The organism is Pseudomonas sp. KD5 (genome assembly GCF_012932895.1).
Taxonomy (GTDB): domain Bacteria; phylum Pseudomonadota; class Gammaproteobacteria; order Pseudomonadales; family Pseudomonadaceae; genus Aquipseudomonas.
On record NZ_JDWJ01000018.1, the window covers coordinates 1 to 55,969 of the forward strand.

The 55,969-nt window shown below is 59.9% G+C and carries 56 protein-coding genes and 2 pseudogenes (1 of these 58 cut by a window edge); 29 read left to right on the forward strand and 29 right to left on the reverse strand.

The features are described 5' to 3' along the window. Positions 1–338, reverse strand: a pseudogene (locus AF70_RS29680) (RHS repeat protein); the annotation flags it as partial. A gap of 169 nt (positions 339–507) precedes the next feature. Here AF70_RS29680 and AF70_RS27745 point away from each other — a divergent pair. From AF70_RS27745 to AF70_RS27755, 3 genes are read left to right on the forward strand one after another with little or no spacing between them, the layout of a single operon-like run. Further along, a complete protein-coding gene (locus AF70_RS27745) occupies positions 508–972 on the forward strand; it encodes a hypothetical protein (RefSeq protein ID WP_019581118.1) in 465 nt (154 codons plus the stop codon). Between the two features lie 32 nt (positions 973–1,004). Beyond that, positions 1,005–1,829: an SDR family oxidoreductase gene (locus AF70_RS27750; RefSeq protein WP_028940323.1), complete on the forward strand. Its 825-nt coding sequence runs from the start codon at positions 1,005–1,007 to the stop codon at positions 1,827–1,829. Positions 1,830–1,876: 47 nt separating this feature from the next. After that, positions 1,877–2,275 (forward strand): DUF4440 domain-containing protein, encoded by a 399-nt coding sequence (locus AF70_RS27755; RefSeq protein WP_028940322.1) that lies wholly within the window; start codon positions 1,877–1,879, stop codon positions 2,273–2,275. 149 nt (positions 2,276–2,424) lie between these two features. Here AF70_RS27755 and AF70_RS27760 read toward each other — a convergent pair whose 3' ends face one another. From AF70_RS27760 to AF70_RS27775, 4 genes are read right to left on the reverse strand one after another with little or no spacing between them, the layout of a single operon-like run. Beyond that, positions 2,425–3,288 (reverse strand): HlyD family secretion protein, encoded by an 864-nt coding sequence (locus tag AF70_RS27760; protein ID WP_028940321.1) that lies wholly within the window; start codon positions 3,286–3,288, stop codon positions 2,425–2,427. A 25-nt stretch (positions 3,289–3,313) separates the two neighbouring features. Next, entirely contained in the window at positions 3,314–3,514 is a 201-nt protein-coding gene (locus AF70_RS27765) for a DUF1656 domain-containing protein (protein WP_007896379.1), read from the reverse strand. Next, positions 3,504–5,696, reverse strand: coding sequence for an FUSC family protein (locus AF70_RS27770; protein ID WP_028940320.1), 2,193 nt, complete (start codon positions 5,694–5,696; stop codon positions 3,504–3,506). Before AF70_RS27770 ends, AF70_RS27765 begins: the two co-directional genes overlap by 11 nt. Positions 5,697–5,755: 59 nt before the next feature. Further along, a complete protein-coding gene (locus AF70_RS27775; RefSeq protein WP_028940319.1) occupies positions 5,756–7,255 on the reverse strand; it encodes an efflux transporter outer membrane subunit in 1,500 nt (499 codons plus the stop codon). Between the two features lie 272 nt (positions 7,256–7,527). Here AF70_RS27775 and AF70_RS27780 point away from each other — a divergent pair, with 272 nt between their 5' ends. The 4 genes from AF70_RS27780 (at position 7,528) to AF70_RS27795 (ending at position 11,061) form a co-directional block, all read left to right on the forward strand. After that, positions 7,528–8,496 (forward strand): LysR family transcriptional regulator, encoded by a 969-nt coding sequence (locus AF70_RS27780; protein ID WP_019581124.1) that lies wholly within the window; start codon positions 7,528–7,530, stop codon positions 8,494–8,496. A 336-nt stretch (positions 8,497–8,832) separates the two neighbouring features. Continuing rightward, complete coding sequence (locus AF70_RS27785) at positions 8,833–9,207, forward strand: DUF6124 family protein (protein WP_019581125.1); 375 nt, start codon at positions 8,833–8,835, stop codon at positions 9,205–9,207. Positions 9,208–9,437: 230 nt separating this feature from the next. Further along, positions 9,438–10,412 carry a D-glycerate dehydrogenase gene (locus AF70_RS27790; RefSeq protein ID WP_018927144.1) on the forward strand — a complete coding sequence of 325 codons (975 nt, stop codon included), beginning with the start codon at positions 9,438–9,440 and terminating at the stop codon, positions 10,410–10,412. A gap of 139 nt (positions 10,413–10,551) precedes the next feature. Beyond that, a complete protein-coding gene (locus AF70_RS27795; protein WP_028940318.1) occupies positions 10,552–11,061 on the forward strand; it encodes a DUF2165 family protein in 510 nt (169 codons plus the stop codon). Positions 11,062–11,089: 28 nt separating this feature from the next. On the opposite strand, the gene AF70_RS27800 is transcribed toward AF70_RS27795, so the two are convergent. After that, positions 11,090–11,992 (reverse strand): DMT family transporter, encoded by a 903-nt coding sequence (locus AF70_RS27800; protein ID WP_019581128.1) that lies wholly within the window; start codon positions 11,990–11,992, stop codon positions 11,090–11,092. A gap of 138 nt (positions 11,993–12,130) precedes the next feature. Between AF70_RS27800 and AF70_RS27805 the strand changes: the two genes are divergently transcribed. Further along, positions 12,131–13,003, forward strand: coding sequence for an AraC family transcriptional regulator (locus tag AF70_RS27805; protein ID WP_028940317.1), 873 nt, complete (start codon positions 12,131–12,133; stop codon positions 13,001–13,003). Between the two features lie 133 nt (positions 13,004–13,136). Continuing rightward, positions 13,137–13,616 carry a hypothetical protein gene (locus tag AF70_RS27810; protein WP_028940316.1) on the forward strand — a complete coding sequence of 160 codons (480 nt, stop codon included), beginning with the start codon at positions 13,137–13,139 and terminating at the stop codon, positions 13,614–13,616. 191 nt (positions 13,617–13,807) lie between these two features. Here AF70_RS27810 and AF70_RS27815 read toward each other — a convergent pair whose 3' ends face one another. After that, positions 13,808–14,218, reverse strand: a complete 411-nt coding sequence (locus AF70_RS27815) for an HPF/RaiA family ribosome-associated protein (RefSeq protein WP_007936360.1) — start codon at positions 14,216–14,218, stop codon at positions 13,808–13,810. Positions 14,219–14,417: 199 nt separating this feature from the next. Then, positions 14,418–15,380 (reverse strand): LysR substrate-binding domain-containing protein, encoded by a 963-nt coding sequence (locus tag AF70_RS27820; RefSeq protein WP_019581130.1) that lies wholly within the window; start codon positions 15,378–15,380, stop codon positions 14,418–14,420. 135 nt (positions 15,381–15,515) lie between these two features. Here AF70_RS27820 and AF70_RS27825 point away from each other — a divergent pair, with 135 nt between their 5' ends. From AF70_RS27825 to AF70_RS27835, 3 genes are all read left to right on the forward strand, one after another. After that, entirely contained in the window at positions 15,516–16,892 is a 1,377-nt protein-coding gene (locus AF70_RS27825; RefSeq protein WP_028940315.1) for an L-serine ammonia-lyase, read from the forward strand. A 203-nt stretch (positions 16,893–17,095) separates the two neighbouring features. Continuing rightward, a complete protein-coding gene (locus tag AF70_RS27830; RefSeq protein ID WP_019581132.1) occupies positions 17,096–18,397 on the forward strand; it encodes a serine/threonine transporter in 1,302 nt (433 codons plus the stop codon). A 210-nt stretch (positions 18,398–18,607) separates the two neighbouring features. Further along, positions 18,608–18,925: a DUF3509 domain-containing protein gene (locus tag AF70_RS27835; RefSeq protein ID WP_019581133.1), complete on the forward strand. Its 318-nt coding sequence runs from the start codon at positions 18,608–18,610 to the stop codon at positions 18,923–18,925. On the opposite strand, the gene AF70_RS27840 is transcribed toward AF70_RS27835, so the two are convergent. Then, positions 18,922–19,422 (reverse strand): phosphate-starvation-inducible protein PsiE, encoded by a 501-nt coding sequence (locus AF70_RS27840; RefSeq protein WP_018927152.1) that lies wholly within the window; start codon positions 19,420–19,422, stop codon positions 18,922–18,924. The genes AF70_RS27835 and AF70_RS27840 overlap by 4 nt on opposite strands. A gap of 316 nt (positions 19,423–19,738) precedes the next feature. Between AF70_RS27840 and AF70_RS27845 the strand changes: the two are divergent. Further along, positions 19,739–19,978: pseudogene (locus AF70_RS27845) on the forward strand (YebG family protein); the annotation flags it as partial. Between the two features lie 173 nt (positions 19,979–20,151). Here the strand turns inward: AF70_RS27845 and AF70_RS27850 are convergent. From AF70_RS27850 to AF70_RS27865, 4 genes are all read right to left on the reverse strand, one after another. Next, a complete protein-coding gene (locus tag AF70_RS27850; protein ID WP_028940314.1) occupies positions 20,152–21,261 on the reverse strand; it encodes a dihydrolipoamide acetyltransferase family protein in 1,110 nt (369 codons plus the stop codon). Positions 21,262–21,301: 40 nt separating this feature from the next. Further along, positions 21,302–22,288: an alpha-ketoacid dehydrogenase subunit beta gene (locus AF70_RS27855; RefSeq protein ID WP_028940313.1), complete on the reverse strand. Its 987-nt coding sequence runs from the start codon at positions 22,286–22,288 to the stop codon at positions 21,302–21,304. Continuing rightward, the gene (pdhA, locus tag AF70_RS27860; RefSeq protein ID WP_028940312.1) at positions 22,281–23,375 is read right to left on the reverse strand and encodes a pyruvate dehydrogenase (acetyl-transferring) E1 component subunit alpha; all 1,095 of its coding nucleotides are present in this window, start codon (positions 23,373–23,375) and stop codon (positions 22,281–22,283) included. Before pdhA ends, AF70_RS27855 begins: the two co-directional genes overlap by 8 nt. Positions 23,376–23,491: 116 nt before the next feature. After that, positions 23,492–24,511, reverse strand: coding sequence for a Glu/Leu/Phe/Val dehydrogenase dimerization domain-containing protein (locus AF70_RS27865; protein WP_018927157.1), 1,020 nt, complete (start codon positions 24,509–24,511; stop codon positions 23,492–23,494). A gap of 183 nt (positions 24,512–24,694) precedes the next feature. On the opposite strand from AF70_RS27865, the gene AF70_RS27870 reads away from it, so the two are divergent. Further along, complete coding sequence (locus AF70_RS27870) at positions 24,695–25,498, forward strand: SirB1 family protein (protein WP_019581137.1); 804 nt, start codon at positions 24,695–24,697, stop codon at positions 25,496–25,498. A gap of 25 nt (positions 25,499–25,523) precedes the next feature. On the opposite strand, the gene maiA is transcribed toward AF70_RS27870, so the two are convergent. From maiA to hmgA, 3 genes are read right to left on the reverse strand one after another with little or no spacing between them, the layout of a single operon-like run. Further along, positions 25,524–26,159 carry a maleylacetoacetate isomerase gene (gene maiA / locus AF70_RS27875; RefSeq protein ID WP_019581138.1) on the reverse strand — a complete coding sequence of 212 codons (636 nt, stop codon included), beginning with the start codon at positions 26,157–26,159 and terminating at the stop codon, positions 25,524–25,526. Between the two features lie 12 nt (positions 26,160–26,171). Then, complete coding sequence (gene fahA / locus AF70_RS27880) at positions 26,172–27,479, reverse strand: fumarylacetoacetase (RefSeq protein ID WP_028940311.1); 1,308 nt, start codon at positions 27,477–27,479, stop codon at positions 26,172–26,174. Positions 27,480–27,482: 3 nt separating this feature from the next. After that, on the reverse strand, positions 27,483–28,787 hold the full coding sequence (gene hmgA / locus AF70_RS27885; protein WP_028940310.1) for a homogentisate 1,2-dioxygenase: 1,305 nt from the start codon (positions 28,785–28,787) through the stop codon (positions 27,483–27,485). A 163-nt stretch (positions 28,788–28,950) separates the two neighbouring features. Here hmgA and AF70_RS27890 point away from each other — a divergent pair, with 163 nt between their 5' ends. Then, on the forward strand, positions 28,951–29,739 hold the full coding sequence (locus AF70_RS27890) for an IclR family transcriptional regulator (RefSeq protein ID WP_019581141.1): 789 nt from the start codon (positions 28,951–28,953) through the stop codon (positions 29,737–29,739). A 40-nt stretch (positions 29,740–29,779) separates the two neighbouring features. Here the strand turns inward: AF70_RS27890 and AF70_RS27895 are convergent, their stop codons facing one another. The 7 genes from AF70_RS27895 to AF70_RS27925 form a co-directional block, all read right to left on the reverse strand. Next, a complete protein-coding gene (locus AF70_RS27895; protein ID WP_028940309.1) occupies positions 29,780–32,332 on the reverse strand; it encodes a LuxR C-terminal-related transcriptional regulator in 2,553 nt (850 codons plus the stop codon). A gap of 140 nt (positions 32,333–32,472) precedes the next feature. Continuing rightward, positions 32,473–33,840: a DUF1329 domain-containing protein gene (locus tag AF70_RS27900; RefSeq protein ID WP_019581143.1), complete on the reverse strand. Its 1,368-nt coding sequence runs from the start codon at positions 33,838–33,840 to the stop codon at positions 32,473–32,475. 23 nt (positions 33,841–33,863) lie between these two features. Further along, positions 33,864–35,657 carry a DUF1302 domain-containing protein gene (locus tag AF70_RS27905; RefSeq protein WP_028940308.1) on the reverse strand — a complete coding sequence of 598 codons (1,794 nt, stop codon included), beginning with the start codon at positions 35,655–35,657 and terminating at the stop codon, positions 33,864–33,866. Between the two features lie 587 nt (positions 35,658–36,244). Beyond that, positions 36,245–37,156, reverse strand: a complete 912-nt coding sequence (locus AF70_RS27910; RefSeq protein ID WP_028940307.1) for an SDR family oxidoreductase — start codon at positions 37,154–37,156, stop codon at positions 36,245–36,247. 110 nt (positions 37,157–37,266) lie between these two features. Continuing rightward, positions 37,267–38,169 (reverse strand): alpha/beta fold hydrolase, encoded by a 903-nt coding sequence (locus AF70_RS27915; RefSeq protein WP_019581147.1) that lies wholly within the window; start codon positions 38,167–38,169, stop codon positions 37,267–37,269. Beyond that, positions 38,170–38,952 (reverse strand): class II aldolase/adducin family protein, encoded by a 783-nt coding sequence (locus AF70_RS27920; RefSeq protein ID WP_028940306.1) that lies wholly within the window; start codon positions 38,950–38,952, stop codon positions 38,170–38,172. A 172-nt stretch (positions 38,953–39,124) separates the two neighbouring features. Then, a complete protein-coding gene (locus AF70_RS27925; RefSeq protein WP_019581148.1) occupies positions 39,125–39,580 on the reverse strand; it encodes a flavodoxin in 456 nt (151 codons plus the stop codon). A 103-nt stretch (positions 39,581–39,683) separates the two neighbouring features. On the opposite strand from AF70_RS27925, the gene AF70_RS27930 reads away from it, so the two are divergent. Together AF70_RS27930 and AF70_RS27935 are read left to right on the forward strand one after the other, a co-directional pair. Then, the gene (locus AF70_RS27930) at positions 39,684–40,160 is read left to right on the forward strand and encodes a PAS domain-containing protein (RefSeq protein ID WP_019581149.1); all 477 of its coding nucleotides are present in this window, start codon (positions 39,684–39,686) and stop codon (positions 40,158–40,160) included. Positions 40,161–40,214: 54 nt separating this feature from the next. Further along, positions 40,215–40,820, forward strand: a complete 606-nt coding sequence (locus tag AF70_RS27935) for a hypothetical protein (RefSeq protein ID WP_018927173.1) — start codon at positions 40,215–40,217, stop codon at positions 40,818–40,820. 3 nt (positions 40,821–40,823) lie between these two features. Here AF70_RS27935 and AF70_RS27940 read toward each other — a convergent pair whose 3' ends face one another. Beyond that, a complete protein-coding gene (locus tag AF70_RS27940; protein ID WP_028940305.1) occupies positions 40,824–41,783 on the reverse strand; it encodes a MerR family transcriptional regulator in 960 nt (319 codons plus the stop codon). 210 nt (positions 41,784–41,993) lie between these two features. Here AF70_RS27940 and AF70_RS27945 point away from each other — a divergent pair, with 210 nt between their 5' ends. The 7 genes from AF70_RS27945 to AF70_RS27975 all read left to right on the forward strand — a co-directional run bounded on the left by AF70_RS27945 (position 41,994) and on the right by AF70_RS27975 (position 46,437). Then, positions 41,994–42,563, forward strand: a complete 570-nt coding sequence (locus AF70_RS27945) for an antibiotic biosynthesis monooxygenase (protein ID WP_019581151.1) — start codon at positions 41,994–41,996, stop codon at positions 42,561–42,563. 72 nt (positions 42,564–42,635) lie between these two features. Continuing rightward, on the forward strand, positions 42,636–43,346 hold the full coding sequence (gene folM / locus AF70_RS27950) for a dihydromonapterin reductase (protein WP_028940304.1): 711 nt from the start codon (positions 42,636–42,638) through the stop codon (positions 43,344–43,346). 23 nt (positions 43,347–43,369) lie between these two features. Continuing rightward, positions 43,370–43,945 carry a GTP cyclohydrolase I FolE gene (gene folE / locus AF70_RS27955; protein ID WP_019581153.1) on the forward strand — a complete coding sequence of 192 codons (576 nt, stop codon included), beginning with the start codon at positions 43,370–43,372 and terminating at the stop codon, positions 43,943–43,945. 2 nt (positions 43,946–43,947) lie between these two features. Then, positions 43,948–44,319, forward strand: coding sequence for a dihydroneopterin triphosphate 2'-epimerase (folX, locus tag AF70_RS27960; RefSeq protein ID WP_007942179.1), 372 nt, complete (start codon positions 43,948–43,950; stop codon positions 44,317–44,319). 68 nt (positions 44,320–44,387) lie between these two features. After that, positions 44,388–44,684 carry a DUF1244 domain-containing protein gene (locus tag AF70_RS27965; protein WP_018927179.1) on the forward strand — a complete coding sequence of 99 codons (297 nt, stop codon included), beginning with the start codon at positions 44,388–44,390 and terminating at the stop codon, positions 44,682–44,684. Continuing rightward, complete coding sequence (locus AF70_RS27970) at positions 44,677–45,015, forward strand: HopJ type III effector protein (RefSeq protein ID WP_018927180.1); 339 nt, start codon at positions 44,677–44,679, stop codon at positions 45,013–45,015. Before AF70_RS27965 ends, AF70_RS27970 begins: the two co-directional genes overlap by 8 nt. A gap of 171 nt (positions 45,016–45,186) precedes the next feature. Next, a complete protein-coding gene (locus tag AF70_RS27975) occupies positions 45,187–46,437 on the forward strand; it encodes an aspartate aminotransferase family protein (protein WP_028940303.1) in 1,251 nt (416 codons plus the stop codon). A gap of 60 nt (positions 46,438–46,497) precedes the next feature. Here the strand turns inward: AF70_RS27975 and trxB are convergent, their stop codons facing one another. Then, positions 46,498–47,460, reverse strand: a complete 963-nt coding sequence (trxB, locus tag AF70_RS27980) for a thioredoxin-disulfide reductase (protein ID WP_028940302.1) — start codon at positions 47,458–47,460, stop codon at positions 46,498–46,500. 314 nt (positions 47,461–47,774) lie between these two features. Here trxB and cysZ point away from each other — a divergent pair, with 314 nt between their 5' ends. Both cysZ and AF70_RS27990 read left to right on the forward strand, forming a co-directional pair. Then, the gene (cysZ, locus tag AF70_RS27985) at positions 47,775–48,530 is read left to right on the forward strand and encodes a sulfate transporter CysZ (RefSeq protein WP_028940301.1); all 756 of its coding nucleotides are present in this window, start codon (positions 47,775–47,777) and stop codon (positions 48,528–48,530) included. A gap of 40 nt (positions 48,531–48,570) precedes the next feature. Next, positions 48,571–49,770 (forward strand): glycosyltransferase family 1 protein, encoded by a 1,200-nt coding sequence (locus AF70_RS27990; protein ID WP_028940300.1) that lies wholly within the window; start codon positions 48,571–48,573, stop codon positions 49,768–49,770. 70 nt (positions 49,771–49,840) lie between these two features. Here AF70_RS27990 and AF70_RS27995 read toward each other — a convergent pair whose 3' ends face one another. The 3 genes from AF70_RS27995 to AF70_RS28005 form a co-directional block, all read right to left on the reverse strand. Next, positions 49,841–50,944, reverse strand: coding sequence for an NADH:flavin oxidoreductase (locus tag AF70_RS27995; protein WP_028940299.1), 1,104 nt, complete (start codon positions 50,942–50,944; stop codon positions 49,841–49,843). A 189-nt stretch (positions 50,945–51,133) separates the two neighbouring features. After that, a complete protein-coding gene (locus tag AF70_RS28000) occupies positions 51,134–51,616 on the reverse strand; it encodes a glutathione peroxidase (protein ID WP_018927186.1) in 483 nt (160 codons plus the stop codon). Positions 51,617–51,740: 124 nt separating this feature from the next. Then, positions 51,741–52,226, reverse strand: coding sequence for a peptidylprolyl isomerase (locus tag AF70_RS28005; protein ID WP_007942189.1), 486 nt, complete (start codon positions 52,224–52,226; stop codon positions 51,741–51,743). On the opposite strand from AF70_RS28005, the gene AF70_RS28010 reads away from it, so the two are divergent. The 3 genes from AF70_RS28010 to AF70_RS28020 are packed head-to-tail and all read left to right on the forward strand — an operon-like array spanning position 52,195 to position 55,599. Further along, the gene (locus AF70_RS28010; RefSeq protein WP_028940298.1) at positions 52,195–52,533 is read left to right on the forward strand and encodes a DUF3565 domain-containing protein; all 339 of its coding nucleotides are present in this window, start codon (positions 52,195–52,197) and stop codon (positions 52,531–52,533) included. The two genes, AF70_RS28005 and AF70_RS28010, sit on opposite strands and share 32 nt — an antisense overlap. A 60-nt stretch (positions 52,534–52,593) precedes the next feature. After that, a complete protein-coding gene (gene pta, locus AF70_RS28015; protein ID WP_019581159.1) occupies positions 52,594–54,693 on the forward strand; it encodes a phosphate acetyltransferase in 2,100 nt (699 codons plus the stop codon). Then, positions 54,694–55,599, forward strand: coding sequence for an acyltransferase (locus tag AF70_RS28020; RefSeq protein ID WP_028940297.1), 906 nt, complete (start codon positions 54,694–54,696; stop codon positions 55,597–55,599). It abuts the gene before it with no gap. 83 nt (positions 55,600–55,682) lie between these two features. On the opposite strand, the gene cysN is transcribed toward AF70_RS28020, so the two are convergent. Next, positions 55,683–55,969: the end of a sulfate adenylyltransferase subunit CysN gene (cysN, locus tag AF70_RS28025; protein ID WP_028940296.1), read on the reverse strand. 1,612 nt of this gene lie beyond the right edge of the window; the window shows 287 of its 1,899 coding nt (coding positions 1,613–1,899); the start codon falls outside the window, past its right edge; it ends in the stop codon at positions 55,683–55,685.

Genomic DNA, 55,969 nt, shown 5'->3' on the forward strand with positions numbered 1-55,969 from the left:
CTGTCCCAGCTGAACAGCACCTGATCGGCCAGGCCTAACAGACTGACTGTCGAGCCGGCATCGACACTGTTCGTGCAAACGGGATGGCCAAGCAGCGAATGCACTGTCGTAAGATTGGCAGGGACTGCAGGGTCGTCCTTGTGCAACGCCCACAGCCGAGGGTCCCACTGTTTTATCGGNAAACCCGCGGCATCGTGGAGCGTGCGATTGAATCGCGCCTGAGCGGCGATGCCTTCAACCTCACGCCAATAATCAACCGAACAGACGGGCAATCCTCGCGGATCGAAGACAGACACTTTGGGTGTGTTGTAGTGCATTCCCATCGTCGAGGCCGGCATGCCCTGGATGTCCTTTTTTTGCCAATGGCCATCTAATCGTGGCGCTTACTGCCTGGCTACTGTCAGAAATTACAGTAGCGACCAGCGGTAGATGCCCCTTGAACCGCGAATGTCCATTCCCGCGGCCCTTCGGTAGGATGGTGGTCATGAGTTCAAGGAGCGTTAAAACATGTTCATCGGCGTCTTGCTGGTCATTACCTGGCTGATCCTGTTGCTGCGCTACCCGGCCAAGGCCGTGCCGGTTTCCGTGGCGGCCGCTGTCGGATTGGGCCTGGTGGCAACGTGGGTGTTCTGGATGGACAACCGCGAAATCAAGCAACTGGCACGCCTTGAGCTGCGCATCACTTACGCACCCGAGCACTGTCCCGCAGACCGGCCGTTGAAGTTGACAATGAAAAACGGCAACGACGTGCCACTGACCGAGTTGCGCTGGCGCATCGCGGCGTATGCGCCGGGCGATACGGTGAACCTGGCCGACAATCAATACGCTGCGCCACGTTATCGCGGCCCCGGTGAATTGCAGGCCGGCGGCAGTTGGGAAGACTGCTTGCCGCTACCGCCCTTGCGCCCCGGCTACCGCCCGCAAACCCTGGAATTTCGCGCTGAACGGTTGCAGGGTAGTTTCTCCGACTGATCCCCCTTTTTCTTTTGCACAAGGACCGCGCCATGCCTGTTGCGTTGATTACCGGTTGCTCCAGCGGCATTGGCCGCGCACTTGCCGACACCTTCAAAAATGCCGGTTACGAAGTCTGGGCCAGTGCCCGCAAGGCTGAAGACGTGGCAGCACTCACCACCGCCGGTTTCACCGCCGTGCAGCTGGACGTTAACGATGGCCCGGCCCTCGAACAGCTGAGCGAGCGGATCAACCAGCAACGCGGCGGCCTCGATGTGCTGATCAACAATGCCGGTTATGGTGCCATGGGGCCGCTGCTCGATGGCGGCGTGCCGGCCATGCAGCGCCAGTTCGAAACCAACGTGTTTGCGATTGTCGGCGTCACTCGCGCGATGTTCCCGGTACTGCGTCGCGCCCGGGGGCTGGTGATAAACATCGGCAGCGTTTCCGGGGTTCTGGTCACGCCGTTTGCCGGTGCCTACTGCGCCTCGAAAGCCGCCGTGCATGCCTTGAGCGATGCGTTGCGCATGGAACTGGCGCCGTTCGGCGTGCGGGTCATGGAAGTTCAGCCTGGGGCCATCGCCTCCAGCTTCGCGAAGAATGCCGGCCACGAAGCCGAGCAACTGATCACCGAACAATCACCGTGGTTTCCACTGCGTGAAGGTATTCGTGCACGGGCCAAGGCCTCTCAAGATAAACCAACGCCGGCCAGTGAATTTGCCGCTGGTTTACTGAAGGCAGTACAGCAGAGCAAAACGCCGCGTCTGGTGCGTTTGGGTAACGGCAGCCGGGCGTTGCCGTTGATGGCGGGGTTATTGCCAAAAGGGTTGCTGGAGTCGGGGTTGATGAAGCGGTTCGGGTTGCGCGGGCAGCTCTGAGACCGCGAAGGCGTCAGAACAAAACTTTCAGACTTTCAGGAAACAGCATGACCGACTACACCGAATACTTTGACGAAGTGATCCAGGCCCACGTAGCCATCGAGCAATGGTTGGCCGAGGAGCGGGACGAGGCCGAGCTTGAGCAATTGCTGACGCGTTTTTCACCGCAGTTTTCCATGGTCTCGCCGTTGGGCCGGGTACTGGATTTCGAGGCGTTGAATGAATTGTTTCTGCTCGCGGGCGGGAAGAAGCTCGGGTTCAGGATTGAGCTCAGCGAGTTGCGAGGTGTTGCGCTGTATGACGGTGGCGCAGTGGTCAGTTACCGCGAGCAACAGACCGATGCGACGGGGCTGCATTCGGATCGGCGGTCCTCGGTGGTGTTTGAGAAACAGGCCGATGGCAAGGTGGTTTGGCGGCATTTGCATGAGACGTTTTGCCAAGGCTGACACGGCCACTTTTTGTGGCGAGGGGGCTTGCCCCCGTTCGGCGGCGCAGCCGTCGCAAGGCTGATTCCGCGGTGTGTCTGACCGTACCGGTTTGCAGATTTTTGGGGGCTGCTACGCAGCCCAACGGGGGCAAGCCCCCTCGCCACAGGTTATTCGCCAGCCGGGGGGGTCACCACCACCGTACACGTAATCCCCGCCGCCAACAGCACGCCCTCCGGTACTTCATCAATGTGAATCCTTACTGGCACCCGCTGCGCCAGACGCACCCAGTTAAAGGTCGGGTTCACATCAGCGATCAGCTCGCGACTCTCCGGGTTATCGCGGTCGTAGATGCCGCGAGAAATACTTTCCACGTGGCCCTTGAGCACTTCGCCACTCATCAATTGCATGTCGGCTTTATCGCCCACGCGAACATGCGGCAGTTTGGTTTCTTCGAAGAAGCCATAAACCCAGAACGAATTCATGTCGACCACCGCCATTTTCGCTTCGCCGATGCGCGCATAGTCACCGCGATGGACATTGAGGTTGGTGACGTAGCCGTCCACCGCCGCCCGCACTTCGGTGCGCTGGAGGTTCAGTTCGGCGGCCTCCAGTTGTGCTTGGGCGTTCTGGTAATCGGCCAGGGCCGAGTCGGCGATGTTGGTGGCGTCGTCGCGGTTTTCCCTGGAGATCACCAGGTTGTCGAGGTCGGCGCGGCGATGGGCGTTGACCTTGCGCATCTCCCACGTGGCCTTGCGCGAGGCCACCAGGCTCTGCGCCTGTTTCACCGCGAGACGGTAGTGCTCGGGGTCGATGCGCATCAGCAAGTCGCCCTTTTTCACCAACTGGTTATCGCGCACCGGCACCTCCACCACCTCACCGGTCACGTCGGCGGCGACGTTGATGATGTCGGCGCGCACCCGGCCGTCACGAGTCCAGGGCGTGTTCATGTAATGCACCCACAAGGTCCGGCCGATCCACAGGGCAAGGGCCAGCACCAGCAGGGTCGCGAGCAGGCTGAAAAGCTTTTTCATCAAGGCCTTCTTCAGTGATAGAGAGTCAACGGTAGACAGTCAGCGCCAAAGCGCCGAACAGACAGGTAAACAGGCTCAGGCGCAGCAGCGCCGGGTGCCAGAAGAAACGGTACAGATCGAACCCGGACAAGAACCGGTCCAGCGCCCAGGCCAGCGCCGCCGCAATGAAAAACATCAGGGTCATGGTCGGCATGTACACGCCGTGGAAGGCGATTTCACGAGGCATGTTCAAGTCCTTGGGGCTTGGCAATGGTGTATGAGGCCAGCGGCGATTGCGGGTCGAGTAACGAGGTGCGGATGAAGTGCAGGTAGCTCTTCACCCGGCGCAAGGCAGAGGTATCGAAGTGTGGCGCGAAGGGTTCGTCGGTGGCCTGCACGCGGCCGATCGCGTGGTCGACGGCGACCAGCGCCCGCTCCAGATTGCTCTGGCCCGGTTGCAGAAACAGCCGCACCAGCGAACGCCCCATCGCCCGGATGGACTGGCGCCACGGCTGGGATTCGGCATACGCCGGGTGCACCGGCAGAATCGCTTGTTCCTTACGCAGTTCGATAATCGCGTGGCCGACTTCCAGCACCACCAACATCCAGCGCAACAAGTCCCGTTGCACCTGCGGCTGCCCCACTGCAAGGCCGTAGGCCTGATGCAGCAAGTCCCGCGTGCGGCTTTCGAAACTCGACGCCAGCCCTTTGAGTTTGCCGCTGATGGCGTACACCACTTGCCCGCGCAAGTCCTGCTCCAGCCGCCGCCACAGCCAGCGGCTGTTGGGCGGCAGAATGATTGCCCCGGCCGCCGCGCACACCAGCATGCCAATCACCATGGCGATGTAGTCGTTGATGAAGGCGTAAGGGTTGTAGACCGTAAGGTTGTCCGGCACCGAACCGGTGCTGAAGAAGATCAGCAACCCCAGGCCGACACCGGCGTATTGCGGCCGAGAAGTGAGGAACGAGCCGAGCACGATCACCGGCGCGAGCATCACGCAAAGCAATGGAAAACCGTCGATCCAGGGGAAGATGAAAAACATCTCGACGAAGCCGATCAGTGCCCCGAGCAACGTCCCGCAGGCCATCTGAAAGGCCATGCGCTTGGGGTTTGGCGTCGCGGCTGACAGGCCGACGGTGGCGGCAGCGATCAGGGTCATGGTCGCCCCGCTCGGCCACGCGGTGGCCACCCAATAGCTGCCGAGCACCACAAGGATGAACGCTGCGCGAATCCCCGACGCGGCCGAGGCCAGCCAATTGGTTTGCGGGGTGAAGGGCTCGTCCCAACGCTCCCGTTCGTGGCTGTGATCGGCGAGCGACGCGTGGGTCTGTGCATAACTGTGCAGGTCGTCGACGAAGCGATAAAGCAGTTCGTAGGCAGTGTGAAAATCCAGCTGCTCGGCGTCGCTCGGATCGCTCTCCTGAAAGCTCGCCCGCAACTTGCGCACCCGCGCCGGCAAGTTGTCCTTGTAAGTCGCCAAGGCGCTGGCCAGGCGAGCGGCATCAGGGCTGGTCAGCGCACGGCCGCTGAAACCGTCGAGCACTTCGGCCAGGTCCTGCAACCCTGGTTTGATCGCCGCGACAACATGATCGGCGCCGCTGCCGCGCAGGCGCTCGAGCAACTGATGCAGGGCATTGAAGCGTGTGGTGACGCCCATGAACTCGCTGTTCAAACGACTGAGTCGCCCGTTGCGTCGACGCATATGCGGGTCTTCGAACACCGTGACACTGCGCAGTCCTTCCAGGCCCACCGCTTCGGCGATGAACCGAACGTTGCTTGCTTCAAACGCTTCGCGCCGACTGCGACCGCGCAAGCCATCAGTGACGAACAACGCAAACACACCGAAGCGTTGATACAACGCATTGCGCATCGCCGCACTGGCGGTTTGCGGCAGGATCGCGGCGCTGACCAGCGTCGAGCAGAGAATCCCCAGGGAGATTTCCAGCACTCGCCAGACCGCAGCCATGAATGCGCCGTCCGGGTGAGCCAGAGCGGGCAGCCCAACCATCGCCGCCGTATAACCGGCGAGCACAAATCCATAGGCGCGAAAGTTGCGACAACGCGCCGCGCCAGCCGTGCACAGGCCGACCCAGATCGCCAGCGAGCCGAGGAACAGTTCGGTGTTCTGCGCGAACAAGGCAATCAGCGCGACCATCACCGCCGACCCGGCCAACGTGCCGAGGAAGCGATAGAAACTCTTGGCGAACACCTGGCCGCTTTGCGGTTGCATGACGATGAACACGGTGATCATCGCGGTGCGCGGTTGCGGCAATTCAAGACGCATGGCCAGCCACAGCGTGAGGAATGCGGCGAACAGCACCTTGAAAATGTAGACCCAAGTCACGCCGTCGCTGCGCGCCCAGTCGAAGAAACCCCGGCGCCATTCAAGGGAATACAGCCAGCGCAAAGGTGCGGGCAAGGGAGTCATGAAATTTTGCTCAATGGTCTAGGGCTTGAGGAACTGTGGGTGTGCCTGAAACGTCGTGCTCACTTCAAAAGGCTCGGGGTTTTCGGGGGCTGGGTTTTCTCGGCTCTCGGGACGTCGTCGCCCGCATCGAGTCCGCCGCCGAGCGCCGTCACCAACTCCGCATGAGCACTCAACCGCGCAGCCTGAACCTGCTGCTGCACTTGCTGTTGCTTGAACAACAAGGTCTGCGCATTGAGTACGTTGAGGTAATCGGTGAGCCCACGTTGATAGGCGATCATCGCGATGTCGTAGGTCTTCTGCGCCGTGGCCACCGATTCGGCGGCGAACGTTTGCTGCTTGTCCATCGACTCGCGGCGGATCAACTGGTCGGAGATGTTCTTCAGCGCATTGACCAGCGTCTGGTTGTATTTGGCCACGGCGATGTCATAACCGGCCGAGGCTTCACCCAACTCGGAACGCAAACGGCCGCCATCGAAAATCGGCAATGTAATCGCAGGCCCCACGCTGTAGTTGAGCTTCTTGCCGGTCAGGAACTCCAGCGCACCGCCGCCAGTGGCCATGTAGCCGAGGCTGCCGACCAGATCGACGTTGGGGTAGAAGCCTGCGTGAGCGACATCGATGCCCCGCGCCTGGGCCGCCACTTGCCAGCGACTGGCAACCACGTCCGGGCGTTGCCCGAGCAATTGCGCCGGCAACGATGACGGTAACTTCAGCGCCGCCCCCAACGACAGCGTCGGCCGTTGCAACTGCGCGCCCGCCCCCGGTCCCTTACCGGCCAAGGCCGCGAGCTGGTTACGGCTGAGGGCGATTTCTTCATCCAGCGCATCGAGTTGGCGATGGGTTTCCGGTAGCGGCGTTTCGGCCTGGCTGACTTCGAAGTGCGTGCCGATGCCACCGTCCAGGCGTTTTTGCGCCAGGTCGAGGATTTGCTGTTGCTGCTTCAAGGTCGCCGCGACGATGTCCCGTTGCGCGTAATGCAACGAGAGCTCGATGTAGGCACGCACGATGTTGTTCTGCAATTCGAGCTGGGCCTGCCGTGCTTCGGCAGCGCTCATGTGCGCCATGTCCACCGCTTGCTCGGTGGCGTTGCTTTCGCGCCCCCAGAGGTCGAGGGCATAGCTGAAGCCCAGCGCGGCGTTGTTGTCCCAAGTGGTGGTGTTGGCCAACTCACCGGGGCCGTAGAACTGATCGGTGGGCCAGTTGTGGCGTTTGAGGGTCGACTGGCCATTGATCTGCAGCGACTCGGCGGACTCGGCAATACCCGCCATGGACCGGGCCTGACGCACTCGCGCGGCGGCCATGGCCATGTTCGGACTGTCTTGCAGGGCGAGGGAGATCCAGCGGTTCAGTTGCGGGTCGCCGTAGGCTTGCCACCATTGGGCGGTGGGCCAATGAGCGTCACGAGCGGCGCTCTGGATGGCTTCGTCGGTGGCCAATGAATTGGCCTCCAGTGCCTTGCCTTGTGGGGCAATACCGCCGGTTCCGATGCAGCCGCTGATTGCCAGGGTTAAAGCCAAAACACTGAGCGTCTTGAGCGCTCTGTTGATGCGACGCGGCACTGCTGCAAATTCCTGAAAGGGGGGAGAGTCACGAGATCCTGTAGGAGCCGGCTTGCTGGCGATGGGAACGCCGCGGTCTATCTGAAGACCGCAGTGATGCCATCGCCAGCAAGCCGGCTCCTACAGTCGGCGCAATTCTAGGGGTGGGCCTTGTTGGCGATAAGCCGGGAATCTTGTGAATCTTTGTTACCGTTAACGAGATAATCCCTTGGTCGGGGTCTCAGTCTCTGAAACTTCGTGTCACAATTTGCCATCCGCCAAGAGAGCACCCCATGGACACTTTGCAAAACATGCGCGCCTTCAGTTACGTGGCCGAGGCCGGCAGCTTCACCGCCGCCGCCGTACAACTGGACACCACCACGGCCAATGTCTCGCGCGCGGTCTCCAACCTGGAAGCCCACCTGCAAACCCGCCTGCTCAACCGCACCACCCGGCGCATTGCCCTGACCGAAGCGGGCAAGCGCTATCTGTTGCGCTGCGAGCAGATCCTGGCCTATGTCGAAGAAGCCGAAGCCGAGGCCAGCGACGCCCACGCGCGCCCGGCCGGGCAACTCAAGGTGCACACCATGACCGGCATCGGTCAGCACTTCGTGATCGACGCCATCGCTCGCTACCGCAAGACCCACCCCGACGTGACCTTCGACCTGACCATGGCCAACCGTGTGCCGGACTTGCTCGACGAGGGCTACGACGTGTCCATCGTGCTCGCCAGCGAACTGCCCGACTCGGGCTTCGTCTCCCAGCGTTTGGGCATCACCTACAGCATCGTTTGCGCATCGCCCGCCTATGTAAAAGCCAACGGCTGCGCGCAGAAGCCCAGCGATTTGCTCAATCACATGTGCTTGCGCCTGGTGAGCCCGGTGATCCCCCTGGAAAAGTGGGCTTTCGATGGCCCCGAAGGCCAGGAAATGGTCACCATCAACAGCTCACCGTTCTTGGTGAACTCCGCTGACGCGATGAAGACAGCGATCACCAGTGGCATGGGGGTTGGTGTGTTGCCGGTGTATGCGGCGATTGAAGGGCTGCGCAACGGTACGCTGGTGCGGGTGATGCCGAAGTATCGTTCGCAGGAATTGAACCTGTATGCGATTTACCCGTCGCGGCAGTATCTGGACGCGAAAATCAAGACGTGGGTCGAGTATTTGCGCGGGTCGTTGCCGGAGATTCTGGCGGCGCATCAGGCGGAATTGGCGGCGTATGAGTTGAGTGGGAGCTTGGGTGGGGCTCGGGTGGCAAACTGACTTCACGGTCCCACAGACGCGGTGCTTTTTTTGGGGAGGTTTCCGACAAGTTTTGACGGTTGTTGCGTCGGAAGCGAAGTGGGTAGGCTTTGTGGGTCGCTGCCAAATCAGCGATCAGGTCTGGAAAACCTGGCAAACACTTACTACAGCTCATGGCATACTGCGGCGCTTTTTTTGCACGCAATCCTTGTTATGGCGGCTGTGCGCGGGAGACCTTCGGGTCTGCCGGGTTTTGGTGGGTGTTCCGGTTTTTCCAGTCCGCGCACAGCTGCCACCCTTTCGTCTGGAAAACGAAAGATGGCAGTTCCACTTCATCTGCCAATGAGTAACTTGCGCATGATTAAAGAAACACCGAACCCTCCGGAAACCGACGACGTTTCGCCCTACGAATCTCTCGATTCCAAAAAACTCAACGAAGCCGCCGAACGCGCGCTCGACCACTACCTCAAGCCCACTCCGAAAAAACCAGAAGGCCGCAAGCCAAGCAGGATGTTTCAGGTTGCGCCGGACATGGACAACGAGAGCCTGCTGGCCCATGTCTGCGAATCCCTGGCCTCGGCCAGCGTCATGACCAGCGACATTGCAGCCTACGTCGATGCCCCGCAGCGGTATACGATCCTGGCGATTCAGCAGGTCATCATGTTGGCCGAGCTGGCAGTGAACCGAGTCCTGGATAACGTCGACGTACCGAAGCCTGCGCCACACAGCTGACCCGTTGTAGGAGCGAGGCCGTGGCGAGGGGGCTTTCCCCCGTTTGAGTGCGTAGCACTCACAATATCTTTGGACCACCAGAGATTTTGGGGCTGCTTCGCAGCCCAACGGGGGCAAGCCCCCTCGCCACAGGTCGCGCCTACAGTTTTGGATGGCGTACACCCTCGCATAATGTCCGCGAAGAATGTTAGCTTGCTTGGCAATCTCCACGCCCGACGAGCCCCTCTCCAATGAAAAAAACCGTCCTCGCCTTCAGCCGCATCACCCCGCCCATGATCGAACGCCTGCAACAGGATTTCGATGTGATTGTGCCGAACCCGAAAAACGGCGACATTGCCGCCCAGTTCAACGAAGCCCTACCCCACGCTCACGGCCTGATCGGCGTTGGCCGCAAACTCGGTCGCGCACAACTGGAAAACGCCAGCAAACTGGAAGTGGTCTCCAGCGTCTCCGTCGGCTACGACAACTACGACCTCGCCTACTTCAACGAACGCGGGATCATGCTCACCAACACCCCCGACGTACTCACCGAAAGCACCGCTGACCTGGCCTTCGCCCTGCTCATGAGCAGCGCCCGCCGCGTCGCCGAGCTGGACGCCTGGACCAAGGCTGGCCAATGGCAAGCCACCGTCGGCGCACCGTTGTTCGGCAGCGATGTGCATGGCAAAACCTTAGGCATCGTCGGCATGGGCAACATTGGCGCGGCCATCGCCCGTCGTGGTCGACTGGGCTTCAACATGCCGGTCATCTACAGCGGCAACAGCCGCAAAACCGCACTGGAACAAGAACTCGGCGCACAGTTCCGTAGCCTGGATCAACTGCTGGCCGAAGCCGATTTCGTCTGCCTAGTGGTGCCGCTCAGCGAAAAAACCAGGCACCTGATCAGCCACCGTGAACTGGCGTTGATGAAACCGAGCGCCATTCTGGTGAACATCGCCCGCGGCCCGGTGGTGGACGAACCGGCGCTGGTCGAAGCGCTGCAAAACAACCGGATTCGTGGCGCCGGGCTGGACGTTTACGAGAAAGAACCACTGGCTGAATCACCGCTGTTCCAACTGAAAAACGCCGTGACCCTGCCGCATATCGGCTCGGCCACACACGAAACCCGCGAAGCTATGGCCAACCGTGCGTTAGCCAACTTGCGCAGTGCCTTGTTGGGTGAACGACCGCAGGATCTGGTGAACCCACAAGTGTGGAAAGGCTGATCAAAACGGGCAGGTGTTTTAAACGCCTGCCCTTTCAATACACAACTTGCAATTCAGTCTGCCGCCGAAAAACAGATACACGCTATAGACTCTCCACTACTTAGCTGCTTACGGAGCCTACTTATGGAGAACCCTCATATTGAACCACCTGACAACCGACCAGATCATCAGATACAGCAAAGTAATATTGATGGCGTATATCAGTTTTTTTGGCCTGCTGGTGATGTATAGCAACTTCACTGACTACGCAACAAACTATGAATATGTCGCTCACGTCCTAAGCATGGACACGACTCAAAACAACGAAAAAACCAGCTATCGGGCAATCACCTCTCCCCTGCTTCACCACCGTATCTACTGGCTCATCATTACCCTCGAAGTGACGTATACCGTTTATTGCCTAATGGGTACATATCAGCTTTTTCGGAATATTCACGCTTCAGCCAAAAAGTTTCACGAGGCTAAAAAATTCTCCATCATCGGCTTATTGATCGGTTTGTTTATTTATTACGTCTGCCTGCAAGTCGTGGGTGTCGAGTGGTTCAACATGGACAAATCACAAACATGGAACGCCAAAGACTGGGCTCGGCATATTGTTGACTTTATGTTGCCATTATTAATGTATGTGACGCTGAAGATCGAGCGCTGAGACAGACCGCGCTCGACCATTAATCAGCTCAAGCCAACTTACCGCTCGCCTGCACCATCGGTGCCTTGGGCTTACGAAACACCAGCACATTGCCCAACATCACCAGCACCAACCCCACCAATGCCGGCGCCGTCCATTGATAGCCCTCGGCAAACGCCGACACATTCAGCGCGACCACGGGGAACAACACGGTGCAATACGCCGCCCGCTCCGGCCCCATGCGCCCGACCAGCGTCAAGTAGGCGGTGAAGCCAATCACCGAGCCCGGTATCACCAGGTACAGCAACGAGCCGATGTAACGGGCGTTCCATTCCATGTCGAACGGGATGCCTTTGACCAGGCACCACACTGACAACATCGCCGCGCCATAAGCCATGCCCCAGGCATTGGTGGTCAGGGGTTTCAGGCCGGCCCTCTGCTGCAGACTCGACAGCATGTTGCCCGCCGAGAAGCACAAGGTTCCGAGCAACGCCAGAGCCAACCCGAGCAAGGTTTCCGGGCTGGCGGTATGACCGGCAAGCTCCGGCCAGAACAACAGACCAAGACCGAGCAAGCCCAGCGCGCCGCCCATCAGCACGTTGCGGGCGATTTTCTGGCCGAAGAACACCCGCGCATTGAAGGCGTTCCACAATGTTGCGGTGGAAAACACCACGGCGACCAGGCCGCTGGGGATCCATTGGCTGGCGGTGAGGAAGCACATGAAATTGATACAGAACAGGCACAGCCCCTGCGCCAGGCAAATCAGATGCCCGCGACGGTTCATCACTTGCAGGCGCCGGCTGAGCAGCAACATCACGAACAGCACCAGCGCGGCGAGACCGAAGCGATAGACGATCGACACTGGAATCGCCACCACGCCCAGTTGCCATTTCAAGGCAATCCAGGTGGTGCCCCAGATCAATACGGTCAGCAGGTATAACGAGAGGTTCATGGTGAAGACTCCTGAATAGGCCTTCAGTGTCCGGCGCGACACCCTTTTGCACTTGCATAAACTTGCGCTTTTGTCGGTCGGCAGGCTGGCAGGCCAGCGTCTACGGAGTAGGATGCAAGGCGTTGGAGAGAACCGATCATGGCCGCACTGGAAACGTTGCAAGTCTTTCAAGCCCTCAACCGCTCGCCCAATGCTCGCCTGGAGCACAGCGCCGAGCTCGGTGACGGCATGGCTGCGGCTTTGTGGAGCAACCACCATGACGCCCAGGACTACGAAGCGCCGAGCCATCACACTTTGTCGTGCTACATCGCCGGCGGTACCGGCACCTTTCGCCGCGACCAGCCCGGCACCAAGGGCGGCCCGGACAAGCTGTGCATTCTGCCGGCCGACCATCAGTCTGGCTGGGTGATCAACGGCGACATTCGCCTGGCCCACCTGTATTTCAGCCCCGAACAATTTGCCCTTGGTTGCGTCACGCTGCTGGATCGCGAGCCGCGGGAATTGCAGTTGCGCGAGCGCACGTTCCTCGAAGACCCGCAGCAAGTACGGCACTTTCGGCAGTTGATCACCCTCAACTGGGACGAACCCGGCGAACGCCTGCTCACCAGCAGCCTGGCCCACGAGATGCTCAGCCACGCCTTGCTCAGCCAGGTTGGTGTGCGTCAGGGCTTGCGCCTCAAGGGTGGATTGGCGGCGCATCAGCGGCGGCAGCTGGTGGAGTTCATCGACAGTCAGTTGGCGGAGGCGATCAGCCTTGGGCAATTGGCGAGCTTGTGCGCGCTGTCGGAATATCACTTTGCGCGGATGTTTCGTGTGAGCTTCGGCTTGCCGCCGCATCAGTATGTGTTGGCGCGGCGATTGAGCCGGGCTCGGGAGTTATTGCGCGCAACATCGCAGCCATTGGGGGAAATTGCGCTGGCGTGCGGTTTTGCCAGTGCGAGCCATTTCACCAACCGGTTTCGACAGGCGTTGGGTGGGACGCCTGGGGAGTATCGTCAGGCATTTCGTTAGAACCCATTGCGCAATATACGCGCTCTCTTATTGCGAGACATTATTAAAATCACTAAACATCTGTCAGATTTGACAGTAGCCATATAAATACTGAAAGCGGATCATTTTTAACTCAATCTATGGAGAGATAAAAATGTCCGCAGGCATGCTTACTGAACTGGACTCCAAAATTCTGAAAAAAGGCCCCTTCGCATCCGGCACTGTGAAATCAACAATTGAAAGCCGCCCCGACTTTGAAAGCACCCAAGTTATTTTCAGGCGCATTTCAGACAGTGCAATCCAGATCATAGGAATAATGAACGGCAGACACTGGGAGTTTATTTTCAAGGACAATCTCACACTCAGGAAATATAATATTGGGGCTCCCGAAATCAACAATTTCATATATGTGCAAACAGTCCCACACGATCCTGATTATGATCACGTTTTTATCGCCGACCCTGGAAGTGGAGGAATAACAGTCATCAAGGTTGACTTTGTTAAGGGAGAGCTCGAGTTTGACTTTAAATGTACCGTAACACGGGAAGGTTTTCCCGGCACCACGACCAAAACAGAGGGCAAAGTCGCTGTTTCGGGCATGCAACAAACCCGTCAGCACCCCGTCCATAAGTAGTGATCGGCGCGCCTGTCACCAAAGCGACAGGGTTCCTCAAGCATTTAAATTCTGGCGATGGGACGTGCCCCCTCACCACAGCAAGCTCCTTTGCCACAGGGGACCGGTGGACACTGAAACAAAGAAGGGGCCTGCAACGCAGGCCCCTTTTTTAGTTGGAAAGCTGTGGGAATATAATGCCGCCTTAGACCTCAGCCGTTGAGTGCAGCCTGTTCGTTCTCGAGAAACTCATCCTCAAGCAGCGCATCGGCATGTGCGCCCCTGTCGAACGGCACCACAGCGGCGCGTGGTTTGCCGCGTAATTTGCCAAACATATGCTCCAGCGCATGTTCAAGTTTTTCGGCTGCCCCGTCGATCGCCAGTTCCAGGGAGGCGGCTTTATGGGTAACGGAAATCGGTTGATGGCCTTTTGGCCGCGCTTCCAGCTGGCAGCGCATGTCATGGGGACCAGGCTTGTCGCCGTTCTCGTCCCGCAGATGGACCTCGACGCGGGTCAGGTCCTCTTCATAACGTTCGAGCGTGCTCTCAATGGTAGTACGTACCCACTCCTCCAGTCGTTTACTGCTTTGAATATGGTTATCGCTATTGACTTGGATTTGCATAGTTCTTCCCTTATTTCAGCTAGCTCGCAAGAGGCGCATCGGCTGGCCCTTGGGCGTCATCACCGCAACCTCTTGGTTACACAATCGGTGTGTGCGCGGAACATTTCAACCCCTAAAAAAAGATAAATATTCATACGCAAAAAAAGCCGGACAACGAGCAAAAGCGCTGTTAATGTCGGGAGTTGGGTCGGCCCTGTCCTCAGTCAAAAATGGTCACATCTGCCGCGCCCCCCAGCGGATGCAGGTCACGAAAAATCCCCGCCTCTTCCACCAGCCAGTCATGCACCGCGCGCACGCCCGGATGGCTCAGCGCACCCGGCGCGTAGAGCAGCACGTAGCGCTTGTGATTAGGCACCGCCAAGCCAAACGGCACGATCAGCGTACCCCGTTCCAGCTCATCGTTAAGCAGCGTTCGCCGCGCAATCGCCACGCCCATCCCGGCAATCGCCGCTTCGATGGTCAGGTGATTGCGGTTGAAGGTGTGCCCGCGCCGCACATCCGCGCCTTCGAAGCCGATGGCATTGAGGTAAAACTCCCATTCCGCGTACTCGTAGCTACCGCGCCACGCGGTGATGTCGTGCAACAACGGAAAGTGCATCAAGTCTGCCGGCCCGTGCAGCGGCGGACGTCCTCGCAACAGGCTCGGGGCGCACACCGGAAATATCTGCTCGTCGAGCAAGGCTGTGGATAACAATCCGGGATAGCTGCCGTCATTCAGATCGATCGCCAGGTCGAAATCTCCCTCGTGCAACGGCACGCTGCTGTCCTCCGCCACCAGGCGCAATTGAATGTCCGGGAAGCGCTGCTGCAAACGCGGCAAACGCGGGGTCAGCCATTTGCTCAGGAACGAGGGAATCGAACGCACCCGCAAAATCCCGCTGATCATTCCCGCATCCAGTCGTCGCAATTCTGCGTCGATGCTGCCGTAAGCCTCGTTGACCGTAATGGCCAGGCGCTGGCCTTGCGCACTCAATTCCACGCCACGAGCGCGACGGTGGAACAGGCGAAAACCCAGCCGCTCCTCCAGTTGCCGAATTTGCTGACTGACCGCACCCGGCGTGATGTGCAGTTCTTCGGCACAACGGGTGAACGACAGGTGCCGCGCGGCACAGGAAAACACGTGCAGCCAGACATAAGTCTGGGCGTGCAATTGACGACTCATCGTTTAGTCCTGCTAAAGGCTATCTTAGGAAGTTTCGTTGGTCACGTAGGACCGAGGTAGGCAGTATCGCCGACATTGCGCTTGGCCTACAAAAATGGCGGCGATTTCTCTTCCATTGCTTGTATAGGCTTTAGCATGGCTATCAGTGTTTTCGATCTCTTCAAAGTCGGCATCGGTCCGTCCAGTTCCCACACCGTCGGCCCGATGCGCGCTGCAGCGACCTTTGCCCAAGCACTGATTGACCAGAATTTACTGGCCGCCGTACGTCGGGTAGAAATCCGCCTTTACGGTTCGCTTTCAGCCACCGGCGTCGGCCATGCCACCGACCGCGCCTGTGTCATGGGCCTGATGGGCGAATGGCCGGATAGCATCGACCCGACCACCATCGATTCGCGCATCCAGCACCTGCGGGAAACCGGCAAGCTGTCCCTGGCCGGCAAAGCGACCATCGCCTTCAACTGGCAGCACGATCTCCTGCTGCTCGACGAGAGCCTGCCCTATCACCCTAACGCCATGTCCCTGACAGCCTTCGGCGAAACCGGTGAGCTGTTCGAGCAGACGTACTACTCGGTGGGCGGCGGTTTCATCATCGAAGCGGCCGAAGCCGAGTCCGGCGTTGCGCCGGCCAGCGACGTCGTGCTGCCGTACGATTTCTCCAGCGCCGCCGAATTGCTCAAGCTCTGCAAACAGCACGGTCTACGGGTGTCCGAATTGATGATGGCCAATGAATTGGCCTGGCGCAGCGAAGCCGAAGTCCGTCAGGGCCTGTTGCACATCTGGTCGGTAATGCGCGAGTGCGTCGAGCAAGGCTTGCGTCACGAAGGCATCCTTCCCGGCGGTCTGAATGTTCCGCGCCGCGCCGCGAAATTGCATCGCAGCCTGTTGGAAATCGGCAAACCGAACGTCATCAGCTCCACCCTGTCTGCCATGGAGTGGGTGAACCTGTTCGCCCTCGCCGTGAACGAAGAAAACGCCGCGGGCGGACGGATGGTCACCGCACCTACAAACGGGGCGGCGGGGATCATTCCGGCCGTGCTGCACTACTACATGAAATTCAACCCGGACGCGTCGGACGATGACGTCGTGGCGTTCTTTTTGGGCGCGGCTGCTGTCGGCATTCTCTGCAAGAAAAACGCCTCGATCTCCGGCGCCGAAGTCGGCTGCCAGGGTGAGGTCGGTTCGGCCTGCGCCATGGCCGCTGCCGGTTTGGCCGACGTGCTCGGCGCCACCCCGGAACAACTGGAAAACGCCGCTGAAATCGGCCTGGAACACAACCTCGGCCTGACCTGCGACCCGGTCGGCGGTCTGGTGCAAGTGCCGTGCATCGAGCGCAACGCGATTGCCGCGGTGAAGGCGATCAACGCCACGCAAATGGCCCTGCGCGGTGACGGCAAACACTTCATTTCCCTGGACCGGGTGATCCGCACCATGCGCGATACCGGCGCCGATATGCACGACAAATACAAAGAAACTTCACGGGGCGGCCTGGCTGTCAGCTGGGTGGAATGCTGAGGAGCATCTCCTGACCGTCCCGGCAGGCCGTTTGAAACGTAGCGAGCGAAGACAAGACAAGGCAAAAACAGGCGAGGACGCGGAGTTTACTGGCTGTAAATGAGCATTCCGAGCCTGTTTTTAACGCAGGATTGTCGAGCGCAGTAGTTTCAAACGGTCTGCCCGCCGTGAGCCCGAGTAAAAACAATAACGAGGCGAAAACGATGACCGATGTACGTACACCTGCTGCCGATAATCCCGCTGTAGACCTCACACGCAGTAGCGAAATAACCCACAAAGGCTGGAGTAAACACGACACCACCTGGATGCTTGGCCTCTATGGCACAGCGATTGGCGCCGGCACGCTGTTTTTGCCGATCAACGCCGGCGTGGGTGGTTTCTGGCCGCTGCTGATCCTGGCAGTGCTGGCGTTTCCGATGACATTCTTTGCACACCGCGGCCTGACTCGTTTCGTGTTGTCCGGTCGTTCCGGGGACATCACTGAAGTGGTGGAAGAACACTTCGGCATCGGTGCCGGCAAGCTGATCACGCTGCTGTATTTCTTCGCGATTTTCCCGATTCTGCTGGTGTACAGCGTAGCGCTGACCAATACCCTGAGCAGCCTCATGGAGCACCAGTTGCACATGACGCCACCGCCTCGGGCGATCCTGTCACTGGGGTTGATTCTCGGCCTGATGGCCATCGTCCGTTGTGGTCAGGGCGTCATCGTCAAATGCATGAGTGTGCTGGTTTACCCGTTCGTCGCGGCATTGCTGCTACTGGGCATCAGCCTGATCCCGAACTGGAACGGCGCGTTCTTCGCCACCGCCAGCGAGGGCATGCCGTTGCCGCTGTTCTTCAAGACCTTGTGGCTGGCGATCCCGGTGATGGTGTTCTCGTTCAACCATTCGCCGATCATTTCCGCCTTCGCCGTCGATCAGAAGCAGCGTTACGGCAAGCAAGCCGAACGCAAAAGCAGCGGCATTCTGGCGATCGCTCACGCCATGATGGTCGTCACGGTGATGTTCTTTTGCTTCAGCTGCGTGCTGGCGTTGTCCCCGGCTGATTTGGCCGCGGCGAAGGCGCAGAACATTTCGATCCTGTCGTACCTGGCCAACCACTTCCAGACACCGGTCATCGCTTACGCCGCGCCGCTGATTGCGCTGGTGGCAATCACCAAATCCTTCCTGGGCCATTACATCGGCGCCAGCGAAGGCTTTCAGGGCCTGATCGTGAAAAGCCTGCGTGGCCGTGGTCGAGTCGTCTCTGCCGGCTGGCTGAACCGCCTCACTGCGCTGTTCATGATCCTCAGTTGCTGGGCCGTGGCGACCTTCAACCCGAGCATCCTGGGCATGATCGAAACCCTCGGCGGGCCGATCATCGCCTGCCTGTTGTTCCTGATGCCGATGTACGCCATCCGCCGCGTACCGGCCTTGCGCCAGTACTCGGGCCAGGCCTCCAACGTGTTCGTGGTGTTGGTCGGTCTGATTGCACTGTCTGCGATCATCTATTCATTTATGCCCTGAAACGGGCAGGCAAAAAGAAGGCGGGCCAGAGTGCCCGCCGTTTTTTTGCCGTAAACATTGTCCGACAGTTTTTCCGGCATGCCCCTTGCTATCTCCCTTGTGCGGCACGGAAGAAAGCGCATGAACATGGAAGGCCGGTGGTCTGGTATTGCGAACTAATCCCGATCATGGCCGTCAACAACTGCACGTTCAATCAGGCGGTGACGCATTATGGACAACCCTTTTCAGCTCATTACCGATGCTTTTGCAGCGGATTATCAAATCAACCTGAGCATCCAGGGCCTGGACGGCAGCATCATGCTGACCCTCTCCAACGCTGGCCGCGTGGTGGCCAAACGGATGATCAGCGCCGAACAACGCAATGACCCCAAGCGCCTCAAACGCCTGGTACAAAGCATTCAGTTCGGCATCGCCATCGAACAGGGTGAATGTGCCGTGGCCATCCTCGAAGCCATGACCGACGGCGACAACCGTAAGCTGCCGCCGCCACAGGCCAAAGCCCGGCCCCGACCTGAAATCGGGTTTTAAAGCTCGCCCTTCTCCACTTCGGGATGCTCACCGGAACCCGCACCGATCTTGCGCTGCGGGTGTTCGATCTTCACCGAAGGAAATTGCGACGAGGCGTAACGCACCACCAGAATCGAAAACGCCAGCAGCAGGATCCCGCCGCACAGGTAGATGATCCCCAGGTCCGGCGGATTGTGGTGCGAGACGTTGGAGATCAGCAGCCGTGTCAGCGCGGTGATCGCCACGTAGATCAGGAACCGCACCGGCATATGGTTGGTCTTGAAGTAAATCCCGACCATCGCCCCCAGTTCCAGGTAGATGAACAGCAACAGGATGTCATCGATCTTGATGTGCCCCTGTTCCAGCATCCCGATGAACTCCATGACCGCCGCCCAGGCAGTCACCGCACCGATGGCGAACAGCGCCAGGTAGTGGAAGGTCTCGACGAACAGGTTGCCCAGGGACTCGGCCAGTTGATGCACGTTCTGCCGCAGGTTCTCGGCCCAGTTGATTTTCACGATGATTGTTCCTTAGCTCGGTTCGAGCGGATGATGCGGGTTGGACGTGACGGTTGTTCTGCATGCAGAAAAAAGGCCAGGGGTTGCCTGCCACATGATGGCGAGGTGCTTTAAAACACGCTCCGTGGCGTTTGGTCGCAGGTCAACACCAAACCTGTAGCCGCGAATGGAGCGCCACCGTTCACCTGACAAACCCCGAATCCGGTCTACATTAAAAAGCCACTACCCAAAGCTCAGGGATTCGCTTATCCTTTTAGCTGTATATAGATACAGTAGTCGCAAAGACAACTAAATGTGAAGGCATGTGAGGTGGTGAATGGCCGTCGAAGTGGTATACCGCAGCAGCCGAGATCTGGAGCGCTTGTTCATGGATAAAGCCGAAGCTGACCGTCATGACAAAATGCTCGAACTGGCCGAATTGCTGGCTGAAGTGTTGCAAAAAGCCGTTCCGTCCCTGACCGAACAGCAAGTGGAAGAAGCCGGGATCTACATGGCGAAAAACCGCGATGTGTTCGCCAAGGCGTTCAAGAGCCAGCCGGACGCACTGTCCGAATTGCTCAACGTGCCGGCTGAAGTCGCTAAACCTGTTGAAGTGGCTGCACCTGTTGAAGTGGAGCAAGCTGAGCCGACCAAGCCAGCCAAAGCCGCCAAGACGCCGAAGTAAGCAATGCCCGAATTGAATAGGCCCTGAGTCCAATGGCTCAGGGCCTTTTTCATGCCCGCAGAAAATCAGGCGTCAGGTTGCTCCAGTGCGTCGACCAACGCCTTGAAAAACCGCGCCGCTTCGCCGCCGGTGACCACGCGGTGATCGAAGGTCAGGGACAGCGGCAGGATCGGATGCACCGCCACCGCCCCCTCGACCGCCACCGGTTCATCGCGGATCGCCCCGGCGGCGAGGATCGCCACTTGCGGCGGCACCACCACCGGGTTGGCGTAGCGACCGAACAAGGTGCCGAAATTCGACAGGGTCAGGGTCGCGCCCATCATCTCCTTGGGCGGAATCGAGCGCGCCTGCACATCAGCGCGCAGGCGCATCACACCTTCCTTTAAATCCGCCGACGTGCGATTGCCGACATCGCGCAGCACCGGCACGAACAAACCGTCCGGCGTATCCACGGCGATGCCCAGGTCGAGCCGTTCGTGTTGTTTGAGCGAAAGGGTTTTGCCATCGAAGCCGCTGTTGAGTACCGGCTCCACCGCACAGGCCGCTGCCATGGCTTTGGCCAGACGAATCAGTGGTTCTCGCGCCTGCCCCCAGCGATGCAGATCGGCATCGCCGAAAATCGTTACCGGCACCACTTCGGCATGGGACCTGGCCATGTTCAGCGCCATGCTGCGCCGCACACCGCGCAGCTTCTCACCGCCGAAACGCTCACGTTCCGTCTGGGCCGCATTTTCCACATCGCTGCGGGTGATCTGGCCGTCCTGGCCGGAGCCGATCAAGGCGCTCAATTCAACGCCCAGTTGTCGCGCCAATTGACGCACTGCCGGCGTGGCGCGGTTCGCCAGGTATTCGCGGGTCGATGGAGCGGCGCCGATAAAAAAGGCATCCTCCTGATTCGTGCCGCCGCCCTCAAGCCGTCCGACCACGGTGCCCGCGTCCGCTTCACCTTCGTAACCGAGCAACGGCTCACCCACATGCAGGATGTCGCCCTCGCCGCCGAAGGTTTTCGCCACCACGCCGTCGTAAGGCGCGGGAATGTCCACCAGCGCCTTGGCGGTTTCCACCGACACCAGCAATTGGTCAGCCTTGACGGTATCGCCGATCTTGACGTGCCAGCGGACGATTTCCGCCTCCTGCAAGCCTTCGCCCAGATCCGGCAGTTTGAAATATTTCATCGCAATCTCCTCGGCCTCTGGCGTTTCTTCAAGGGCTTCTTCAGGCGTGGCGCAACACGGTGTCACAGGCGTGAAGAATGTCCTCGACGCCAGGCATGTACAGCGATTCCAGTCGATACAGCGGTGGCGGAATGTCCGGCGCGGTGACTCGCTGGATCGGTGCCTGCAACTGTAGAAACACCCGTTCGTAGAGACTGGCGGCGATTTCCGCGCCGACCCCGCAGGAGCGCGGCGCCTCATGCACGATCACGCAGCGACCGGTCTTGCGCACCGAGGCCTCCATCGTGTCGAGGTCCAACGGTTTGATACTGGCGACATCGATCACTTCCGCCGAGATGCCCTGCTCGGCCAACGCCGTGGCAGCTTGCAGGGTTTCCATCACACTGGCGCCCCAACTGATCAAAGTGATGTCGCTGCCTTCGCGCAGGGTGAAGCAGCTGTCCAGCGGCAAGCGTTTACCGTCATCCAACAACGGTTGCGGGTTCATGCGATAGAGTCGGGTCGGTTCGAGAAAGATCACCGGGTCCGGGTCGTCGATGGCCGCGAGCAACAAACCATAGGCCCGGGCCGGCGAGGACGGGATCACCACCCGCAACCCCGGAATGTGCGCGAACAGTGCTTCGGTGCTTTCGCTGTGATGTTCCGGCGCACGAATCCCGGCGCCCATCGGCGAGCGCAGCACCATCGGGCAAGTGAGCCTCCCGCGCGTGCGATTGCGCATGCGACTGGCGTGGGACACCAGGTGCTCCATGGTGGCGTAGATAAACCCCATGAACTGGATTTCCACCACCGGTTTCAAGCCTTGGGCCGCCATGCCCACTGCCAGCCCGCTGATCATGGTTTCGGCCAGCGGCGAATCGATGACCCGCTTGAAACCAAAGCTGTCGCGCAGGCCCAGCGTGGCGCGAAACACGCCACCGTTCACCCCGACGTCTTCACCGAGGACGATAACGTTCTCGTCCTCGCGCATGGCCCGATGCAACGCCAGATTCACCGCCTCCAGCAGCGTTACCTTACCGTTACTCATGGCCCGAACCTCCCGTCCGGCGCGCCACTCGTTCGAGGAAGTCTTCACGCTGCTCGGCCAAGGCTTGTGGCCACTGGGCGTAGACATGATCGACCACTGATGCCGGCGCCTGCAGGCCCGCCGCTTCGAAGTTATCCACAGCAACCTGCACCAACCCCTGGCATTCGCTGATCAGCGCCTGCTCGCGACTTTCATCCCACACGCCCTGCCCGACCATGAAACGCTGCAGACGTTTGATCGGTTCTTCGAGCCAGGCCTGCTTGACCTCGTCCGCCGAGCGGTAGCGTGTGGCATCGTCGGCCGTGGTGTGATCGCCGAGACGATAGCTCAGGCATTCGAGCAACACCGGGCCTTTGCCGTGGCGCGCCCGTTCGAGGGCCGCTTGCACGCGGTCATACACGGCGAGTATGTCATTGCCGTCGACTTGCTCGCCGTGGAACCCGGCGCCAATGGCTTTCTGCGCCAACGTGGGAGCGCCGCACTGAATGCGCCGCGGTACCGAGATCGCCCATTGGTTGTTGTTGACTATGAACACCACCGGCAACTGCCAGGCGCCAGCGACATTGAGGGCCTCGAGAAAATCACCCTTGCTGGTGCCGCCATCGCCGCAGGTGGTGACGGCGACCCGATGCTCGCCACGGATCTTGAATGCGCTGGCGACGCCACAGGCATGCAAGGCCTGGGTGGCGATCGGCACACAGATCGGGAAATCCTGCGCCACCGCCGGGTCGACAAAGTCGCTGCCACGCTCATCGCCGCCCCAATACAACAGGATTTCTTCCATGCGCACGCCACGCATCAGCTGCACGGCGGTGTCGCGGTAATACGGGATCAGCACGTCTTCGGCGTGCATCAGGCTGCCGACCGCAACGCCAATGGCTTCCTGGCCCAGGGTCGGCGCGTAGGTACCGATGCGCCCGGTGCGTTGCAGGGCGACCGCTTTCTGGTCAAAAAGGCGGGTCAGGACCATCTGCCGATACAGGCGCGTCAACAGATTGAAGTCGTCGGCCCAGGGAGGGAGATCGCAGAGCACCTGGCCGTCAGGGGATAAAAAACGGGTGTAGGGCAGCTCAACCTTGTGAAGCATCACAGGGCTCCTGGCACGCGGGGTCGGCGTGCGATTGTCAGGCCCGACGTTTGTGGCGCAGGGCTTGGGGAGCAAGTTGGCCGGATAAGCACTCACTCCTTTATCGATTCATACTTTTACCGGTACAGCACTTTCTCCGCCAACTCATCCGCGACCCTGGCCGGAGAACGTTTTTCCGCCTGGGCATGGGCGAAGACTTCGGTCAGCCGTGAACTGATTTTCGACAGGTGCGCGGTGATGGTCGTCAGCTCTTCCCCACGGTGTTTGAGCGACACGTAGATCAGTCCGCCGGCGTTGATCACGTAATCCGGCGCATACAGAATGCCCCGGCGTTCCAGCTGATCGGCGACTTCCAGATGGGTCAGTTGGTTGTTTGCCGAACCTGCGACCGCCGAGCAGCGCAGTTGCGTCACGCTGGTCCTGTTAAGCACACCGCCCAAGCCACAAGGCGCGAGAATGTCGCAAGGGGTGCTGAGCAGCGCTTCGTTGGCGATCGGATGAGCGCCCAACTGCTCCATGGCCAGTTGTACTTTGCCGTGATCGATGTCGCTGACCAGCAGCTCGGCGCCAGCCGCGTGCAGCTGTTCGGCCAGGGCATAACCAACATTGCCCAGGCCTTGAACGGCAATGCGCAGCCCTTCCAGATTATCGCTGCCCAAGCGGGCCATGGCGGTGCTGCGAATGCCGGCGAATACGCCCATGGCGGCATGCGGTGCTGGGTCCCCCGCAGCGGTGGTGCTGGTGACGAATTGCGTATGTTGGGCGATGCAGTCCATGTCCGCCACCGAGGTGCCGGCGTCGATGGCGGTGATGTAGCGACCGTCGAGCTGATTGATCCAGCGCCCGAACGCTTCGAATACAGCGGCGCGGTTTTCCACATGGGCCGGGCGAATAATTACCGCAACGCCACCGCCCTGAGCCAGGCCAGCCAGGGCCGCCTTGTAACTCATGCCTTGGGCGAGGCGCACGGCATCCTCGATCGCGGATTCATCGCTGGGGTAGGCAAGGTAACGACATCCGCCCAGGGCAGGTCCCAGGCGGCTGTTATGGATGGCAATCACCGCCTTCAACCCGGTGACCGGATCGACGCTCAGGTGCAGCGATTCAAGGCGAGTGCTTTGCATGAGAGCGAACATCGTAGGGCTCCCGAATCACTTCTTGTAGTCGCCAGTATAGGCTTGCGCACAAAAATTGCAGAAGCGCACAGGAATAAGCAGCGCCGCTTTAAAGGTTTTCGGACATAACCTGTTACGGCCTGTGTTCAGCACTGGACGAAAGCCTGCGACGGGGCTAAAACGAGGCATTCCCCGGAGATTTTGATGACCCCGCGCCAACGCTTTTTCGACTGTTTGCAACGATCACCGCCCGCGCTGTTCGAAGCGGCGCTGTGGATCGCCGCCGAACACGATAAAGAGCTGAACCCCGAAACTGTGCTGGCGGACTTCAAGGACCTGCAACAACGGGTCAGCTACGGATTACCGATGCTGCCGGTAAATGAGTTGGCGCAACCGTTGTTGCGGCGCATGAATGACCTGGGGTTCGCCCAGGACGACTTCACGCCCTTGCGCCCGCAAGTGGCATTGCTCCATAAAGTGCTGGAGCGCCGGCGCGGCCAGCCGCTGGCGCTGGCCCTGATTGCACTGGAGCTGGCCAGAAGACTGGAGATTCCCATGGTCGGGGTCAACTTCCCCGGGCATTTCCTGCTGCGGGTGCAAGGCGCCGATCACCTGCTCGACCCGTGCGGCGGGCGCCGGTTGTACCCCAACGATTGTCGTGAACTGCTGCAACGCCAGTACGGCCCGAACATACCGCTCAGCGCCGAGCATTTGCAGACTGCGGAACCTGCGCAGATGCTGCAACGGCTGTCACGCAACCTGCGCCAGTTGTACCTCACGAACGATGACTACATCGACGCCCTGATCGACGCCGAGCGCGTGCTGGAGCTGGGCAACGCCAACGCCTCCGACTACCTGGCCCGGGCCAGCCTCTATCAACGGCTGGATTGCCCGAATGCCGAGCGTTTTGACCTGGAACACGCGCTGCTGCTCTGCGACGACCCGATCCAGCGGATTCGCCTGACCGAACGGTTGGGGCACTTGCCGCCCAACGCCATCGTCCACTGATCCCACAGGGGTCAATGTGAAGCCATCAAGGGGTATCGGGCTGGTTGGCCGGATGCGCCTTGATGAACGCCGGATGCTGCGCCGCCAACGCCGCCACTCGACGAATTCGCGGATAAGCGTCCAGTGAAATATTGAACCGCTCGGCCGCATACAGCTGCGGGATCAAATAAACGTCCGCCAGCCCCGGTTGATCGCCGAAGCAATAACCGGCGTCACCGATCAATTGCTCCACCGTCGCCAACCCTTGGCTGATCCAGTGACCGATCCACTCGACCACTTGCGGCTCATCGTGCCCCAACTGCCGCAGCTTATTGAGCACGCTGACGTTGTGCAGCGGGTGAACGTCGCAGCCGATCACCGCCGCCACGCCACGCTCGTGGGCGCGGGCGGCGAGGTCTTTGGACAGCAGCGGCACCTGTGGATAACGTTCCTCCAGGTACTCGATGATCGCCGGTGACTGAATCAGCAATTCACCTTCGTCAGTGCGCAAGGCCGGCACCCGGCCTTGCGGGTTGATGCCCAGATACGCCGGTTGCCGATGTTCGCCCCCCTGCGGCGCGATCAGGTTGATCGGCAGTGCCTGGTAATCCAGCCCCTTCAACGCCAGCGCAATGCGCACCCGGAAAGACGAGGTCGAACGGTAATAGGTATAGAGTTCCATGGGTCGATCCTCTTAGCGCGCCGGCAGCACTTTGCCGCGGCATTCGCCGAAACCGATGGAGGCAAAACCTTCGCGGCTGCAACGCGCGCGCAGAATGATTTCGTCGCCATCCTCGAGGAATTTACGCACCTCGCCCGAGGCCAGTTCGATCGGTTTTTTACCGCCCTCGGTGATTTCCAGCAGGCTGCCGAACTGACCGCTTTCAGGGCCGGACAACGTGCCCGAACCGAACAGGTCGCCGGCCTGCAACTGGCAGCCATTGGCGCTGTGATGCGCCACCATTTGCGCAACGGTCCAGTACATGTGTTGGGTATTGCTGAGGGTCAGGCGATGGGCCGGCAGATTCTGTTCGCGCATCGATTCGGTCAGCAGCAGCACTTCGAGTTCGATGTCGAAGGCACCGGCGGCCTGATCACGTTTATCGAACAGGTAAGGCAGCGGCTGCGGGTCGCCTTCAGGGCGCGCCGGCTGCGCACGACGGAACGGCTCCAGCGCTTCGGCCGTCACCACCCACGGCGAAATGCTGGTAATGAAACTCTTGGACAGGAACGGCCCCAGCGGCTGGTATTCCCAGGCCTGGATATCGCGCGCCGACCAGTCGTTGAGCAGGCAGAAACCGGCGATGTGATCGGCGGCGTCACCGATGGCGATCGAGTCGCCCATGGCATTGCCCGGACCGATCCAGATACCCAGTTCCAGTTCGTAATCCAGGCGTGCGCACGGGCCAAACGTCGGCTCGGTCTGGCCGGCCGGCAGGGTCTGGCCTTTCGGACGCCGCACGTCGGTGCCGGACGGGCGAATGGTCGAGGCGCGGCCGTGGTAACCAATCGGCACGTACTTGTAGTTCGGCAGCAACGGGTTGTCCGGGCGGAACAGTTTGCCGACATTCTGCGCGTGCTCGATGCCGACGTAGAAGTCGGTGTAGTCGTTGATCTTCGCCGGCAGGTGCATCTGGCAATCCGCCGCCAGTGGCAGCAATTTTGCGCCTTGGGCTTCGATCTTGCCATGCAGGGTGCTGCCTTCTTTAAACAACTCGATCAAGCGTTCACGCAGGGCGACGCGTGCCTCGCGACCCAGCTCGAAAAACGCATTCAGCTGGCCGCCACGGGTGGCTTCGACGGCGGTCCGCGCGGCACCGTCGTCGAACAGCCCGGCATCGAGTGCCGCTCCCAGATCAAAGATATGGTCGCCGATCGCCACGCCACTGCGCGGCGCGCCGCCCTTCACGCTGAACACGCCCAGCGGCAGGTTTTGCAGCGGGAAATCCGCGTGGCCGTTGGCGGAGGCAACCCAGCTACGAGTAATGGAAGTCTGAGTCATGGGTTATCTCCGGGTCGGGTCGAAAGTGGCGGGCAACGAGGCCCAGCAGGCGTCGTAATCGTTTTGCAGCTGTGGGCAATCCAGGGCGAACCGGCTCGGGCGCAGCACCTGGCTGGTCTCAAACATGAAAGCCATGGTGTTGTCGATTTTAGCCGGCGCCAGTTCAGCGTTGATCGCCTTGGTGCAGGTCTCGCCATCGGGGCCGTGAGCACTCATGCAGCTATGCAACGAGGCGCCGCCCGGCACGAAACCTTCGGCCTTGGCATCGTACTCGCCCTTGATCAGACCCATGTATTCGTTCATCAGGTTGCGGTGGAACCACGGCGGACGGAAGGTTTTCTCGGCCACCATCCAGCGTGGCGGGAAGATCACAAAGTCGAGGTTGGCCAGACCGTGCACGCTGGTCGGCGAGGTCAGGACGGTGAAAATCGACGGATCCGGGTGATCGAAACTCACCGTGCCAATGGTGTTGAAGCGACGCAGGTCATATTTGTACGGCACGTTATTGCCGTGCCAGGCGACCACGTTCAGCGGCGAATGATCGAGCTCGCAGCCCCACAACTGGCCGAGGAATTTCTGCACCAGGGTGGTCGGTTGCTTGAGGTTTTCGTAATGCGCCACCGGGGTCAGGAAGTCGCGGGGGTTGGCCAGACCGTTGCTGCCGATCGGCCCCAGGTCCGGCAGGCGCAGTGGCGCACCGTGGTTTTCGGCCACGTAGCCCCGCGCTTGCGGGTCGAGCAGTTCGATGCGGAATTTCAGCCCGCGAGGCAGCACGGCGATTTCCAGCGGCTCCAGTTCCAGCACGCCCAGTTCGGTGGCGATGCGCAGGCGGCCCAGTTCCGGTACCAGCAGCAGTTCGCCGTCGGCGTTGAAGAACACCCGCTCCATGGAACGGTTGGCGCGGTAGTTATAGATGCTGATCCCGGCCGGTTTATCCGCGCCCGAATTGGCGACCATGCTCACCAGCCCGTCGATGAAATCGGTGGGCTCGGTCGGAATGTCCAAGGGGTTCCAGCGCAGGCGATTGGGGGTCACTTCACCCAACGGACCACCGGCCAGTTGCCGATCCAGTTTGACGAATGCCGGGTGATTGGCCGACGGCTGAATGCGGTACATCCAGGTCCGGCGTGCTTCGCTGCGGGCCATGGTGAACGCAGTGCCGGAGAACAGCTCGGTGTACAGGCCGTAAGGAGCTTTTTGCGGGGAGTTCTGGCCGACAGGCAGTGCGCCGGGCAACGCTTCGCTGCTGAATTCGTTGCCAAAGCCTGACTGATAAGCCAGCGCTGGCGCCGTTGAATCGAGGTTCATGGAGCCTCCTGAACGGGAGTAGGCAATGGCCAGTTGCTCTGCGATGAGGTCTTGGCACGCCCGGGTTATTTTTATCGTAATTCAATTACGCATAACGTAATTTGATTGGTATTGACCGTCAAGCTATAAAGACGCCCATTCGTCCCGGGATCACACCGCCTCCATGACCAGCGAAAGCAACGGTAAACAGAAAGTCCGCTCGGCCGAAGTCGGCACCGACATCCTCAAGGCCCTCGCCGAGCTGTCGCCCTCGACCTCGTTGTCGCGCTTGGCCGAACACGTGCAGATGCCGGCGAGCAAGGTTCACCGTTATCTACAGGCGTTGATCGCCAGCGGTTTTGCCGAGCAGAACGCGGCCACCAACCATTACGGCCTCGGTCGTGAAGCGCTTAGGGTCGGCCTGGCTGCCCTGAACAGTATGGACGTGCTGAAAGTCGGCGCCCTGCCCTTGGCCGAACTGCGCGACGATCTGAACGAAACCTGTTTTTTGGCGGTGTGGGGTAATCAGGGCGCGACGGTGGTGCACATCGAGCCGGCGGTGCGAGCGGTGACGGTGGTCACGCAATTGGGCTCGGTGTTGCCGTTGCTCAGTTCGTCGACAGGGCTGGTGTTCAGTGCCTACCTGCCACATCGGGAAACCGATGAATTGCGCGAACAGGAAATCACTGTCGATGCCCATCCCCTGGCCGACGAAAAAGCCTATGCCACCCTATGCGAACAGATCCGCGAACGCGGTTTGCATCATGTGCACGGTTTGCTGATGCCCGGCGTGGATGCGTTGTCGGCTCCGGTGTTCAACGCTGTCGGCCAGGTGGCGGCAGTGATGACTATCGTCGGCCCAACCTCGTTGTTCCACGCTGACGAAAACGGCCCGGCGGCACAGCGCTTGCTGGCGGCGACCCGGGCCGTGAGTTGGCGGATGGGGTATCAACCACCTGCCCTGGATGATTGATCGTTATCAGAAGCCGAACCCATACAAAGAAAACCCAACACTAACCGAGCATCCCCAACAACTTTGCCTGAGCAACCGCCTGAGTTCTTCGCTCCACCCCCAACTTCACATTAATTCTCCGCGCATGGGTTTTAACGGTGTGCAATGAAATAAATAGAAGATCGGCAATCTGTTGATTGGAATTACCCTGCGCCACTAACTTCAATACTTCTATTTCACGCAGACTCAATTGACTTTGTGGGAAGGTCTCCCCATTCAAAGGGGTTCCCGTTGTGGCAAGACGGATTGCGCCAAGTAATTCAGGCTGGCGTAGTTGCAAATCGCACAAGACTTGTTGGAGGTTGCAGCGCTCAACCAGGGCCAATCCGTCCTGCAACGACTGCTGAGCAGAAGGGTCGTCGGTCAACCAGGCCACTTCGGCCATGACCAAATGCAACTGTGCTTGTAGTCGCGACATGCCTCGCTGTCGCGCCCATTGCAACTGGGCCTCGAGCCGGGCTAACGGCGCTTGGGCCAGTCCTAGATGAACCTCGGCCAGTATCAACAGGTATTCCAGAACCGGTATCAGCTCTAGTGTCGCTGGCGGTGCCTGCCGCACGGGGGAGCCATGATAATGACGGAGCACCCGACTCAAGGCTTCGCAGGCCAACTCGGGGCGCCCCTGCTGCAACCAGATATGGCTGCTGATTTGCAGCAGTACACCCCGATAAACCGTTTCGGGAATCTGCCGCTGCTGCATCAATCGTTCGGCGTCGCGCAGATGAACAAACGCCGCCGCATAATCTCGATGATTGGCCGCCAGTTGCGCCAGACCGAGAAACCCATACAGCACGCGCTTGTCATGGTTGTGCAAGCAATCGTCCAGCCCCGTCTGAAAGAGTTCGGCGGCGTGTTCGTCTGCCCCCAGACTCATGGCCAGCCGCCCACGACGCAACGCAATTCGTCCCAGCAAGGGAGCAGGTCGGTCCGAACGCTGACTGAGCAGTTCATTGATGTCACACAGCAGGCTTTCGGCCCGTAACGCCGCGCCCCGTTGCTCCAGCAACTGCGCATGATCGAGTTCCATCAAGCCCTCGAACACCAGCGAACCTTGCGCCCGCGCCAGGCACAAGGCCTCACGGTTATGGGCTTGTGCGACGTCGAGTTCGCCCCTTAACAACGCCTGTTGCGTCAGCCCCGACAAACACATCAACCGCGCCGTCCAACAGTCGGGATCGAGTGCGCTCAACGCGTCAAGAAAGTGCGCGCGAGAAGGCTCCATGCGCCCCTGCAAATGCAGTAGCCAACCCTGCAGGGACTGCCAGCGGGCAATCAATCGACGCTGAAGCACGGCCGAGGGTTGCGGCGTGAAATGCGCCAAACGAGCGATGCAGGTGGTCGCCTGTTCGAAACGTCCGGCGAACAACAAGGCGGCGGTAATCAATCCGACCAACTGCGGACTGCCCAGTGTCAGTTCCTCGCCTTGCTGCTCGTGCAAACGCAACAACAGCACCACCGTCTGCTCCTCGAACAACTGCTCGAAACTGAAGTGCTGCAACAGGCTGACCGCCACTTCGTATTCCTCGGCGAGCAATGCTTGTTCGAAGGCTGATTTCCAGTCCTGCTCGGCGCAGAACCACTGGCAGGCCCGCCGATGCCAGGAGCGTCCGGCCGGCCATTGCTCATCGCGCAGCAATTGGGTGAACGGGGTGAACACCTGCAGCCAGTCGGTGGAGTCGCGCCAGGGTTCGATAAAACAACCCAGTGCTTGCAAGGTCCTCAGGTACTGCGCGCCCTCCCCGGCCCCAAACAGGTGATCACACAGTCGGGCATTGAAGCGTGGCAAGTGGGCCAGCACGCGCCAGGCCTCGCTCAACTCAGGCGTCAGCGAGCTGAACAACTCGTGCTCCAGATAATCGAGCAAGGTGTCCGCCCGTCCCTGGAGGTTGTCCTGACGCGACCAGTCGCACTTCTGCAACAGCGCGATCCGCACACCGGCACACCAGCCGCCGGTGCGCTGGATGACCCGACTGGCCACCTTGTTGGCCTGATCCGGCACCCAGGGACGCAACAGCTGCTCCACTTCACCTGAAGTAAAAGCCAGCGAAGCGCTCTCGCATTCGTACAATTCATCATCAAGCAACAGCCGTGGCCAGTTGCATTGCGGCCGGCGACGAGTGCCGAGCCACCAGGTCAGCATCGGGCTGCTGATCGCCAACATACGATCCAGCAACGAGTCCAGCTCCGGGTTCGGCAGACGGCAGTAGTCATCGAGGAACAGCCAGGTCGGCGTCTGCAATCGCGCCAGATTGCTCAGCAATTCGGTTTCACCCGACGAGGTTAACCCCAGCACCTGTGCCAGACGATGACGAAAATCGGCCGCGCTCGACACCACGCCAGACAAGGGCAGCCAATGCACCCGGCACTGGGATGGCGCCCGCAACAGGCACTCGGCGAGCAGCGCACTCTTGCCGCTGCCGGCGGGGGCGCAGAGTAATTTCACCCGGGCCGTTGAGGTCAGTAGCGGCTCGGTCAAGCGAGCCCGCGACAGGTGATGAGAGGACAGGCGGGGCAGGAATCCAGAACGGTCCAGACACGGGGTCATGGCGGTCATTGCAGCGTGCCTTTTTATAATTGTCCGACAACCCTAACCCTCTCCAACCCGCTTGTTGAGAGGTATTCAGCGCGCTGATTGGCGCCCATAAAAAAGGCGACCCACCGGTCGCCTTTTGTGATGCCAATGTATCAAAACCCTTACCGAACGCCCTCGGCGCGCAGAGCCGACGGTGTGTAATCGGCAGCCTTGGCGTCAAAGCCAAATATGAAACTGTGCTTCTCTTCGTTCTTCATTCCCAGGGCAATGTATCGGCCAGCGATGATGTCGTAGAGCGCCTCGAGGGTGTAGGCCGGAGTCTGGTGATCGTAGTAGTACTGGGCGTGACCTTCGGCCACTCGCCACAGTTGGCCGCGACCGTCGTAGTGGTCCACCAGCGCCACTTGCCAGCTGTCTTCGTCGAGGTACATGTGGCGTTTGGCGTAGATGTGCCGCTCACTCGGCTTGACCGTGCCGACCACTTCCCAGACCCGGTGCAACTCGTAGCGGGTCAGGTCCTGGTTGATGTGCCCGGCTTTCACCACGTCATCGTACTTGAGGCTCGGCGAATCTAGTTTGTAGCTGTTGTAGGGAATGTACATTTCCTTTTTGCCGATCAGTTTCCAGTCGTAGCGATCTGGCGCACCGGAGAACATGTCGAAGTTGTCCGAAGTCCGCAGGCCGTCGGCGGCGGTGCCCGGTCCGTCGTAGGCCACTTGCGGTGCACGACGCACACGACGTTGACCGGCGTTGTAGATCCACGCCAGTCGCGGCTCTTTCACCTGATCGAGGGTTTCGTGCACCAGCAATACGTTACCCGCCAGCCGCGCCGGCGCGGTCACCGACTGTTTGAAGAAGGTCAGCACGTTGGCGGCTTTGTCCGGGTCCAGGTCCTTCATCAGTTGCGGTACGGCGATCTCTTCCTCGAAGCGAATCGGCGTGTAGCTGCCGTTGGTCTGCGGGGTCACCTGGGTGATGATCCGTCGCAGATTACCACCGTGGTAACGGGTGATGTGGTTCCACAGCACCTCGACGCCATTCTTCGGAATCGGGAACGCGTAATAGCGATTGCCGGTGAAATTGGCCAGACCGTTACCGTCGTTGATGCTGGTCACGTTCAGCGCGCTGCGCTTGGCCGACTCGTAGATTTCCGGCGGCACGGCCACAGTACGATGGGTTGGGTAGACCGGAATCTTGTAGGTTTCCGGGTAGCGCTTGAACATCGCCACCTGACCGTCCGAAAGCTTGTCCTTGTACTTGTCGACCGTTGCGGCGGTGATGGTGAACAGCGGTTTTTCACTGGCGAACGGGTCAGCCAGGAAGCCTTTGCTGTCGACCGCGCCAGCGTTTTTCGGGATGCCACCGGTCCAGGCCGGGATCGAACCATCGGCGTTGCCGGCCTTCTCGGCGCCCAGCGGCGTGAGGGTGGTGCCGAGCTTACTGGCCTCTTCCGGCGAGACCGCAGCCATCACGTTGGCAGCCAACAGACTCAGTGCCAGGGCGCCGCATTGCAGAATCATCTTGCGCATTAACATCATCCTTCTCAGCCAGATCAGAAGTTCACGCCGAAGCTCAGCGCCAGGAAGTCGCGGTCGGTCAGGGTGTTGTAATTCCCGCCGAAAAAGTCGGTGTAACTCAAGCTTGCGGTATAGGTGTTGCGGTAGTCGGCATCGACACCGACGCTGACCGCTTTGGCGCCTTCGTTGAACAGCCCGTTGGGGCCGTAGCCGGCGACGTCATGGGACCAGGACAGGTTGGGTTTGAGGTTGATCCCGCCAATCACGTTGGCATAATCGAGGATCGCCCGGGCGCGATAGCCCCAGGAGGTCGCGGTGACGAAGCCGTCGGTATCGCCACCGAAACCGTACTGGCCGTAGACCGAATCACGGCCGTAACGCAGCTTGCTTCGCGGCTCCAGACCACCGACATGGACCATCGCCGCCTCACCGACCAGGGTCAGCCGTTGGGCGCCCAGCACTTGATCGAAGAAGTGCGTCAGGGTGCTTTGCACCTGGGTCACTTCCTTGCGGCGGTAACCGGTATTGTCGGCGCCAGGCCGGGTCGCAACAGGCGATGCCGCGCCGCCGGCGATCGGGTTGAGCAACGCCAGGGTCAGGTCGTTGGTGTTGACCTGCACCGGAGCGTTAGGCCGGTAGCTGATTTCGCCGGTCCAGGCAGTGCCGGTGGGCAACGTGGTGGAGAAACTCGCACCGTACAGGCGAATGTCCTCCGGGTATTCGAGGTAGTACTGGCCGCGCCCGAGCATCACGCTTTGCGCCAGGCCCGAACCGCTGCCCGGGGCCAGACGGTTGGCAGTGCTGACCATGCCCGGCAGGCTGGCCAATGTGGACAGCCCGGCGGTGGTGGTGCCGACGGTCGGTGTGCGACTGTGGTAGTTCATGAAGTAGAGGCCATATTCGGTGTCGTCACCGAGCCAGCGCAAAGCCGCGCCCCACTGCCCCGAATCCCGTGCATCGCGGTCACCACCACGGGGCACGATCACGCCCTCACGGGTGACCTGGATAGGTTGGCCAAAGGCTGCCGCCAGCGGTGCCAGCGGAGCAATCGCCGGGCTGCCGACGGTGTAGTTATTGTTGCAACCGTCCGCCACCACGTCGTTACCGAAGAAGGTGCCACAGTTGTCGAGAACCGTCTGATCCCACTCCAGTTGGTAGAAACCTTCCACCGTGAGTTGATCGGTCAAGCCCTGGGAAGCGAACAGCATGTTGACCGGAATCAGGCCTTCCTTGATCTCCGCGCCGGGACGCCGGAACGCCGAAACGTCGACCGGGTTGATGCTGTTGATCGAGTTGCCGATGAAAGTGCTTTCACCCCAGCTGACCACCTGTTTACCGGCACGCACGGTGCCCGGCAGATCGGCGATGGAATAGTTGTGATAGACGAAGGCATCGAGAATCTGCGCGCCCGAAGACTTGGCGCCTTCCTTGCGACCGCTGTCGCTGATCTGCTTGAACTCGCGGTCTTCGTCTTTGAGCTCGAAGTCGTACCAGTACTTGCCACGGACGAACACGCCCGTGTCGCCGTACTTCAACTCGAGGTCGTGGATGCCCTTGAAGATCTTGGAGAAGGTTTCGCCTTTCTTGAAGTTCAGGCGTCCGTCATCACCGGTCGAGGATTGGCCGGTCCCGCCATTGACGGTACCCACCAGCGACTTGTCGGCATCGCGCATGCCCCAGCTCGCGCCGACGGACAACGAGGAATCGAACTGCCCCTCGATTTCGCCGATGTTGAATGAAACAGCCTGCGCCTGGGCACAGCAGCCCAAGGCCACCGCAGCGGCCAGCGCTTGCGGCTTGAAGATGGCGCGCATTGTTGTTTTTGTCATGCGTCTTCCCCGGTGAGTGACAGAAGACCCCACCCTACTGCCGCTCGCCGGGAGCGATAAGCGCACCAAGGAGGTATTCGCGATGTACCTCCAAAGGATGAAGGCCCGCATGAGGCGGGGTTTTGCGCGGGGTATGGATGGGCTGGATGGAGGGTTATCAGTGCAGTGCATGGGACATGATTGAAGTTGGATGTGTAACAGCTGGCGCAGCTAACGGCAGCTGTTACAAAAGGTCAGCCGAAGACTGTTGCCAAGACTGTAACAGTGCATGTCTGAAATCGCTATTTTTCCTTTGCGATCAATACCTTATTCTTGCCTGGCTTTCACGGAAAACGGCCCGAAAGCACAAAGCAATGGGGATGATAGACCACCCCCATTGGCGACAGAATCCAGATGATTTGAAGCGTATTTTTCGACTCATCGCCCTGTGTTCACTGACGTTGATTTGTAGCTCCTGGATCCACGTCTTACTTTGGCCGCTGCGTTTGCAGCGGCCTTTTTTATGGGCGAAAGGTTTTCAGGCAGGAAGCAATCGGGAGGAGATGACGGGGCTCAGGCAAGCCCCGCCAGATGTCGCGCAAATCAGCTCAGAGGGAATGCTTCTGCAAGTTCTCCATCATTTCCTTCAGCGCCTCAATGTTGTCCTTCGGATGCGCCGCGCCTTCGAAATCGCAGATCTGCTGCCAATGCGCCGCCACATCCTCCGGCGAGAAGCCGACCCGCGGATCGAACCCGGCACCCAGGCTGCGCTCCCAGCGCACCTTGCCCATCCAGCCACCACCGACCTCGAACAGACCCGACGTTTCCTGGCAATGCTCGCTGGCCAGGTACACCACCAACGGGCTGACCAGTTCCGGTTTGAGTTGCTCGAATACTTGCGGCGGGATCAGGCCTTCGGTCATGCGGGTGCCACCCGTGGGGGCGATGGCGTTGACCAGGATGTTGTTCTTGCGGCCCTCGATGGCCAGTGTGCGGGTCAGGCCGTAGAGGCCGAGCTTGGCCATGCCGTAGTTGGACTGGCCGAAGTTGCCATAGATGCCCGAGGTCGACGCGGTGAAGATCACGCGGCCATAGTTTTGCTCACGCATGTGTGGCCAGGCGGCGCGAGTGACCTTGTAGGCGCCTTCGACGTGAACGCGGTAAACCAGGTCCCAATCGCTGTCGTCCATTTTGTGAAAGGTCTTGTCCCGCAGGATGCCGGCGTTGTTCACCACGACATCGATACGACCGAACGTATCGAGGGCGTGCTGGACGATTTTGTCACCGTCGGTGACGGAGTCATGGTTTGCCTCGGCAATACCGCCCGCCTCACGAATTTCCGCCACCACCCGATCGGCCGCCGACGCATTGGCGCCTTCACCCTGAGCCGAGCCGCCGAGATCATTGACCAGCACTTTGGCGCCCTGTTTGGCGAACAGCAATGCATGCGCTCGCCCCAAGCCGCCGCCCGCACCGGTGACGATCACGACTTTATCTTCGAAGCGCACAGACTCATTCATGGGGAACTCCAGCAGGCCAGGGGACAATGGGAGCGAGTGTCAGGCACGGGGCTGCCGGTCACAATGAACACGGGGGCGGCTGAATGGTGCGCGATAAGGCAGCGGGATAGTCAGGAACACGCCAACTTGAGCGGCGGTGAAATCAACTGATCGCGAAATTCCAGATAGTGCTTGAGCACCTGTGCCGGCGCTTCGATCTGTGGGTAATGGCCGATCTCGGACAGCAGGACAGTGTCCGGGGCGGGAATCAGTTGCCGATAGCGCGCCACCATGTGCGCACCGGAAACCGGATCAACCTCACCATCGATAACGCGCAGCGGCACCTCGCCACGCTGCATGGCGCTGACCCAACGCTCACGCTGGACCCGCCGCTGCGGGATATAACCGATCAATTTATGCATGATCCGCTGCCCGTGATTGCTATCGACCAGGCTCCAGAAATCATCCAGCTCACTTTCGGTGGGCCGGGTCTGCGGACCGAAAATCTGCTTGAAATTCTTCACCAGAGCGTCACGGGTAAAAGCTAGCCCGATCATCCAGCCCAAGGGGCTTAGCAGGAGTTTTTGCATCAACACCGGGCGATGGGTTTCGGGAAACAACCCGCCATTGAGGAACACGCAACTGGCGATATGAGCGCGCGCTTCGTAATGCCGGGCCAAGAGTTCCTGGGCCACGCTGTCGCCATAATCGTGTGCCAACACGTGAACGGGTTGCTCGACGTTCAAGTGCGCCAATAACGCTTGTTGCAGATCGGCCTGCTCCAGCAGGCTGTAGTTGTGGTTCACCGGTTTGGCCGAATCGCCGAAGCCAAGCATGTCGCAGGCAATTACCCGATAGCGCTGCGCCAGCGGCTGCCACAGGTAATGCCAGTCCCAACTGGCGGTCGGGAAGCCATGGATCAGCAACAGCGGTTCGCCCTGCCCCGCTGCCCAATAGCGGATGGTCTGACCGCGGAAGACGAACGTCTGGCCGCGTTTACGCCAGACACACAGAGGAATTTCGGCGAGTGCCATTTAGAGTTTATAACCCGGGTCTTGTTTATCGAGTTTGCGCAGCAGCGCCGGCCAGGCCAGCGCGCCACCCATCCCTTGAGCACTTTTGGTGACGCCGGCGATCATCGCCTTGGCGCCCGCCAGAATCTGCGGTTCGATGGCGATCAGCTCCGCGCTACCGTTCTGCGCCAGCACCTGAATCTCGCAGGCGCGCTGAAAGGTAAACATCATCAGGAACGTGTCGGCGATGGTGCCGCCACAGGTCAGCAGACCGTGGTTGTGCAGCATCAGAAAATTGTTTTCACCCAGGTCGGCTTGCAGCCGCGCCTTCTCCTCATGGTTCAGTGCCACGCCTTCATAGGCGTGATAAGCCAAGCTGGACAGGACGAACAATGACTGCTGACTGATCGGCAAAATGCCCTGTTTCTGCGCCGATACCGCCACGCCCGCCGCCGTGTGGGTATGCAGTACACACACGACGTCATGCCGGACTTCATGCACCGCGCTGTGGATGGTGTAACCCGCCGGGTTGATCTCGTAGGGGCTGTCCATCAATTTGTTGCCGGCCTGATCGACCTTGACCAGGCTCGACGCGGTGATTTCATGGAACATCATCCCGAACGGGTTGATCAGGAAGTCTTCAGTGCCTGGCACCTTGGCTGAAATGTGCGTGAAGATCAGATCGTCCCAGCCGTGGAGGGCGACCAGGCGATAACAGGCCGCCAGGTCAACGCGGGTCTGCCATTCGGCGGCACTGACTTTATCCTGGAGACTGTGTGGCGACTGGATGGGGGTTACGCTCACGGCAAGGATCTCTTTTTATTGTTCTGGGTTCTTAATGTTCACTGACGTTACAGCAGTCTAGTCAGCCCCCGGAGATCGGCTAGTTGCATTGGCAGCCAGCTTGGTGGCCGAGCGAGTCAGTGCGCGGGGGAGCCTGGATCCATGTCAGAACACTGCCGCCAATAAAAGCCGGTCAGCCCCGCAGAGCGCTGACCAGATCCGCCAGCCAAGGCTCGGCGTCGGTTTCCGGCGTTACGGTTTCACTGGCGTCCAGACGCAACATCGGCAGCACTTCACGCACGCCCAGTTCGCCGAACAATTCACGCATTTGCTCACCGCCACCGCAGAACGTATCGCCGTAACTCGAGTCGCCCAACCCGATAACGGCACCCGGCAAGCCACGCCAGGCGGCGGGCAATTGATCGCGAATCGTCGAATACAACGGTTGCAGGTTGTCCGGCAACTCACCCATGCCGGTGGTCGAAGTCACCGCCAGAAATGCTTCCGGGCCAAAGGCCTGGACATCGGCAAGTGTCGCGCGCGGGTTGTGCCAGGTTTCAAAACCGGCGGCGTTCAATAGACTTGCGGCGTGGCGGGCGACTTCTTCAGCCGTGCCGTACACCGAGCCGGAAAGAATGGCGACTTTCATCAATCTGATCCTGAAGCTGAGTAAAAGGCCAAGATATTAACAGCACAGCCCTCATTGATCTTTTAGAATGCAGCGTACCCATCAATACGCAAAGGACTCTGCGATGATCAATGCCTCACTGCTGCAAATGGTGATCGAGGCGTCCAACGACGGCATCGTGATTGCCGAAAAGGAAGGCGAACAGGACAACATCCTGATTTACGTAAACCCGGCGTTCGAACGCCTGACGGGCTATACCAGCGAAGAAATCCTCTACCAGGATTGCCGTTTTTTGCAGGCAGGAGACCGGGATCAGCCCGCCCTCGCATTGATTCGCCAGGCATTGGGCAATGGCGGTTCCTGCCGGGAAATTCTCAGGAATTACCGCAAGGACGGCACCCCGTTCTGGAACGAACTGTCGCTTTCCACGGTAAAAAACCCGCACGACGGACAAACCTATTTTGTCGGGGTGCAGAAAGACGTCACGGTTCAGGTCAAGGCACAGCAGCGAGTTGCACAGCTGGAAGCGCAATTGGCCGAGGTACAGGCAGAACTTGCTGATCTCAAGTCGACGAACGGATCAAACCAATCTGAGAATTAGTGGTCATTTACTACAATCACCGATGACTTTGTAATTATTTCTTTCGAGCAAATCATGCAGCGCGACGCACTCCTGACCCAGGATGAGCTGGACTTTATCCAGACCATGCAACACAACCCGCAACTCAATGTGCGGGATGCGACGTCGAGTTTGCTGGTCAACGGCGGCTCGCAGATCCGTGATTTGCTCACACGCCTGGCCGCCCATGAGCAAGTCACCATCCAGGCCACTTTCGAAAATCAGCAAATGACCTTCCCGCTGCACCTGGTGGAAGATGAGTTTCACGCAATGCATCTACGCCTCGGTGTCCCCAGCATTTATGAAGACGGGCCAATGATTCGGCCATGGCGCCTGGCGCTCGAAGAGCCAGTGGCGCTGGAAAATGCCAAGGGGCAACCCGGCACGATGTGGGTGCACGAAATATCGTTCAAAGGGGTTTTGCTGGAAGTTCGCAACAAGACCAAGGCGCCAAAGCACTTCGCGCTGTGGTTCAGCCCGTCAGGCTATGAACGGATTGCGTTGCGCGGCACCCTGGAGCGTGAGACCGAGCAAGGTTTCTACGCCTACGAGTTGAGCCAGAGTGACAAGGACGAAACCGAGCGTCTGCGTCAGTACATCCTTCAGCAACATCGCCTGACCCATCCTGCTTTGCATATTTGAATCTCAGGTATCCAGGTTTCCCGCCAGGAACTGTTTCAGACGCTGGCGCATCACCCCCCCCTCGTTTCCAAGGCAACCGACCGACGACCCGGCCAGACTCTCTTGCGCCAGGTCGGACGCATCCCCGGCCAGAAACAGCTGACATTCCAGCCCCATGGCCAGACGGTTCAAACGTCGAGGCAGTTCGGCAGTCGGCGCGTGATTGGAAATCAACACCAGCGCCCTGGGCTTGATCTTCTCACAGACCAGGATCAACTCGTCGAAGGGCTGCCCGATCGCCAACAACTGAATAGCCGAATCGATGCTGCTCAGATAGAGCGCCGTGACCAACACTTCGAGTTCACGACAGTGGTCGGCCAAGGCGCAGACAATCACTCGTCGCGGCTGCATGACACGCACCAGCAGCAAGCGTTGCAATACTCGAGAACGCAGAAAGCCATCCAGAAAAAGCCACTCGCTGGTCTGACCGAACGCATCATGGCGTTGCAGCAATTGCTTCCAGATCGGAATCAGGATGTCCTGGAACACAACCGTCAGCGGATAACTGGAAAAAATCTGACCGTAGATGTGTTCCAGCTGAACTTCGTCAAAAACACTCACCGCCGCCTTGACCTGCTGCTGCCATTGGCCGTAGTCGGCTTGAACGAGCTCGTCGGGAATGATCCGCTCCAGCACCTGGAGCGGTTCGGTCTTGGCCAGTATCTTGCCAACCTTGCTGACCGCGACACCACGCTCGATCCAGCCAAGGATGCTGCGAACGCGCTCGATATCGATCATTGAATACAAACGGTGCCCGCTTTCGGTGCGGGTGGGCTGTATCAGCCCGTAGCGTCGCTCCCAGGCTCGAAGCGTAACCGGGTTGACCCCTGTCATGCGCGCGACCTCACGAATCGGGAACAGCTCTTCTCGAATCAGGGAGATACCAGAGGACAAGCCAGGCGTAACGTCGGTCAGCACAGGCATCTTTGGATTTACGTCCATGCAAAATATTGGATCCCATTCTAACTCTCCTGCCCCGGCAGTATTCAACACGCCGTTGATTTAATTAGCACTGACGTCCAAGACACAATCAGGAATAATCCTTGCTTGTCCCAAGACGCAGCCCACTACCCCGGCGCTGTGTCTGGCGAAGCTCTTATCCGGAGCGACGCGTTTGCCCTACGGAGATACACAATGTCTACTTCCCCCGTCACGCTGATGGTTGCGCGTCGCGTCGCCGATGGGCGTTATCAGGATCTGATGGCCTGGTTGCGCGAAGGCGAACAACTGGCCACCGACTTCCCCGGCTATCTCGGTTCTGGCGTGCTCGCTCCGCCGCCCGAGGATGACGAATTCCAGATTATTTTCCGCTTCGCCGACGAGCAGACGCTGCACGCCTGGGAGCATTCCGCCTCGCGTACCGCTTGGCTGGGACGCGGCAGCAATCTGTTCGCCCATCCTTCGGAGCATCGGGTCAGTGGCATCGATGGCTGGTTCGGTGCAGCAGGGCAACGCCCGCCACGCTGGAAGCAGGCCGTGGCGATCTGGCTGGCGTTCTTTCCAGTGTCCCTGCTGTTCAACTTTGTACTGGGACCGCTATTGGCCGAAACAGGATTACTGGCCCGGGTGTTCGTCAGCACCCTGTGCCTGACGCCGCTGATGGTCTATTTCTTCATTCCATTGTCGACCCATCTGTTGGCCGGCTGGCTGAACACCGCACCGCAACAACCGTTGCCCGCAACGCCTACTACCCAAAATCAGTAACGCTTGCAGGAGCGTAGGTGCACGACTCCCGTCGCTGGTATAGTTTTGCTCTAACCGCGACGCGAGCCGTTCATGACCTCTTCCGCAGCCCCCATCCTCATCACCGGTGCCGGCCAGCGTGTCGGCTTGCACTGCGCGCAGCGTTTGCTCGAAGACGGCCATCCGGTCATTTTCAGTTACCGCAGCGAACGCCCCGGCGTAAAGACCCTGCGCGATCTGGGAGCGACCGCGGTGTTCGCGGACTTTTCCAGCGAGGCCGGGATTCTCGCGTTCATCGGTGAACTGAAGAACCACACCGACAGCCTGCGGGCGATAGTCCACAACGCCTCCGAATGGCTGGCCGAAACCCCGGGCGCCGAAGTCGAAGCCTTCACCCGCATGTTCAGCGTGCACATGCTGGCGCCCTACCTGATCAACCTGCACTGTGCCGATTTACTCAGACGCTCAAGCCCCGCCGACATCGTGCACATCAGCGATGACGTGACCCGCAAGGGCAGCAGCAAGCACATCGGCTACTGCGCCAGCAAAGCCGGGCTCGACAGCCTGACCCTGTCCTTTGCCGCCAAGTACGCGCCAGACATCAAGGTCAACGGTATCGCGCCAGCCCTGCTACTGTTCAATCCCGACGACGACGCGGCGTACCGCGCCAGGGTCCTGGCCAAATCCGCACTGGGCATCGAGCCCGGCAGCGAAGTGATCTACCAGAGCCTGCGCTATTTGCTCGACAACCCTTATGTCACCGGCACGACCCTGACCGTCAATGGCGGACGGCACGTCAAATAAGCCGCCCCCGCGAGGATGTCCCCATGACGTTATCCCTGCCCCACAACACCCTGTCCCAGAGCTATCGCGAGATCCTCATCGGCCTCGGTGAAAACCCCGACCGCGAAGGGCTGCAAGACACCCCGTTGCGCGCCGCCAAGGCGATGCAATACCTGTGTCATGGTTACGAACAGAGTGTCGAAGAGATCGTCAACGGCGCACTGTTCGCCTCCGACAACGATGAAATGATCATTGTCGACAACATCGAGTTGTACTCGCTGTGTGAACATCACATGTTGCCCTTCATCGGCAAGGCGCATGTGGCTTATATTCCAACGGGCAAGGTGCTCGGCCTGTCGAAGATTGCACGGCTTGTGGATATGTTCGCCCGCCGCCTGCAAATCCAGGAGAACCTCACCCGGCAAATCGCCGAGGCCGTGCAGCAAGTGACCGATGCCGCCGGTGTCGCGGTGGTCATCGAAGCCCAGCACATGTGCATGATGATGCGCGGCGTCGAGAAACAGAATTCGACCATGAACACCTCGGTGATGCTCGGCGCCTTCCGCGAGTCGAGCAACACCCGCCAGGAGTTCCTGCAATTGATTGGACGGAGCAAGTAGCAATGCCACAACTTCAACCAGGAATGGCACGCATCCGGGTCAAGGACCTGTGTTTGCGAACTTTCATCGGGATCAACGAGGACGAGATCCTCAACAAGCAGGATGTGCTGATCAACCTGACCATCCTGTATGCCGCCCAGGACGCCGTGCGTGACAACGACATCGATCACGCGCTGAACTACCGCACCATCACCAAGGCGATCATTGCCCACGTGGAAGGCAATCGCTTTGCCCTGCTCGAGCGCCTGACCCAGGAGCTGCTGGACCTGATCATGGCCAACGAGTCGGTGCTGTATGCCGAAGTCGAAGTCGACAAGCCCCACGCCTTGCGCTTCGCCGAGTCGGTGTCGATTACCCTGGCCGCAAGCCGCTGACCGCGTCTGGCGCATCGCTCGCCAGGCTTTTATCATCCGCGCCACGATTTGATTGCACAGAGCCCATCATGAACGATCAACAACGCCTGGAACTTGAAGCCGCCGCCTTTCGCCGGCTGGTTGCCCACCTGGACAGCCGCAAGGACGTGCAGAACATCGACCTGATGAACCTCTCGGGTTTCTGCCGCAACTGCCTGTCCAAGTGGTACAAGGCCGCCGCTGACGAACGCCAGATCGACGTCAGCCTCGATGAAGCCCGCGAAGTGGTTTACGGCATGCCGTACGCCGAGTGGAAAGCCCAATACCAGAAAGAAGCCAGCGCCGACCAACAAGCGGCGTTCGCCAAAGGAAAACCCAATGAGTGATTTGAACACCCTGCGCGCCAGCCTCAAGAGTGGCGAACACGTTTTCGCCGATACCCTGGCGTTCATTGCCGCCGGTTATGACTACCAGCCCCAGGCTTTCAACAACGGTGGCGTGGAAAACGCAGCTGGGCAGAACGAAGGCTCGTGCAAGACCCTGGGCCTGGCGCTGCTGGAAGGTCTGAGCGATGAAGAAGCGCTGTTGGCGTTTGGCGAACATTATCGTTCGGTGGTGGCCACGCCCGAAGGCAGCGACCACGGCAATATCCGGGCGTTGATTGCCCATGGCTTGGCGGGCGTGAAGTTCGCTCAGCAGCCACTGACTCGTCGCTAAACCTGTGGCGAGGGAGCTTGCTCCCTCGCCACAGATTATGCGTCGCCATCGATCGGCATCAGGGCACATCCCGACTTTTAAGATTGACCCGGCAACTTTATTTCGTTTGCCGGGCACCTCTGCTCGCGGCTTAGATAAAAAGAAGTATCCCTTCTTCAGAGTCAGCCATCCATGCGCAGCGAAACCATCAGTCAGTCGATTTCCATTGTTCACCCCATCAGTCTCAGCCACGGCAAAAATGCCGAAGTCTGGGGCACCGATGGCAAGCGCTACATCGACTTTGTCGGGGGAATCGGCGTACTGAACCTCGGCCATTGCCATCCGCGCATCGTCGAGGCCATTCGTGAACAAGCCACCCGCCTGACCCACTACGCGTTCAATGCGGCTCCCCATGTGCCTTACATCGAACTGATGGATCGCCTGGCTGCGTTTATTCCGGTGGATTACCCGGTCAGTGGCATGCTTACCAACAGCGGCGCGGAAGCGGCGGAAAACGCCCTGAAGATCGTCCGTGGCGCCACCGGCCGCACCGCGATCATTGCCTTTGACGGCGCCTTCCACGGCCGCACGCTGGCCACTCTCAACCTCAACGGCAAGGTCGCGCCTTACAAGCAGAAAGTCGGCGTGCTGCCGGGTCCGGTGTACCACCTGCCCTTCCCTAGCAAAGACAATGACGTGACCTGCGCCGAGGCACTGAAGGCGATGGATCGGCTGTTCAGCGTCGAGATCGACGTGAATGACGTGGCCTGTTTTATCGTCGAACCGGTGCAAGGCGAAGGCGGGTTTCTGGCGATGGATGTGGAATTCGCCCAGGCACTGCGGCGTTTCTGTGATGACAAAGGCATTTTGCTGATCGCCGATGAAATCCAGTCCGGCTTCGGCCGCACCGGCCAGCGGTTTGCGTTCTCGCGACTGGGCATTGAGCCGGACCTGATCCTGCTGGGCAAAAGCATTGCCGGCGGCGTGCCGCTGGGTGCGGTTGTCGGGCGCAAATCGCTAGTCGACAACTTGCCCAAGGGCGGATTGGGCGGCACCTACTCAGGCAATCCCATCGCCTGCGCCGCCGCGTTGGCGACCCTGGACGAAATGAGTGATGCACATCTGCACGCTTGGGGCTCGCAGCAGGAAGAAGCGATTGTCAGCCGCTACGAAGCCTGGCGGGCACGCGGACTGTCACCATACCTGGGTCGTTTGACCGGCGTGGGTGCGATGCGCGGCATCGAACTGATCAATGCCGACGGCACACCGGCTTCGGCGCAACTGACACAGTTGCTGGCCTTGGCGCGAGACTCGGGCTTGCTGCTGATGCCCAGCGGCAAGTCGCGCCACATTGTTCGGCTACTGGCGCCTTTGACTACGGAGGCCAAAGTGCTGGAGGAAGGGCTGGATATTCTTGAGGCCTGCCTGGCGAAATTGTCCTGAGGCAGAATCGTCTGCCCACAAAAAAACCGGCCAAGGCCGGTTTTTTTGTTTTCTACGGAATCAGAACGAAACGTTCTGCAGGCCGTCGAGGTAACGCTCAGTGTCCAGTGCCGCCATGCAGCCGGCGCCGGCCGAGGTGATGGCTTGACGGTAAACGTGGTCGGCCACGTCACCGGCAGCAAAGATACCTTCGACGCTGGTGGCAGTGGCGTTGCCGTCACGGCCGCCCTGTACAACCAGGTAGCCGTCTTTCAACGTCAGCTGACCTTCGAACAACGACGTGTTCGGGGTGTGGCCGATGGCGATGAACACGCCGTCGACTTTGATTTCGTCGAAGCTGCCATCGTTGTTCTTCAGGCGAGCACCGGTCACGCCCATGTTGTCGCCCAACACTTCGTCCAGGGTCGCGTTCAGCTTCAGGATGATCTTGCCTTCGGCAACCCGGGCATTGAGCTTGTCGATCAGGATTTTCTCGGCGCGGAACGTTTCGCGACGGTGAATCAGGGTCACGGTGCTGGCGATGTTGGCCAGATACAGTGCTTCTTCGACAGCGGTATTACCGCCACCGACCACAGCCACTGGCTTGTTGCGATAGAAGAAACCGTCACAGGTCGCGCAGGCCGAAACGCCTTTGCCCATGAACGCTTCTTCCGACGGCAGGCCCAGGTAACGAGCGCTGGCACCGGTAGCGATGATCAGGGCGTCGCAGGTGTAAGTCGCGCTGTCGCCAATCAGGGTGTACGGCTTGGCAGCGAAGTCCACGGCATTGATGTGATCAAACACGATCTCGGTTTCAAAGCGCTCGGCGTGCTCTTTCATCCGTTCCATCAGCGCCGGGCCGGTCAGGCCGTGGACGTCGCCCGGCCAGTTGTCGACTTCGGTGGTGGTGGTCAGTTGACCGCCGGCTTGCATGCCGGTGATCAGCAGTGGCTTGAGGTTGGCACGGGCCGCATAGACAGCGGCGCTGTAACCGGCAGGGCCGGAACCGAGAATAATCACTCGCGAATGACGAACTTCAGACATGACCTGCTCCTGTTGACCGGCCCGAAACACTGGGCGCGGAACGCCGGATTGCCGGCGGGAATAAAAAAGGACCGCTGAAAGCACTTGGGGAAGGCTTGGGCTCGACAGTCCTGTAAAAGAATGGGTGCAGCGTATCGAGGGGGCGAAGATTAAGGAAATACGGTTTAACAATCCAGCTCATAGGCGGTCTCTATTCCGTTGCAGTGAATGTATAGACGCCTTTGTTACAGTTAATGTCGATGCCGCTACCGCGCTTTCGCACCTCAGGCAAAGCCGGTAAGGTCGGCGCGTTTCCCTCTTGTTCGGAGCACGTTATGCCCGCCCCCGTTCTGTCCGGCCCGCAATACCTGCGCGAAGGCCTCAATCTGGTCCTGAGCCCAAGTCTGCGTCTGTTCGTGTTGCTGCCGCTGGCGATCAACCTGGTGCTGTTCGTCGGATTGATCTATCTGGCCGGTCATCAGTTCAGCCTATGGGTTGATACTCTGATGCCGTCCCTGCCCGATTGGCTGAGCTTCCTCAGCTATATCCTCTGGCCGATATTCGTGGTGTTGGTGGTGTTGATGGTGTTCTTCACCTTCACGATGCTCGCCAACGTCATCGCCGCACCGTTCAACGGCTTCCTCGCGGAGAAAGTCGAAGTGGTGGTGCGCGGCACCGACGATTTCCCGACCTTCAGCTGGAGTGAACTGATTGCCATGATCCCCCGCACCCTGTCCCGGGAAATGCGCAAGCTAGGCTATTTCCTGCCAAGGGCCATCGGGCTGTTCATCCTCTCCTTCATCCCCGTGGTGAACATCATCGCCGCGCCGCTGTGGCTGCTGTTTGGAGTATGGATGATGGCGATCCAGTACATCGACTACCCGGCCGACAACCACAAATTGGGCTGGAACGAGATGCTCGCCTGGCTGCGGCAGAAGCGCTGGCAGAGCATGAGTTTTGGCGGGATTGTGTACCTGGTGCTGCTGATTCCGGTGGTCAACATTTTGATGATGCCGGCTGCGGTGGCCGGGGCGACGCTGTTCTGGGTGCGTGAGCGTGGCGCGGAGAATCTGGTGGCAGAGCGCCGTTAATCGCGTCACATATCCATCATCCCACCGTCACAATGACGACATGGCCTCAGCCGACACTGAGGTCATGACGACAGCTCTGCATATCACTCTGATCACCGAAACCTTCCCCCCGGAAATCAACGGCGTGGCCAATACCCTTGGCCGCTTGTTCGACGGTTTGCGCGCGCGCGGGCATCAGGTCGAGTTGGTGCGGCCACGTCAGGGCGGCGACCCGCTGATGGGCAGCAATGATGAGTTGCTACTGTGTCGGGGCTGGCCGCTACCGGGTTATCCCGGCCTGCAATGGGGGCAGTCGTCGATGCACAAGTTGCTGCGGCGCTGGAAGCGCCATCGCCCGGACGTGCTGTACATCGCCACCGAAGGACCGCTGGGGTTGTCGGCGTTACGCGCGGCACGGCGTTTGGGGATTTCGGTGGTCAGCGGCTTTCATACCAATTTTCAACAGTATTCCAGCCAGTATGGGCTCGGGTTGCTGACGCGTTTGCTGACCCACTACCTGCGCTGGTTTCACAATCGCTCGACCCTGACCCTGGTGCCCAGCGCCAGCCAGCGACTGGAACTGGAGCGGCGCAGTTTCGAGCGCCTGGCGCTGCTCTCTCGAGGCGTCGACAGCCAGTTGTTCCATCCGGCCAGACGACTGAAATCACTGCGTGAGCAATGGGGACTGGCCGAGGATGACATCGCCTTCATCCACGTAGGACGCCTGGCCCAGGAGAAGAATCTTGGCCTGCTCAAGCGCAGTTTCGACGCGCTGAAAACCACTTATCCACAGCGCAACATGAAATTGATTGTGGTCGGTGACGGTCCGCAACGATCGACGCTGGAAAAGGAATTGCCCGAGGCGATTTTTTGCGGCTCACAACGCGGCGAAGCCCTGGCCAGTCACTATGCCTCGGGGGATGTGTTTCTGTTTCCGAGCCTGACCGAGACCTTCGGCAATGTGGTGCTTGAGGCATTGGCCTCAGGGCTGGGGGTGGTGGCGTACGATCAGGCTGCGGCGGCTCAGCATATTCGCCATGGCTACAACGGCGTATTGGCCATGCCCGGGGATGAGCAGGCGTTCTGCGATGCGGCACGCTGGCTGCTGGAGGAGCGCGAAACCTTGCGCTGCGTGCGGCTCAATGCCCGCCAGCATGCAAGCCGTCAGGGCTGGGCGGCGATTATCGAGCAGTTCGAGGGGCAGTTGCGGGGGGCTTGTGCGCAGGAACAAGTTCTATCCGATGCAGCGTTGTTGCCTTAAAAGCTTCGCGGGCAAGCCTCGCCCCTGTAGGAGCGAGGCTTGCCCGCGAAAAGGCCTTTTCAGTCGCCGTTTACACCAGCGTCATCAACGCATCACGGCTGAACGGCAGGATGTCCTGCTCACGACCGTCACGCACTTTCTGCGCCCAGTCCGGGTCCACCAACAACGCACGACCCACCGCCACCAGGTCGAACTCATCGTTATTCAAACGCTCCAGCAGTTTTTCCAGGCTGGCGGGCTGTGCGATCTTGTCGGTGTTGACCATGAATTGCAGGAACTCGCCATCCAGGCCGACGCTGCCAACGGTGATGGTCGGCTTGCCGGTGAGCTTGCGGGTCCAGCCGGCCAGGTTCAGTTCGGAACCGTCGAACTCCGGCTCCCAGAAACGGCGTGTCGAGCAATGGAAAATATCCACGCCGGCATCGGACAACGGCTTGAGAAATTCGCCCAACGCCTCTGGCGTCTGCACCAGTCGCGCAGTGTAGTCCTGCTGCTTCCACTGGGAGAAACGGAAGATGATCGGGAATCCCTCGCCGACTGCTGCGCGCACCGCCTGAATCAGTTCGATGGCGAAGCGCGAACGGTTGGCCAGGCTGCCACCGTATTCGTCGGTGCGCTGGTTGCTGCCTTCCCAGAAGAACTGGTCCACCAGATAACCATGGGCACCGTGGATTTCCACGCCGTCCATGCCGATGCTCTGGGCGTCTTTGGCGGCTTGGGCGAACGCAGCGATCACCTCCTGAATATCCTGCTGGGTCATGCCGTGAACCACGACCTGTCCGTCTTTCAGTTTTTCCGACGGACCGTAACCCGGCACGCTGGCATCCGGCTCGGTGCCGATACGGCGCACGCTGCCCACATGCCACAGTTGCGGAACGATCTTGCCGCCCTCGGCATGCACTGCATCGACGACTTTTTTCCAGCCGGCCATTGCGGCTTCACCGTAGAAGTGCGGCACGTTCGGATAACCGTTGGAGGCCTTGTGACCGACGGTGGTGCCTTCGGTGATGATCAGGCCAACTCCGGCGGCGGCGCGGCGGCGGTAGTATTCGATCACTTTGGAGTTGGGCACGCCGCCCGGCGAAAACGAGCGGGTCATCGGTGCCATGACGACGCGGGTCGGCAGTTCGAGAGCGCCGAGGTGAAAAGGCTTGAACAGGGCTTTGACAGGCATTGGACGCTCCACGGAACATAGACTTTATGACGACGATAATATGGAGAGCGCCCTGCCTTGAACAGCACTATTGATTTTAGTGATTAAGGATTAGAAACGAAAAGATCGCAGCCTTCGGCAGCTTCTACAGAGGAATGTGAACACCTGTAGCTGCCGAAGGCTGCGATCTTTTGATCTTGATCTGCGCTTTTAACTCAGAGCTTTTTCAATCGCCTGGATAACAGAAGGATCATCCGGCGCCGTACGTGGCGAGAACCGCGCCAATACGCGACCGTCCTTGCCCAACAGGAATTTTTCGAAGTTCCAGGTGATGTCGCCCGGAAACTCCGCGCCCTCGCCCGCCAGCAGGCGGTACAGCTGATGACGTTCGTGACCGTTGACTTCCAGCTTGCTGGACAACGGAAAGGTCACGCCATAGTTGAGGCTGCAGAACGCCTGGATCTCCTGCTCGGTACCCGGTTCCTGCCCGGCAAACTGGTTGCACGGCAAGCCCAGCACGCTGAAACCCTTGCCCTTGTATTGCTGGTAGAGGTTTTCCAGAGCAGCGTACTGTGGGGTCAAGCCACATTTGGAGGCGACGTTGACCACCAGCACGACGTGCCCTTTGAAGGGCGCCAGAGGTAACTCCTGGCCATCCAAAGTTTTCAATGTAAGGTCGTGAAAAGCACTCATGACGGACTCCAGATTTCCCGTGTTCTTCTCGAAACAGCCACTTGGTCATGTCGCCAAGGACAGCCGCGGACTAAAAAGGCGCCCTCGGGCGCCTCTCCAGTTCTCGAAAGCTTAGCGCAGAAAATCAGTGGTGATGGCCACCTTCGCCATGGACGTGACCATGAGCGATTTCTTCCTGGCTGGCATCACGGATGGCAACGATCTTGACCTGGAAATTCAGGCGCTGACCGGCCAGCGGGTGGTTGCCGTCGACGGTGACATCGTCGCCGTCCAGATCGCGAATAGTGACGATCTGCATCTGGCCGTCCGGAGCGGAAGCGTGGAACTGCATGCCCACTTCCAGTTCGTCGACGCCTTCGAACATGCTGCGGCTCAGGGTGCTGACCAGTTCGGCAGCGTATTCGCCGTAGGCATCTTCAGGTTCTACGGCAACAGTCAGTTCGTCACCAACTGCTTTGCCTTCCAGCGCCTTTTCCAGGCCCGGAATGATGTTACCTGCGCCTTGCAGATAGACCAGCGGCGCGCCGCCGGCGGAGCTGTCGATGACCTCACCAGCGTCGTTGGTCAGGGTATAGTCGATGGAGACAGCCTTATTGGCGGCGATCAGCATGGGGCGAGACCTTTTGCATAAGAATGATGAATGTCCAAGTTTAGCGAAGCAATCGCCCGAAAGCGAACACAACCCGGACAAACGGGGTGCGATGAAAGCCTCGACCATTACAGGTTTCCATCAGGACGAGGACGGGCACTGGGTGGCCGAGCTGTCCTGCGGCCATACCCAACACCTGCGGCACCAGCCGCCGTGGCAATCCCGGGCCTGGGTGGTGGACCCTGTGCTGCGCAATGAAAAAATAGGCCAGCCCTTTGATTGCGGTTGGTGCGCACAAGGCTCGGTTAGCGATAACCTTGACCACTGAATATCGGTAGAACGCCAGCCATAGGCGTTCACCATTGCCATGCACCCTTAGAGAATCCGCATGCAAACTTTTTTTATCGCGCCCACCGATTTTGGTGTGGGTCTGACCTCCATCAGCCTCGGGCTGGTGCGTACCCTCGAGCGGGCCGGCCTCAAAGTCGGCTTTTTCAAACCGATTGCCCAACCGCACCCGGGCGACACCGGCCCTGAACGCTCCACCGAACTGGTGGCCCGCACCCACGGCTTGAAACCGCCTCAACCATTGGGCCTGGCCCATGTCGAGCGGATGCTCGGCGACGGTCAGCTGGACGAATTGCTCGAAGAAATCATCACCCTTTATCAGCAAGCCGCTGTCGGCAAGGACGTGCTGATCGTCGAAGGCATGGTCCCGACCCGCAGCGCCAGCTACGCCGCGCGGGTCAACTTGCACTTGGCCAAGAGCCTCGACGCCGACGTGATTCTGGTTTCGGCGCCGGAAAACGAAGTGCTGACCGAATTGTCCGGCCGGGTGGAATTGCAGGCGCAATTGTTCGGCGGGCCGAAAGACCCGAAAGTGCTGGGCGTGATCCTCAACAAGGTCAAGACCGACGAAAGCATGGACGTCTTCGCCTCGCGCCTGAGAGAGCACTCGCCGTTGCTGCGCAGTGGCGACTTCCGTCTGCTCGGCTGCATCCCGTTTCAACCGGAGCTGAACGCGCCGCGCACCCGTGACGTGGCCGAGCTGATGGGCGCTCAGGTGCTCAATGCCGGTGACTACGAAACCCGGCGCATGACCAAAATCATCATTTGCGCCCGCACCGTGCGCAACACCGTGGAGCTGCTCAAGCCCGGCGTGCTGGTGGTGACCCCCGGCGATCGCGACGACATCATCCTCGCGGTCAGCCTGGCGGCGATGAACGGTGTACCTCTGGCCGGCCTGCTGCTGACCAGCGACACCCTGCCCGACCCGCGCATCATGGAGCTGTGCCGTGGCGCCTTGCAGGCCGGCCTGCCGGTGTTGTCGGTGAGCACCGGTTCCTACGACACCGCCAACCAGTTGAACGGTTTGAACAAGGAAATCCCGATCGACGACCGCGAGCGCGCAGAGATCATCACCGATTTCGTCGCCAGCCACCTCGACGCCAACTGGCTGCACCAGCGCTGCGGCACACCACGGGAAATGCGCCTGTCGCCTGCAGTGTTCCGCTATCAACTGATCCAGCGTGCCCAGGCCGCCAACAAGCGCATCGTGTTGCCCGAGGGCAGCGAGCCGTTGACCGTCCAGGCCGCCGCGATCTGCCAGGCACGGGGCATCGCCCGTTGCGTGTTGCTGGCCAAGCCGGCAGACGTCGAGGCGGTCGCCCGCGCCCAAGGCATCGAGTTGCCACCGGGGCTGGAAATCCTCGACCCGGACCTGATCCGCGAGCGTTACGTCGAGCCGATGGTTGCGCTGCGCAAGACCAAAAGCCTCAACGCGCCGATGGCCGAGCAGCAACTGGAAGACACCGTGGTGATCGGCACCATGATGCTGGCGCTGGATGAAGTCGACGGGCTGGTGTCCGGGGTCATTCACTCCACCGCCAACACCATCCGCCCGGCCCTGCAACTGATCAAGACCGCGCCGGGTTGCACCCTGGTGTCGTCGGTGTTCTTCATGCTGTTCCCCGAAGAAGTGTTGGTCTACGGCGACTGCGTGATGAACCCGCACCCGAGCGCCAGCGAACTGGCCGAGATCGCCTTGCAAAGCGCCGATTCGGCAGCGGCGTTCGGCATCACTCCGCGAGTGGCGATGATCAGCTACTCCAGCGGTGAATCGGCCAGCGGCGAAGAAGTCGAGAAGGTTCGCGAGGCCACGTTGCTCGCCCACGAACAGCAACACTCACTGCTGATCGACGGCCCGTTGCAGTACGACGCCGCCGCCAACGAAACCGTGGCCCGGCAACTGGCGCCGAACAGTCAGGTGGCCGGTCGCGCCACGGTGTTCGTGTTCCCCGACCTGAACACCGGCAATACCACCCACAAAGCCGTGCAACGCAGCGCCGACTGCGTCAGCCTCGGACCGATGCTGCAAGGCCTGCGCAAACCGGTGAACGACCTGCCGCGTGGCGCGCAAGTCGACGACATCGTGTACACCATCGCGTTGACCGCGATTCAAGCTGCCAACCGACCTATGGATGTTTAAATGCTGGATTTTCTACCTGCACCCGTGCGCGGCGTGATCGCCTCGCTGCTGTTGGCGCTGAATACGATTCTGCTCTGCTCGTTTCTGTTCTGTGTGGCGCTGTTCAAAGTGCTGCCGTTCGCCCTCACCCAACGTTTCGCGCGCTGGCTGATGAGTCATACCCACGAAGCGTGGATCAGTAACAACAAGGGCTGGATGAATCTGGTTTGCCGCACACGCTGGCACCTCAGCGGTTTGCAAGACCTCGACTATCGGCACTCCTATCTGATCACCAGCAACCACCAGAGCTGGGTCGACATCATGGTGTTGCAGTACGTGCTCAACCGTCGCATCCGCCCGCTGAAGTTCTTCCTCAAACAGGAACTGATCTGGGTACCGGTGATTGGCCTGGCGTGGTGGGCGTTGGGTTTTCCGTTCATGAAGCGTTACTCCAAGGCCTATCTGGAAAAGCATCCGCAGAAGAAAGGCAAAGACCTGGAAACCACCCGCAAGACCTGCGACAAGTTCCGCAATAACCCGGTGGGGATTTTCAACTTCGTCGAAGGCACGCGCTTTACCAAGGGTAAGCACGCCCAGCAGAGTTCACCGTTCCGCTACCTGCTCAAGCCGAAAGCGGGCGGCATTGCATTCGTGCTGGATGCCATGGGCGACCAGCTGGAAGCCATCGTCAACGTGACCATCCACTACCCGGCGGGGCGTCCGGGTTACTGGGATTTGCTCTGCGGTAATGTGAAAGACGTGGTGGTGCACTTTCAGGAGCTGAAGATTCCGCCGCAGTTCGTCGGCAAGAACTATGACCAGGACGGGGTGTATCGCCTGGAGTTTCAGGGCTGGATCAATCAATTGTGGCAGGACAAGGATGCGCTGCTGGGGCAGATGCACCGTGAGTATCCAGTGAATTCTTGAGGTGCTCGCGAAGGTGTCCTCCCGGACACAAAAAAGCCCGCAGACGATCGCTCATCTGCGGGCTTTTTGTTTTCAGCTAATGCTTAGATCGCGCCACGCTTGCGCAGCAGATCCAGCACTTGCTTGACGCTTTCTTCCAGCGACAGCGACTGGGTGTCGATCACCAGATCGGCATTCAGCGGCACGTCGTACGGGAAGGATTCGCCCGGGATGTTGTCGCCACCCGCCGCGTACAGACCTTGCGGATCACGCTCGGCACAGACCGTCGGCGAGGCCTGAACGTAGACCGTCAGCAGACGCTCCTTGCCAATCAGGTCCTTGGCCTGCTCACGACCTTCGGCACTCGGGGCAACGAACGCCGCCAGTGTCA

Excerpts from the sequence above, each read along its gene's own strand:
- AF70_RS27890 (WP_019581141.1), top strand. The coding sequence starts at position 28,951 with ATGACCAGCGAAAGCAACGGTAAACAGAAAGTCCGCTCGGCCGAAGTC.
- AF70_RS27990 (WP_028940300.1), top strand. The coding sequence starts at position 48,571 with ATGGCCTCAGCCGACACTGAGGTCATGACGACAGCTCTGCATATCACT.
- AF70_RS27850 (WP_028940314.1), bottom strand. The coding sequence starts at position 21,261 with ATGAAATATTTCAAACTGCCGGATCTGGGCGAAGGCTTGCAGGAGGCG.
- AF70_RS27760 (WP_028940321.1), bottom strand. The coding sequence starts at position 3,288 with ATGAAAAAGCTTTTCAGCCTGCTCGCGACCCTGCTGGTGCTGGCCCTT.
- cysZ (WP_028940301.1), top strand. The coding sequence starts at position 47,775 with ATGCCCGCCCCCGTTCTGTCCGGCCCGCAATACCTGCGCGAAGGCCTC.
- AF70_RS27750 (WP_028940323.1), top strand. The coding sequence starts at position 1,005 with ATGCCTGTTGCGTTGATTACCGGTTGCTCCAGCGGCATTGGCCGCGCA.
- AF70_RS27975 (WP_028940303.1), top strand. The coding sequence starts at position 45,187 with ATGCGCAGCGAAACCATCAGTCAGTCGATTTCCATTGTTCACCCCATC.
- hmgA (WP_028940310.1), bottom strand. The coding sequence starts at position 28,787 with ATGAACCTCGATTCAACGGCGCCAGCGCTGGCTTATCAGTCAGGCTTT.
- pta (WP_019581159.1), top strand. The coding sequence starts at position 52,594 with ATGCAAACTTTTTTTATCGCGCCCACCGATTTTGGTGTGGGTCTGACC.
- AF70_RS27790 (WP_018927144.1), top strand. The coding sequence starts at position 9,438 with ATGAAAAAAACCGTCCTCGCCTTCAGCCGCATCACCCCGCCCATGATC.
- AF70_RS27915 (WP_019581147.1), bottom strand. The coding sequence starts at position 38,169 with ATGGCACTCGCCGAAATTCCTCTGTGTGTCTGGCGTAAACGCGGCCAG.
- AF70_RS27785 (WP_019581125.1), top strand. The coding sequence starts at position 8,833 with ATGATTAAAGAAACACCGAACCCTCCGGAAACCGACGACGTTTCGCCC.
- AF70_RS27910 (WP_028940307.1), bottom strand. The coding sequence starts at position 37,156 with ATGAATGAGTCTGTGCGCTTCGAAGATAAAGTCGTGATCGTCACCGGT.
- AF70_RS27895 (WP_028940309.1), bottom strand. The coding sequence starts at position 32,332 with ATGACCGCCATGACCCCGTGTCTGGACCGTTCTGGATTCCTGCCCCGC.
- AF70_RS27825 (WP_028940315.1), top strand. The coding sequence starts at position 15,516 with ATGGCTATCAGTGTTTTCGATCTCTTCAAAGTCGGCATCGGTCCGTCC.
- AF70_RS27745 (WP_019581118.1), top strand. The coding sequence starts at position 508 with ATGTTCATCGGCGTCTTGCTGGTCATTACCTGGCTGATCCTGTTGCTG.
- AF70_RS27865 (WP_018927157.1), bottom strand. The coding sequence starts at position 24,511 with ATGTTCGCTCTCATGCAAAGCACTCGCCTTGAATCGCTGCACCTGAGC.
- AF70_RS28005 (WP_007942189.1), bottom strand. The coding sequence starts at position 52,226 with ATGCTGATCGCCGCCAATAAGGCTGTCTCCATCGACTATACCCTGACC.
- AF70_RS27755 (WP_028940322.1), top strand. The coding sequence starts at position 1,877 with ATGACCGACTACACCGAATACTTTGACGAAGTGATCCAGGCCCACGTA.
- fahA (WP_028940311.1), bottom strand. The coding sequence starts at position 27,479 with ATGACTCAGACTTCCATTACTCGTAGCTGGGTTGCCTCCGCCAACGGC.
- AF70_RS27945 (WP_019581151.1), top strand. The coding sequence starts at position 41,994 with ATGTCTACTTCCCCCGTCACGCTGATGGTTGCGCGTCGCGTCGCCGAT.
- AF70_RS27800 (WP_019581128.1), bottom strand. The coding sequence starts at position 11,992 with ATGAACCTCTCGTTATACCTGCTGACCGTATTGATCTGGGGCACCACC.
- AF70_RS27930 (WP_019581149.1), top strand. The coding sequence starts at position 39,684 with ATGATCAATGCCTCACTGCTGCAAATGGTGATCGAGGCGTCCAACGAC.
- AF70_RS27770 (WP_028940320.1), bottom strand. The coding sequence starts at position 5,696 with ATGACTCCCTTGCCCGCACCTTTGCGCTGGCTGTATTCCCTTGAATGG.
- AF70_RS27940 (WP_028940305.1), bottom strand. The coding sequence starts at position 41,783 with ATGCCTGTGCTGACCGACGTTACGCCTGGCTTGTCCTCTGGTATCTCC.
- AF70_RS27935 (WP_018927173.1), top strand. The coding sequence starts at position 40,215 with ATGCAGCGCGACGCACTCCTGACCCAGGATGAGCTGGACTTTATCCAG.
- trxB (WP_028940302.1), bottom strand. The coding sequence starts at position 47,460 with ATGTCTGAAGTTCGTCATTCGCGAGTGATTATTCTCGGTTCCGGCCCT.
- AF70_RS27820 (WP_019581130.1), bottom strand. The coding sequence starts at position 15,380 with ATGAGTCGTCAATTGCACGCCCAGACTTATGTCTGGCTGCACGTGTTT.
- AF70_RS27810 (WP_028940316.1), top strand. The coding sequence starts at position 13,137 with ATGTCCGCAGGCATGCTTACTGAACTGGACTCCAAAATTCTGAAAAAA.
- AF70_RS27765 (WP_007896379.1), bottom strand. The coding sequence starts at position 3,514 with ATGCCTCGTGAAATCGCCTTCCACGGCGTGTACATGCCGACCATGACC.
- AF70_RS27815 (WP_007936360.1), bottom strand. The coding sequence starts at position 14,218 with ATGCAAATCCAAGTCAATAGCGATAACCATATTCAAAGCAGTAAACGA.
- AF70_RS27905 (WP_028940308.1), bottom strand. The coding sequence starts at position 35,657 with ATGACAAAAACAACAATGCGCGCCATCTTCAAGCCGCAAGCGCTGGCC.
- AF70_RS27870 (WP_019581137.1), top strand. The coding sequence starts at position 24,695 with ATGACCCCGCGCCAACGCTTTTTCGACTGTTTGCAACGATCACCGCCC.
- AF70_RS28020 (WP_028940297.1), top strand. The coding sequence starts at position 54,694 with ATGCTGGATTTTCTACCTGCACCCGTGCGCGGCGTGATCGCCTCGCTG.
- AF70_RS27970 (WP_018927180.1), top strand. The coding sequence starts at position 44,677 with ATGAGTGATTTGAACACCCTGCGCGCCAGCCTCAAGAGTGGCGAACAC.
- AF70_RS27830 (WP_019581132.1), top strand. The coding sequence starts at position 17,096 with ATGACCGATGTACGTACACCTGCTGCCGATAATCCCGCTGTAGACCTC.
- AF70_RS27855 (WP_028940313.1), bottom strand. The coding sequence starts at position 22,288 with ATGAGTAACGGTAAGGTAACGCTGCTGGAGGCGGTGAATCTGGCGTTG.
- maiA (WP_019581138.1), bottom strand. The coding sequence starts at position 26,159 with ATGGAACTCTATACCTATTACCGTTCGACCTCGTCTTTCCGGGTGCGC.
- AF70_RS27925 (WP_019581148.1), bottom strand. The coding sequence starts at position 39,580 with ATGAAAGTCGCCATTCTTTCCGGCTCGGTGTACGGCACGGCTGAAGAA.
- AF70_RS27805 (WP_028940317.1), top strand. The coding sequence starts at position 12,131 with ATGGCCGCACTGGAAACGTTGCAAGTCTTTCAAGCCCTCAACCGCTCG.
- AF70_RS27835 (WP_019581133.1), top strand. The coding sequence starts at position 18,608 with ATGGACAACCCTTTTCAGCTCATTACCGATGCTTTTGCAGCGGATTAT.
- AF70_RS28000 (WP_018927186.1), bottom strand. The coding sequence starts at position 51,616 with ATGAGTGCTTTTCACGACCTTACATTGAAAACTTTGGATGGCCAGGAG.
- folM (WP_028940304.1), top strand. The coding sequence starts at position 42,636 with ATGACCTCTTCCGCAGCCCCCATCCTCATCACCGGTGCCGGCCAGCGT.
- folE (WP_019581153.1), top strand. The coding sequence starts at position 43,370 with ATGACGTTATCCCTGCCCCACAACACCCTGTCCCAGAGCTATCGCGAG.
- pdhA (WP_028940312.1), bottom strand. The coding sequence starts at position 23,375 with ATGCTTCACAAGGTTGAGCTGCCCTACACCCGTTTTTTATCCCCTGAC.
- AF70_RS27900 (WP_019581143.1), bottom strand. The coding sequence starts at position 33,840 with ATGCGCAAGATGATTCTGCAATGCGGCGCCCTGGCACTGAGTCTGTTG.
- AF70_RS27780 (WP_019581124.1), top strand. The coding sequence starts at position 7,528 with ATGGACACTTTGCAAAACATGCGCGCCTTCAGTTACGTGGCCGAGGCC.
- AF70_RS27995 (WP_028940299.1), bottom strand. The coding sequence starts at position 50,944 with ATGCCTGTCAAAGCCCTGTTCAAGCCTTTTCACCTCGGCGCTCTCGAA.
- AF70_RS28010 (WP_028940298.1), top strand. The coding sequence starts at position 52,195 with ATGGAGACAGCCTTATTGGCGGCGATCAGCATGGGGCGAGACCTTTTG.
- folX (WP_007942179.1), top strand. The coding sequence starts at position 43,948 with ATGCCACAACTTCAACCAGGAATGGCACGCATCCGGGTCAAGGACCTG.
- AF70_RS27965 (WP_018927179.1), top strand. The coding sequence starts at position 44,388 with ATGAACGATCAACAACGCCTGGAACTTGAAGCCGCCGCCTTTCGCCGG.